The 56280-nt window shown below is 62.9% G+C and carries 57 protein-coding genes and 5 tRNA genes (2 of these 62 only partly in view); 40 read left to right on the top strand and 22 right to left on the bottom strand.

Features of this window, described 5'->3' with window-relative positions:
- The 8 genes from BWP39_RS04670 to fdxA all read right to left on the bottom strand — a co-directional run.
- Nucleotides 1-248 carry the start of a DUF4088 family protein gene (locus BWP39_RS04670; RefSeq protein ID WP_096717290.1) on the bottom strand. 511 nt of this gene lie to the left of the window's left edge, so only the first 248 of its 759 coding nucleotides appear in the window; its start codon is at nt 246-248; its stop codon lies beyond the left edge, outside the window.
- A gap of 219 nt (nt 249-467) precedes the next feature.
- Complete coding sequence (locus BWP39_RS04665) at nt 468-791, bottom strand: AzlD domain-containing protein (protein ID WP_096717288.1); 324 nt, start codon at nt 789-791, stop codon at nt 468-470.
- Nucleotides 788-1459, bottom strand: coding sequence for an AzlC family ABC transporter permease (locus BWP39_RS04660; RefSeq protein WP_096717286.1), 672 nt, complete (start codon nt 1457-1459; stop codon nt 788-790). Before BWP39_RS04660 ends, BWP39_RS04665 begins: the two co-directional genes overlap by 4 nt.
- A 235-nt stretch (nt 1460-1694) precedes the next feature.
- Nucleotides 1695-2525, bottom strand: a complete 831-nt coding sequence (locus BWP39_RS04655; RefSeq protein ID WP_096717284.1) for a helix-turn-helix transcriptional regulator — start codon at nt 2523-2525, stop codon at nt 1695-1697.
- An 86-nt stretch (nt 2526-2611) separates the two neighbouring features.
- The gene (locus BWP39_RS04650; RefSeq protein ID WP_096717282.1) at nt 2612-3088 is read right to left on the bottom strand and encodes a CreA family protein; all 477 of its coding nucleotides are present in this window, start codon (nt 3086-3088) and stop codon (nt 2612-2614) included.
- Between the two features lie 115 nt (nt 3089-3203).
- A tRNA-Asn gene (locus BWP39_RS04645) sits at nt 3204-3279 on the bottom strand.
- 69 nt (nt 3280-3348) lie between these two features.
- A tRNA-Asn gene (locus BWP39_RS04640) sits at nt 3349-3424 on the bottom strand.
- Nucleotides 3425-3536: 112 nt separating this feature from the next.
- Nucleotides 3537-3860 carry a ferredoxin FdxA gene (fdxA, locus tag BWP39_RS04635; RefSeq protein WP_091011554.1) on the bottom strand — a complete coding sequence of 108 codons (324 nt, stop codon included), beginning with the start codon at nt 3858-3860 and terminating at the stop codon, nt 3537-3539.
- A 275-nt stretch (nt 3861-4135) separates the two neighbouring features.
- On the opposite strand from fdxA, the gene pncB reads away from it, so the two are divergent.
- From pncB to rmuC, 5 genes are all read left to right on the top strand, one after another.
- The gene (gene pncB, locus BWP39_RS04630) at nt 4136-5332 is read left to right on the top strand and encodes a nicotinate phosphoribosyltransferase (protein WP_096717280.1); all 1197 of its coding nucleotides are present in this window, start codon (nt 4136-4138) and stop codon (nt 5330-5332) included.
- 89 nt (nt 5333-5421) lie between these two features.
- The gene (locus BWP39_RS04625) at nt 5422-6084 is read left to right on the top strand and encodes a LutC/YkgG family protein (protein WP_096717278.1); all 663 of its coding nucleotides are present in this window, start codon (nt 5422-5424) and stop codon (nt 6082-6084) included.
- 85 nt (nt 6085-6169) lie between these two features.
- Entirely contained in the window at nt 6170-7594 is a 1425-nt protein-coding gene (locus BWP39_RS04620; protein WP_096717276.1) for a sodium:proton antiporter, read from the top strand.
- 67 nt (nt 7595-7661) lie between these two features.
- Nucleotides 7662-8651: a 2-hydroxyacid dehydrogenase gene (locus tag BWP39_RS04615; protein ID WP_096718551.1), complete on the top strand. Its 990-nt coding sequence runs from the start codon at nt 7662-7664 to the stop codon at nt 8649-8651.
- On the top strand, nt 8648-10147 hold the full coding sequence (gene rmuC, locus BWP39_RS04610) for a DNA recombination protein RmuC (RefSeq protein ID WP_096717274.1): 1500 nt from the start codon (nt 8648-8650) through the stop codon (nt 10145-10147). Before BWP39_RS04615 ends, rmuC begins: the two co-directional genes overlap by 4 nt.
- 82 nt (nt 10148-10229) lie before the next feature.
- Here rmuC and BWP39_RS04605 read toward each other — a convergent pair whose 3' ends face one another.
- The 6 genes from BWP39_RS04605 to BWP39_RS04580 form a co-directional block, all read right to left on the bottom strand.
- Nucleotides 10230-10727, bottom strand: a complete 498-nt coding sequence (locus BWP39_RS04605; protein WP_096717272.1) for a GNAT family N-acetyltransferase — start codon at nt 10725-10727, stop codon at nt 10230-10232.
- Complete coding sequence (locus BWP39_RS04600) at nt 10727-11002, bottom strand: hypothetical protein (RefSeq protein WP_091011561.1); 276 nt, start codon at nt 11000-11002, stop codon at nt 10727-10729. Before BWP39_RS04600 ends, BWP39_RS04605 begins: the two co-directional genes overlap by 1 nt.
- 58 nt (nt 11003-11060) lie before the next feature.
- Complete coding sequence (gene moeA / locus BWP39_RS04595) at nt 11061-12356, bottom strand: molybdopterin molybdotransferase MoeA (protein WP_096717270.1); 1296 nt, start codon at nt 12354-12356, stop codon at nt 11061-11063.
- A gap of 85 nt (nt 12357-12441) precedes the next feature.
- Nucleotides 12442-13056 (bottom strand): molybdenum cofactor guanylyltransferase MobA, encoded by a 615-nt coding sequence (mobA, locus tag BWP39_RS04590; RefSeq protein WP_096717268.1) that lies wholly within the window; start codon nt 13054-13056, stop codon nt 12442-12444.
- Nucleotides 13057-13074: 18 nt separating this feature from the next.
- On the bottom strand, nt 13075-14181 hold the full coding sequence (gene moaA, locus BWP39_RS04585) for a GTP 3',8-cyclase MoaA (RefSeq protein WP_096717266.1): 1107 nt from the start codon (nt 14179-14181) through the stop codon (nt 13075-13077).
- 143 nt (nt 14182-14324) lie between these two features.
- On the bottom strand, nt 14325-17570 hold the full coding sequence (locus BWP39_RS04580) for an Rne/Rng family ribonuclease (RefSeq protein ID WP_096718549.1): 3246 nt from the start codon (nt 17568-17570) through the stop codon (nt 14325-14327).
- A 731-nt stretch (nt 17571-18301) separates the two neighbouring features.
- On the opposite strand from BWP39_RS04580, the gene BWP39_RS04575 reads away from it, so the two are divergent.
- From BWP39_RS04575 to BWP39_RS04560, 4 genes are all read left to right on the top strand, one after another.
- Nucleotides 18302-19330 (top strand): RluA family pseudouridine synthase, encoded by a 1029-nt coding sequence (locus BWP39_RS04575; protein ID WP_096717264.1) that lies wholly within the window; start codon nt 18302-18304, stop codon nt 19328-19330.
- A 79-nt stretch (nt 19331-19409) separates the two neighbouring features.
- The gene (locus tag BWP39_RS04570; protein ID WP_096717263.1) at nt 19410-20069 is read left to right on the top strand and encodes an HAD-IA family hydrolase; all 660 of its coding nucleotides are present in this window, start codon (nt 19410-19412) and stop codon (nt 20067-20069) included.
- On the top strand, nt 20066-20485 hold the full coding sequence (locus BWP39_RS04565) for a Rieske (2Fe-2S) protein (protein WP_096717261.1): 420 nt from the start codon (nt 20066-20068) through the stop codon (nt 20483-20485). Before BWP39_RS04570 ends, BWP39_RS04565 begins: the two co-directional genes overlap by 4 nt.
- Nucleotides 20486-20508: 23 nt before the next feature.
- On the top strand, nt 20509-21513 hold the full coding sequence (locus BWP39_RS04560; RefSeq protein WP_091011569.1) for a S49 family peptidase: 1005 nt from the start codon (nt 20509-20511) through the stop codon (nt 21511-21513).
- 45 nt (nt 21514-21558) lie between these two features.
- Here the strand turns inward: BWP39_RS04560 and BWP39_RS04555 are convergent, their stop codons facing one another.
- Both BWP39_RS04555 and BWP39_RS04550 read right to left on the bottom strand, forming a co-directional pair.
- A complete protein-coding gene (locus BWP39_RS04555; RefSeq protein WP_096717258.1) occupies nt 21559-22278 on the bottom strand; it encodes an SAM-dependent methyltransferase in 720 nt (239 codons plus the stop codon).
- Nucleotides 22275-22892 (bottom strand): Maf-like protein, encoded by a 618-nt coding sequence (locus BWP39_RS04550; RefSeq protein WP_096717256.1) that lies wholly within the window; start codon nt 22890-22892, stop codon nt 22275-22277. The genes BWP39_RS04555 and BWP39_RS04550 overlap by 4 nt, the downstream gene beginning before the upstream one ends.
- Before the next feature lie 230 nt (nt 22893-23122).
- Between BWP39_RS04550 and BWP39_RS04545 the strand changes: the two genes are divergently transcribed.
- From BWP39_RS04545 to nagZ, 22 genes are all read left to right on the top strand, one after another.
- Nucleotides 23123-23764 carry a DUF177 domain-containing protein gene (locus BWP39_RS04545; protein WP_096717253.1) on the top strand — a complete coding sequence of 214 codons (642 nt, stop codon included), beginning with the start codon at nt 23123-23125 and terminating at the stop codon, nt 23762-23764.
- Between the two features lie 116 nt (nt 23765-23880).
- A complete protein-coding gene (gene rpmF / locus BWP39_RS04540; protein WP_007741736.1) occupies nt 23881-24060 on the top strand; it encodes a 50S ribosomal protein L32 in 180 nt (59 codons plus the stop codon).
- Between the two features lie 181 nt (nt 24061-24241).
- Complete coding sequence (plsX, locus tag BWP39_RS04535; RefSeq protein WP_096717251.1) at nt 24242-25381, top strand: phosphate acyltransferase PlsX; 1140 nt, start codon at nt 24242-24244, stop codon at nt 25379-25381.
- Nucleotides 25381-26370, top strand: a complete 990-nt coding sequence (locus BWP39_RS04530) for a beta-ketoacyl-ACP synthase III (RefSeq protein ID WP_096717249.1) — start codon at nt 25381-25383, stop codon at nt 26368-26370. The genes plsX and BWP39_RS04530 overlap by 1 nt, the downstream gene beginning before the upstream one ends.
- A 108-nt stretch (nt 26371-26478) precedes the next feature.
- Nucleotides 26479-27411 carry an ACP S-malonyltransferase gene (fabD, locus tag BWP39_RS04525; protein ID WP_096717247.1) on the top strand — a complete coding sequence of 311 codons (933 nt, stop codon included), beginning with the start codon at nt 26479-26481 and terminating at the stop codon, nt 27409-27411.
- A gap of 43 nt (nt 27412-27454) precedes the next feature.
- A complete protein-coding gene (fabG, locus tag BWP39_RS04520) occupies nt 27455-28204 on the top strand; it encodes a 3-oxoacyl-ACP reductase FabG (protein ID WP_096717245.1) in 750 nt (249 codons plus the stop codon).
- Between the two features lie 150 nt (nt 28205-28354).
- Nucleotides 28355-28594, top strand: a complete 240-nt coding sequence (gene acpP, locus BWP39_RS04515) for an acyl carrier protein (protein ID WP_012735022.1) — start codon at nt 28355-28357, stop codon at nt 28592-28594.
- Between the two features lie 318 nt (nt 28595-28912).
- Nucleotides 28913-30151 (top strand): beta-ketoacyl-ACP synthase II, encoded by a 1239-nt coding sequence (gene fabF, locus BWP39_RS04510; protein WP_096717243.1) that lies wholly within the window; start codon nt 28913-28915, stop codon nt 30149-30151.
- A gap of 120 nt (nt 30152-30271) precedes the next feature.
- Nucleotides 30272-30664 carry a protein YgfX gene (locus tag BWP39_RS04505; RefSeq protein ID WP_207556590.1) on the top strand — a complete coding sequence of 131 codons (393 nt, stop codon included), beginning with the start codon at nt 30272-30274 and terminating at the stop codon, nt 30662-30664.
- Nucleotides 30665-30758: 94 nt separating this feature from the next.
- The gene (gene rpoE / locus BWP39_RS04500) at nt 30759-31358 is read left to right on the top strand and encodes an RNA polymerase sigma factor RpoE (RefSeq protein ID WP_096717241.1); all 600 of its coding nucleotides are present in this window, start codon (nt 30759-30761) and stop codon (nt 31356-31358) included.
- An 83-nt stretch (nt 31359-31441) separates the two neighbouring features.
- Nucleotides 31442-32053 carry a sigma-E factor negative regulatory protein gene (locus BWP39_RS04495; RefSeq protein ID WP_096717239.1) on the top strand — a complete coding sequence of 204 codons (612 nt, stop codon included), beginning with the start codon at nt 31442-31444 and terminating at the stop codon, nt 32051-32053.
- Between the two features lie 4 nt (nt 32054-32057).
- Nucleotides 32058-33101, top strand: coding sequence for a MucB/RseB C-terminal domain-containing protein (locus BWP39_RS04490; RefSeq protein ID WP_096717237.1), 1044 nt, complete (start codon nt 32058-32060; stop codon nt 33099-33101).
- A 20-nt stretch (nt 33102-33121) separates the two neighbouring features.
- Complete coding sequence (locus BWP39_RS04485) at nt 33122-34702, top strand: DegQ family serine endoprotease (protein ID WP_096717235.1); 1581 nt, start codon at nt 33122-33124, stop codon at nt 34700-34702.
- Nucleotides 34699-34971 (top strand): glutaredoxin family protein, encoded by a 273-nt coding sequence (locus BWP39_RS04480; RefSeq protein ID WP_170043839.1) that lies wholly within the window; start codon nt 34699-34701, stop codon nt 34969-34971. The genes BWP39_RS04485 and BWP39_RS04480 overlap by 4 nt, the downstream gene beginning before the upstream one ends.
- Nucleotides 34972-35080: 109 nt before the next feature.
- Nucleotides 35081-36874: a translation elongation factor 4 gene (gene lepA, locus BWP39_RS04475; protein WP_096717231.1), complete on the top strand. Its 1794-nt coding sequence runs from the start codon at nt 35081-35083 to the stop codon at nt 36872-36874.
- A 38-nt stretch (nt 36875-36912) separates the two neighbouring features.
- Nucleotides 36913-37806: a signal peptidase I gene (gene lepB / locus BWP39_RS04470; protein ID WP_091011586.1), complete on the top strand. Its 894-nt coding sequence runs from the start codon at nt 36913-36915 to the stop codon at nt 37804-37806.
- Between the two features lie 175 nt (nt 37807-37981).
- Nucleotides 37982-39244 (top strand): ribonuclease III, encoded by a 1263-nt coding sequence (rnc, locus tag BWP39_RS04465; RefSeq protein ID WP_096717229.1) that lies wholly within the window; start codon nt 37982-37984, stop codon nt 39242-39244.
- Between the two features lie 69 nt (nt 39245-39313).
- Nucleotides 39314-40213: a GTPase Era gene (gene era / locus BWP39_RS04460; protein ID WP_091011588.1), complete on the top strand. Its 900-nt coding sequence runs from the start codon at nt 39314-39316 to the stop codon at nt 40211-40213.
- The gene (gene recO, locus BWP39_RS04455) at nt 40200-41123 is read left to right on the top strand and encodes a DNA repair protein RecO (protein ID WP_096717228.1); all 924 of its coding nucleotides are present in this window, start codon (nt 40200-40202) and stop codon (nt 41121-41123) included. The genes era and recO overlap by 14 nt, the downstream gene beginning before the upstream one ends.
- Complete coding sequence (gene pdxJ, locus BWP39_RS04450) at nt 41120-41884, top strand: pyridoxine 5'-phosphate synthase (protein ID WP_096717226.1); 765 nt, start codon at nt 41120-41122, stop codon at nt 41882-41884. Before recO ends, pdxJ begins: the two co-directional genes overlap by 4 nt.
- Before the next feature lie 22 nt (nt 41885-41906).
- Nucleotides 41907-42347 carry a holo-ACP synthase gene (acpS, locus tag BWP39_RS04445; RefSeq protein ID WP_096717224.1) on the top strand — a complete coding sequence of 147 codons (441 nt, stop codon included), beginning with the start codon at nt 41907-41909 and terminating at the stop codon, nt 42345-42347.
- Nucleotides 42348-42419: 72 nt separating this feature from the next.
- A complete protein-coding gene (nagZ, locus tag BWP39_RS04440) occupies nt 42420-43448 on the top strand; it encodes a beta-N-acetylhexosaminidase (RefSeq protein WP_096717222.1) in 1029 nt (342 codons plus the stop codon).
- A 70-nt stretch (nt 43449-43518) separates the two neighbouring features.
- On the opposite strand, the gene BWP39_RS04435 is transcribed toward nagZ, so the two are convergent.
- From BWP39_RS04435 to earP, 3 genes are all read right to left on the bottom strand, one after another.
- On the bottom strand, nt 43519-44913 hold the full coding sequence (locus BWP39_RS04435; RefSeq protein ID WP_096717220.1) for a sigma-54-dependent transcriptional regulator: 1395 nt from the start codon (nt 44911-44913) through the stop codon (nt 43519-43521).
- A gap of 325 nt (nt 44914-45238) precedes the next feature.
- Entirely contained in the window at nt 45239-45796 is a 558-nt protein-coding gene (gene efp / locus BWP39_RS04430; RefSeq protein ID WP_096717218.1) for an elongation factor P, read from the bottom strand.
- Between the two features lie 370 nt (nt 45797-46166).
- The gene (gene earP, locus BWP39_RS04425; protein WP_096717216.1) at nt 46167-47369 is read right to left on the bottom strand and encodes an elongation factor P maturation arginine rhamnosyltransferase EarP; all 1203 of its coding nucleotides are present in this window, start codon (nt 47367-47369) and stop codon (nt 46167-46169) included.
- Between the two features lie 125 nt (nt 47370-47494).
- On the opposite strand from earP, the gene uvrC reads away from it, so the two are divergent.
- From uvrC to BWP39_RS04395, 6 genes are all read left to right on the top strand, one after another.
- The gene (uvrC, locus tag BWP39_RS04420; RefSeq protein WP_096717214.1) at nt 47495-49732 is read left to right on the top strand and encodes an excinuclease ABC subunit UvrC; all 2238 of its coding nucleotides are present in this window, start codon (nt 47495-47497) and stop codon (nt 49730-49732) included.
- Nucleotides 49733-49861: 129 nt separating this feature from the next.
- Complete coding sequence (pgsA, locus tag BWP39_RS04415; RefSeq protein WP_096717212.1) at nt 49862-50455, top strand: CDP-diacylglycerol--glycerol-3-phosphate 3-phosphatidyltransferase; 594 nt, start codon at nt 49862-49864, stop codon at nt 50453-50455.
- Between the two features lie 127 nt (nt 50456-50582).
- Nucleotides 50583-50658, top strand: a tRNA-Gly gene (locus tag BWP39_RS04410).
- Nucleotides 50659-50723: 65 nt separating this feature from the next.
- Nucleotides 50724-50799: transfer RNA gene (locus BWP39_RS04405), tRNA-Gly, on the top strand.
- A gap of 115 nt (nt 50800-50914) precedes the next feature.
- Nucleotides 50915-50988 (top strand) — tRNA-Cys (locus tag BWP39_RS04400).
- A 145-nt stretch (nt 50989-51133) separates the two neighbouring features.
- Nucleotides 51134-51727 carry a TetR/AcrR family transcriptional regulator gene (locus BWP39_RS04395; protein WP_096717210.1) on the top strand — a complete coding sequence of 198 codons (594 nt, stop codon included), beginning with the start codon at nt 51134-51136 and terminating at the stop codon, nt 51725-51727.
- Nucleotides 51728-51747: 20 nt separating this feature from the next.
- Here the strand turns inward: BWP39_RS04395 and blaOXA are convergent, their stop codons facing one another.
- Nucleotides 51748-52560: a class D beta-lactamase gene (blaOXA, locus tag BWP39_RS04390; protein ID WP_096717208.1), complete on the bottom strand. Its 813-nt coding sequence runs from the start codon at nt 52558-52560 to the stop codon at nt 51748-51750.
- Nucleotides 52561-52700: 140 nt separating this feature from the next.
- On the opposite strand from blaOXA, the gene BWP39_RS04385 reads away from it, so the two are divergent.
- From BWP39_RS04385 to BWP39_RS04375, 3 genes are all read left to right on the top strand, one after another.
- Nucleotides 52701-53609, top strand: coding sequence for a LysR family transcriptional regulator (locus BWP39_RS04385; protein ID WP_096717206.1), 909 nt, complete (start codon nt 52701-52703; stop codon nt 53607-53609).
- A 268-nt stretch (nt 53610-53877) separates the two neighbouring features.
- Nucleotides 53878-54558 (top strand): outer membrane lipoprotein, encoded by a 681-nt coding sequence (locus BWP39_RS04380; protein WP_096717204.1) that lies wholly within the window; start codon nt 53878-53880, stop codon nt 54556-54558.
- 248 nt (nt 54559-54806) lie between these two features.
- Entirely contained in the window at nt 54807-55271 is a 465-nt protein-coding gene (locus BWP39_RS04375) for a DUF2501 domain-containing protein (RefSeq protein WP_096717202.1), read from the top strand.
- Nucleotides 55272-55322: 51 nt separating this feature from the next.
- On the opposite strand, the gene BWP39_RS04370 is transcribed toward BWP39_RS04375, so the two are convergent.
- Nucleotides 55323-56225 (bottom strand): DapH/DapD/GlmU-related protein, encoded by a 903-nt coding sequence (locus BWP39_RS04370; RefSeq protein WP_096717200.1) that lies wholly within the window; start codon nt 56223-56225, stop codon nt 55323-55325.
- 40 nt (nt 56226-56265) lie between these two features.
- Nucleotides 56266-56280, bottom strand: partial view of a hypothetical protein gene (locus BWP39_RS04365; RefSeq protein WP_096717198.1) — the 3' portion only. Its footprint extends 369 nt past the window's final position; 15 of the gene's 384 nt are visible here — the last part of the coding sequence; its start codon lies beyond the right edge, outside the window — the gene reads right to left on this strand; the stop codon is at nt 56266-56268.

Below are 56280 nucleotides of genomic sequence, written 5' to 3'. Positions count from 1 at the left end.
ACGACGTCCGGAAACTCCTTGCCGAGCGTGCGCTTGGCCCATGCGTACTGACCGCCCGCGAGCATGCGCTGCACGGCGTGTTCGGTCAGCGGCACCATGTTATCGAGCAGCTTCGCCCGTAAAAAATCTTCAAACGACGGCGTTGCGAACTGTGGATCGAGCTTCAGCGACACGCGCAGAAATGCTTCGAAATCCTTGCGCAGCGACGCGATGGTTTCGTCCTTGAGTGTAAGGATGATCTGACCCATGTCTTATCCCGTGTGGTCGTGCGCGCGCGACACCGCTGGGGAGCAGCGGTCCGCCCTTTCCTCGGGAGCGAAGCGCAGCGATGCCGGCGCGGTGACTTCCTGCTTCCCGCGCGGGTCTCGAAGACGAGCTCGGGAACGCGAGTCCGGTGTGCGGACTACGACGGTATATCGGCGGGATGGCGGAAAACTTGAGCGGGATAGACGTGCCTGCTCCGCCGGTTATCGAAGCACCACGCCTTGCCACAGGAAGAACACGGCAAGGCCGACGGCGATCGTCAGTAGCGGGCGGCGCGTGAGCGCACTGACCACGATTGCCGCGAGCGCACCGACCAGCTGCGGATTGCGCCACGTCAATTCGGCCTCGGTGCCGTGCGGCGAGACCGCCATCGGCACGATGATCGCAGTCAGCACGGTGACCGGAACGAAGCCCAGCGCGGTGCGCACGAGCGGGGGAAAAACGAGCCGGTCGCCGAGCAGGAAAACCGTCGCGCGGATGAGCCAGGTGATCAGCGCCATGCCCAGAATCAGGATCACGTAGTTCATTGGCTTGCCTCGGTGGTGTGTTGGCTCAATGCGCCTCGACGCGACAGCAGCACGCCGACCACGACGCCGGCGAATACCGCGCCGAGCAGGCCGAGCTTGTAGGGCCATCCCTGCCAGAAGAACGCCAGCGCGCCAGCCGTTGCCGCAGCGGCGACATAGCGGATCGCGACGAGCTGCGGCACGACGATCGCGATGAAGGTTGCGACCATCGCGAAATCGAGGCCGAGCGACTGCAAGCCCGGAAACGCGGCGCCGAACAGCAGGCCGGCGAGCGTCCAGATCTGCCAGTTGATATACATCGACAGACCCGAGCCCAGGAAATAGTACGGGCCGACCGAACCCGGCGGATGCAGCCGGTAGTGCGCCCAGGCGACGGCGAAGACCTCGTCGGTGAGCAGGCCGCCGAGGGTCCAGCGCCAGTGCATCGGCAGATGCGCGACGTGCGGGGCGAGCGTGGCGCTATACAACATGTGGCGCAGGTTCACGATTAGCGTCGTTGCCCAGACCACGGCGAAGCCCGCATGACCGGCGATCAGCCCGAGCGCGATGAACTGCGCCGAACCGGCGAAGACGACGAGCGACATCAGTTGCCCGTGCCATAGATGCAATGGACCGGACGCGACCAGTGTGCCGAAGATCACACCGAACGGCGCAGCACCGACGAGCATCGGAACGGTATCGCGCGTACCGGCGGTGAATGCGCGAAAGCGGGTGGTTTGAGTCAATTGAGTCAATCTTTCCTCCTGTCCTGGCGAGCATAACGGCGCGGGACACGGGTGTGCTTGTACGTTCTTGCGGTATGAGCGGTATGAGCGGTATGGCGGCAGGTGCGCCGTGTGCTGAAGACGGTCGATGCGTCGCAGCGCAGGGATAAGACTGCAGGGCCTGAGACGGGGATTTGTTTCAGACGCCTTGCCAGCGTCCGGGTGGCACGCCGAACATGCGTCGGAAATGCCGCGTGAAATGGCTTTGATCGGTGAAGCCGCTGGCCGCCGCGACATCGGCGACCGAGGTGCCTGCCCGCAACGGCGCGAGCGAGCGTTGCAGGCGAACCTGATTGCGCCACGCGTGTGGCGGCAGACCCGTGGTCTGTGCAAAAAGACGCGCGGCATGAAACGGCGACAGGCTCACGGCCTCGGCAAGTTGCGCGAGTGTCAGCGCAGCGGTGAGGTCGCCGGTGAGGCAGTCTTTCATCGCGGCGACGCGGCGGTCATCGGAACCGGCCGATTGCGCGACGGGTCGCGTGCGTCCGTAGCGCACGAGCAGCATCGACAGTGCGTCGAGCAATGCGGCCTCGGCGGCGAGCGGATCGGCCGCGTTTTCTTCGAGCAGATGATGGGCGCGGCGCAACCGGTCGGCGAGATGCGGGTCGCGGATTACGCCGGGCTCGAACCACGGTAGCGGTTGCGCGCGTCCGGCAATGTCGGTGGCCAGATCGTGGATGAAATCGACCGGCACGTACATCACGCGATAACGCCAGCCGGCCTCGACCGCACGCGCGCCGGTGTGCAGTTCGCCGGGATTGATGACCGGCACGCTGCCGGCCTCGGCGACATAGTGCGTGCCGCGATAGTCGTAACCCTCCGCGCCGGCCTCGATCACCGGGATCGTGTAGGCGTCATGCCAGTGCGGCGTGAACGCATGATCGCAATACTCGGCGGTGACGAGGTCCGCGCCGGGCAGAAGCGGCGTGCGCCAGTAGCGGGCGGAATCGCGGAAACGGGTGACGGTCATGATGGCAATCCGGCTTGGCCTGCCAGTTTAGCGCGGGTTTTAGCGCGGCTGCGTGGCCGTGTGGCCGCATGGCAGCCGGGCAGGGCCTACTTCGTCGGGATCGCCGTGCCTGCTGGCAGCGGGACGGCGGTTACGCTGTTCTTGGCACTGCCGGTCGCGATCCGGTCGCTGTAGGTCAGATAGACGAGCGTATTGCGTTTCGCGTCGACGACGCGCACCACGTGCAACGTCTTGAACACGAACGACATGCGTTCGGTGAACACATCTTGTTGCTGCTTGAGCGGCCCGTTGAAATGGATCGCACCGATCTGGCGGCAGGCAATCGACGCTTCGGTCGGATCTTCGGCAAGGCCGAGCGAGCCCTTGATACCACCGGTGCGCGCCCGCGAGACATAGCACGTCACGCCACCGACGAGCGGATCGTCGTACGCCTCGACGACCACGCGGTCGGAGCCCGTTACGCGGAAGTTGGTGTTGACGCTCGCGACTTCCTCGCCATGGGCGTACGGCATCAGCAGCGCTGCGCAGGCCGCGAGCGGGATGATCGAGAGGATGGATTTCATGGGGGAGGCGGTTTGCGGGTTGGGAAAGCCGTCATCCTATACCAGCGGTATGGCGGGCGATCCGCGCGAGCCACCAAAAATAAAGCCCGCTATGACTAGCGGGCTTTCAGAATCTTGGCTCCTCGACCTGGGCTCGAACCAGGGACCTACGGATTAACAGTCCGGCGCTCTACCAACTGAGCTATCGAGGAACAGCAATACAACGGTTCACGACATAGACACAAAAAAGCCCGTTCTGATTAACGGGCCTTTGCAATGCTTGGCTCCCCGACCTGGGCTCGAACCAGGGACCTACGGATTAACAGTCCGGCGCTCTACCAACTGAGCTATCGGGGAACAACAACAGCGAAGAAGCGAAATTGTAGGGGGCGCTACAGAACCTGTCAATACCCAAGGTATTCCGGGGCACAGGCGCGCGGCGCTACCGTGCCCGCGGGGCAGGCGGTGCTCAGCGCTCGAGAAGCGCCAGCTTGTCCTTCACATCCTTGAATTCGTCGGCTTCGGGCAGCGGCAACTTGGTCTTCGTGATGCTGGGCCAGCCCTTCGCGAGTTCCGCGTTCAGTGCGGTGAAGTCCTGCTGGTCGCCAGGTACGTCTTCTTCCGCGTAGATCGCGTTCACCGGACATTCGGCGACGCACACGGCACAGTCGATGCACTCGTCGGGATCGATCGCGAGAAAGTTGGGACCTTCGCGAAAGCAGTCCACCGGGCACACGTCGACGCAGTCGGTATAGCGGCATTTAATGCAGCTTTCGGTCACAACGTGGGTCATTCAGGCAACTCCTGCTTGCAATATCGGGGCGGCAAAACGGGGGGCGAAATGCCAAAGGCGCTATTGTAACGTAACCCGAAATCCCGTATCACGCATTGGCGCGGGGGTTTTATACCGATTGGTGATTAGTTTATGGGCGGCAGCCGGGCACCCGGCGGCTACACCGTCCGCGCAGCCGCATTCGGGTAACATGGGGCGATTGGCGCGCGAGAGGCGGGCCGCAACAAACAGGTCTCTTCAAGGACTGCCGGCATCAGCCGACCGGTGTGCACACCATGATCATTACCTCGCTGCTCGATACCGATCTCTACAAGTTCACGATGATGCAGGTCGTCCTGCATCGTTTCCCGGCCGCCAGCGTCGAATACCGGTTCCGTTGCCGCACGAAGAACGTCGATCTCGTGCCGTATGTCGCCGAGATCCGTGAAGAAGTGCGCAAGCTCTGCGAACTGCGCTTTACCGACGACGAACTCGACTATCTGCGCCGGATGCGTTTTATCAAGGGCGATTTCGTCGAATTCCTCGCACTCTTTCACCTGAACGAAAAGTACATCTCGATCACGCCGTCGCCGAAGAACAACGGCGAGATCGACATCGAGATCAAGGGTCCGTGGCTGCACACGATCCTCTTCGAGATCCCGGTGCTCGCGATCGTCAACGAGGTCTACTTCCGCAACACGCAGCAGCATCCCGATTACAGCGAAGGCCGCGAACGTCTGCGCGAGAAGATCAAGCTGCTCGGCGCGCGGCCCGAATTCGCCGATTGCAAGATCGCCGACTACGGCACGCGCCGGCGCTTCTCGAAGCAGTGGCACGAAGAGGTGGCGCTCACGCTGAAAGAGGGGCTCGGTGAGCAGTTTGCCGGCACCAGTAACGTGTTCTATGCGATGAAGCACGGCCTCACGCCACTCGGCACGATGGCGCACGAGTATCTGCAGGCTTGTCAGGCGCTCGGTCCGCGGTTGCGCGATTCGCAGATCTACGGCTTCGAAATGTGGGCGAAAGAGTACCGCGGCGACCTCGGCATCGCGCTGTCCGACGTGTACGGGATGCAGGCGTTTCTGCGCGACTTCGATATGTATTTCTGCAAGCTCTTCGATGGCGCGCGCCACGACTCCGGCGATCCGTTCGACTGGGGCGAGCGATTGCTCAAGCACTACGAGGACAACCGCTGCGACCCGCGCACGAAGGTGCTGGTGTTCTCCGACGCGCTCGATATCCCGAAGGTTCTGCAGCTCTACGAGCGTTTCCGCAATCGCTGCAAGCTCGCGTTCGGCGTCGGTACCAACCTCACCAACGACCTCGGCTATAACCCGCTGCAGATCGTCATCAAGATGGTTCGCTGCAATGGCCAGCCGGTTGCGAAGCTGTCCGATTCGCCGGGTAAGAACATGTGCGACGACAAGGCGTATCTCGCGTATCTGCGTCAGGTGTTCGGCATTGCAGCGCCGACCGAAGAAGCGGAGCAATAGCGGGCGATTCGCCATTTGCGCAACGTGCCGCCGGTATAATTTCCGCGTGACGGAACCCCGTTATACCGCTATCGAACCAGGACTCGCCCATGGACACATCGACTGCCCGCCGTAATATCCTCGCGCGCATCCGCGCGGCGCAGGGGCGCGATGGCGAGCCGTCCGATGTCGAACGCGAAGCGGCCGACGACTATCTGGCGCGTCATCCCGAAGGCCCGCGTCCGGAGTTGCCCGGTGACCTGATCGAGCGCTTCATCGTTGAAGCACGCAAGATGGCGACCACGGTCGATACCGTCGACACCCTGAGCGATGTGCCCGCCGCCGTACAACGTTATCTCGTCGCGCACGACCTGCCGGTGAAGGCCATTGCATGGCAGACACTGCAAGACCTCGCATGGGCCGGCGCGGGCATCGAGGTTGAATTTCGCAAACCGCAGGATGCCGACAAGGTCGGCATCACCGGTTGTTTCTGCGCGACGGCGGAGACCGGCACGCTGGTGTTGTTGTCGGGACCGCAAACCTATGCATCCGCGGGACTACTGCCCGAGACGCACGTCGCGATCGTGCCGGCTTCGCGCATCGTGGCGGGACACGAGGATGCGTTCGGTCTGATTCGCAGCGAACGCGGCGAACTACCGCGCGCGGTCAATTTCGTCTCGGGCCCGTCGCGTACTGGCGATATCGAGCAGACCATCGTGCTCGGTGCGCATGGTCCGTATCGCGTCCATGCGATCGTCGTGCGCGGCGCGTGAGCCGAGTTTTCAGCTTCTTCAGTTTCTTCGCCGTAGCCGGTCGTCACGTGCTGCGAGCGATCTTTCAACCCGACAGGATGTACCTATGAAACGACATGCCGTCCTGGCATGCCTCGCGTTCGCTGCCGCATGCGCGGGGTGGCCGCAACTGGCCGACGCTGCGACGCTCGATGGCGCGGCGCTGTCCGCGTGGTGGGGCGCGCCGTTCGCCGGCATGCTGCTGTCGATCGCGATCTTTCCGCTCGTTGCGCCGGCGTTCTGGCATCACCACTTCGGCAAGGTATCGGCGGCGTGGGCAGTGGTGTTCCTCGTGCCGTTCGCTTTTGCATTCGGTACGCACACGGCATTTGGCTCACTGATACACGCGTTGCTCGAGGAATACGTACCGTTCATCGTGTTGCTTACCGCGCTGTACACCGTGGCTGGCGGCATTTGCGTGCGTGGCAACCTGCGCGGCACGCCGCGGCTGAATACGACGATCCTCGTGCTCGGCACCGTGCTCGCGAGCATTATGGGGACGACCGGTGCCGCCATGCTGCTGATCCGCCCGCTCCTGCGCGCGAACGACAATCGCAAACATGTCGTACATGTCGTCGTGTTCTTTATCTTTCTGGTGGCGAATGCAGGTGGCTCGTTGTCGCCGCTTGGCGATCCGCCGTTGTTCCTCGGTTTTCTGAATGGCGTGGGTTTCTTCTGGACCACGCAGCACCTTGCACTGCCGATGCTCTTTGTCTGCGTCGTGCTGCTCGCCGTGTTCTACGCGATCGATTCATACTATTTCCATCGCCGCGAGGAGCAACGTCCGGCCACACTCGATCCGACGCCCGATTCGCCGAAACTCGCCATCGACGGCAAGATCAACTTCGCGTTGCTCGTCGCGGTGATCGCGCTCGTGCTGATGAGCGGCCTGTGGAAGCCCGGTGTCGAGTTCGATGTATTCGGCACGCACGTCGCGTTGCAAAACGCGCTGCGCGATGTGGCGCTGATCGTCGTCACGCTGGTCTCGCTCGCCGTGACGCCGCGCGCGGCGCGCGCCGGCAACGACTTCAACTGGGCGCCGATCGAAGAGGTCGCAAAGCTGTTCGCCGCGATCTTCGTGACGATCGCGCCGGTGATCACGATCCTGCGCGCCGGCGAGGCGGGCGCATTCGCCGGCATCGTCCATCTCGTCAACGACGTGTCCGGCACGCCGCGCGACGCGATGTATTTCTGGGCGACGGGTATCCTGTCGTCGTTTCTCGACAACGCGCCGACCTACCTGGTGTTCTTCAACCTCGCGGGCGGCGATGCGCAGACGCTGATGACTACCGGCGCCACGACGCTCGCCGCGATCTCCGCGGGCGCGGTGTTTATGGGCGCGAACAGCTATATCGGCAATGCGCCGAACTTCATGGTGAAGGCGATTGCCGAATCGCGCGGTGTGCGGATGCCGGGTTTTTTCGGCTATCTTGCGTGGTCAGGGGCGATACTGATTCCGGTGTTTCTCGTCACTGGCTGGCTGTTTTTCTGAATGCGGCTGATAGCGTGTGTGCGTGCCCTCGGGTGGCGACGTGCAGCGCGGTTTCTGGAGCGATGTAATGCAGAAGATTCTGGTTGCGCGTCCGATTTTTCCGGACGTGATCGAGCGGCTCAAACAGTATTTCAACGTCGACTGGAATGACGGCGACGTTCTCGAGGCCGATGAATTTACGCGGCGGCTCGCGGACTGCGACGGCGCCCTGACGGCCGGCGACCCGGTCGGTGCGGCCGTGCTGGCCGCGGCACCGCGTCTGCGCGTGGTGTCGAACATGGCGGTCGGCTACAACAACTTCGACATGAATGCGTTCAATGCGGCAAACGTGCTGGGCACGAACACGCCGGACGTGCTGAACGAATCGACCGCCGATTTTGGCTGGGCACTGATGATGGCAACTGCGCGCCGCATCGCAGAGTCGGAGCACTGGCTGCGCGCAGGCCACTGGCAGAAGTGGGCTTACGACGGTTTTCTTGGCACAGACGTGTATGGGGCGACGCTGGGTATCGTCGGCATGGGCCGCATCGGTCAGGCGCTTGCGCGCCGTGCGCGCGGTTTCAACATGCGTGTGATCTATCACAACCGTTCGCGCGTCGCGCCGGCCATCGAAGCCGAACTGAACGCGCAGTACGTATCGAAAGAAGCGTTGCTGCAGCAGGCCGATCACGTGGTGCTCGTGTTGCCCTATACGAAGGAAAGCCATCACACGATCGGTGCCGCTGAACTCGCGCTGATGAAGCCCACCGCCACGCTGACGAACATCGCACGCGGCGGCATCGTCGACGACGCGGCGCTGGTCGACGCGTTGCGCGCGAAGCGGATTGCGGCGGCCGGGCTCGATGTCTACGAAGGCGAACCGAAGCTCAACCCGGCGTTGCTGACGGTGCCGAACGTCGTGCTCACGCCGCATATCGCGAGCGCGACCGAATCGACCCGCCGCGCGATGGCCAACCTTGCCGCGGACAATCTGATCGCGGCGCTCGGTGTCGGTCCACAAGCGGGGCATCCACCGAATCCGATCAATCCCGAAGTGCTGGGGAAGGCGCGCGCATGACGATGACTCTCGTAGCGGCGATCGTCGTGATCGTCGCGCTTGCTGTGGCGCTCGTGATAGCGCTGCTGATCCTGATGCGCGGAGCGGGGCGCTCGCACCAGGACGCGTTGCTGACTGAACTCGGTGAACTTGGGGACCGCACGGTCGCCGCAACCGACACGCAGACGCGTGCATTCGAACGGCTCGAGCGCGAACTGCGCAGCGAGATCGTCGACACCGCGCGTACGTCGCGCACCGAACTGAGCGGCGGCTTCGCGCAGTTCCAGCAGACGCTGGCCGCGCAGCTGACAAGCATCGCGACGGTGCAGAACAGTCAGATCGACGGTTTCGCGCAGCAGCTGATGAAGCTCACCGAGACCAATGCACAGCAACTCGAAGCGGTACGCCAGAGCCTGCAACTACAGGCCCAGCATGCGCGCGACGAACAGGGCTCGGCGTTGAAGCGCTTCGGCGACACGCTGACGCAACAGCTTTCGCAACTGACCGAAGCGAACGACCGCCGCTTCGGCGAAGTGCGCGCGACGATCGAACAGCGCCTGAAAGACATCGAGACGAACAACGCGACGAAGCTCGAAGAGATGCGCCGCACGGTCGACGAGAAACTGCACGCAACGCTCGAACAGCGTCTTGGCGAATCGTTCAAGCTCGTTTCAGATCGACTGGAGCAGGTACATCGCGGGCTCGGCGAGATGCAGACGCTGGCCGCGGGCGTTGGCGACCTGAAGAAGGTGCTGACCAATGTGAAGACGCGCGGCACCTGGGGCGAAGTGCAGCTCGAGGCGCTGCTCGAACAGTTGCTGACACCCGATCAATACGCGAAGAATGTCGCGACTGTGCCGAAGAGTAATGAGCGCGTCGAGTTCGCGATTCGCTTGCCGGGCAACACATCGGCGGATGGTGTGCCTGTGCCCGTATGGCTGCCACTCGACGCGAAATTTCCGCGCGAGGACTACGAACGCTTGATCGATGCGCAGGAGCGGGCCGACCCGGTCGCGGTTGAAGAAGCATCGCGCGCGCTCGAGGCGCGGGTGCGCGCCGAAGCACGCTCGATCGCGGAGAAATACGTGTCGCCGCCGCACACCACCGACTTCGCGCTGCTCTATCTGCCGACTGAAGGGCTCTACGCGGAGGTCCTACGCCGCACGGGTCTGACAGACTTGCTACAGCGCGAATATCGCGTGACGATTGCCGGGCCGACGACGCTCACGGCATTGCTGAACAGTCTGCAGATGGGCTTCAGGACGCTCGCGATCGAGAAGCGTTCGAGCGAAGTGTGGCAGGTGCTCGGCGCGGTGAAGACGGAATTCGGCAAGTTCGGCGACGTGCTGGCGAGAACCAAGACACAGCTCGAAACCGTCACCCGATCGATCGAAGCCGCCGAGGTGCGCACGCGCGCAATGGGCCGCAAGCTACGCGACGTCGAAGCGTTACCCGGCGAGCAGGCAAGCGGCCTGCTGGGTGATGCGGTGAGTGGGGCTGATACGGACGAGTCGTAGAGATCGGTTTCAGTGCCGGTGAAGCAAGCATAAACCGCGTGGATAGGCCATATGCCACGCGGCGTTCGAATCACTAAAAGATTCAGTCAGCCTTGAGCACCGCACTCGCGGCGAGCGCATCGAGCGCGGCCCCGGTCATCCGAACGACGCGCCAGTCGGGCAGCACCGTCGCGCCCATCTTCTGATAGAAATCGATGGCCGTCTGGTTCCAGTCGAGCACCGTCCACTCAAAACGCCCGCATTCGCGCTCCACGGCCAGCGCCGCGAGCCGTTGCAGCATCGCGGTGCCGAGCCCGCTACTGCGTTGCGACGGCTGCACATACAGGTCTTCCAGATACAACCCGCGCCGGCCGACGAAGGTCGAGAAATTATGGAAGAAGAGCGCATAGCCGACGATGCTGCCGGCGTCTTCCGCGACCAGCGCTTCCGTCAACGCCCGCGCACCGAACAGCGCATCGTGCAAGCCCGCTTGCGTCGCGGTGAGCAGATGCGTGAGCTTTTCGAATTCCGCCAGTTCGACGATCAGCGAGTAGATCGCTTCGACATCGGCGGGAGTTGCCGCGCGGATTACGGCAGCCATTACGCTTCCTCGGGCACGTCGCTTAGCTGGATCTCGATGCCGCCGAAACGCGATGCCACCCAGTTATAAGCGTGACATGCAATCCACAGCAGCACGAAACCGAGGATCGCATTCAGCAGCAACGCGCTGAACACCGTACTCAGTTCGAGCGACCCGTAACGGAAGAAGGCCAGCAGGGCGCCGATCAGCACGATCGGTACGCTGAAGGTCAGATAGACGAGAATCAGCGCCTTGGCAGTCGGTCCCGGTGCAATGTACGAGAGCTGTTTTTTCATGTGAGTCCAACCCGTTGGTCAAGGTAGTTGCGTGAAAAGTGATGCATGGGCCTGCTGATCAGACAAGCCCGTCGAACAGCATGATATCGACGGTGTCTCCTGCGTCGATATTGGCCTGTTCGTGCGCGAGCACGATGAAGCAATTAGCTTCGCTCATCGAACTGAGCGCGCCTGAACTTTGCGAACCGGTCGGCACGACGTGCCACTGGCCTTTCGTATCCCGCTCTGCGATGCCGCGCTGATATTCAGTGCGTCCCGCGCGTTTGCGGATTGCTTCGCGGCTCGTGGCGGCGATCAACGGTACCGGCTGCGGTGTTGCGCCGGCCATGGCGAGCAGCGCTTCGCGCACGATTTGATAGAACGTCACCATCACGGCGACCGGGTTGCCCGGCAAGCCGAAGAATAGCGCGGGTTGTCCCTCGCCGGGCCGTTCGCCGGACCAGATGCGGCCGAACGCGAGCGGGCGGCCCGGCCGCATGGCGAGGCTCCAGAATGCGACATCGCCAAACGTTTGCAGCAGCTTGCGCGTGAAATCCGCTTCGCCAACCGAGACGCCACCCGATGTCAGCACGACGTCGGCGTTCGATGCCGCATCGCGTAGCGCGGCTTCGAGTGCGGTCGGTTCGTCGCGGACCACGCCGAGATCGAGCGTATCGAGATTCAACCGGCGCAGCATCGCGGACAGCGTGTGGCGGTTGCTGTCGTACACGCAGCCTGGTGCAAGCGGCTCGCCCAGCGAGCGCAGTTCGTCGCCGGTCGAGAAGAACGCGACGCGCAGACGCCGCCGCACTGGCACTTCGCCAATACCCAGCGACGCGAGCAGACCGGCATCGCCGGCACGCACGATGCGTCCGGCATGCAGCGCGACACCGCCGCGCGCGAGGTCTTCGCCGGTGCGTCGACGGTTCGCGCCGGCGTGCAGCGCATCGGTGGGGAAGTGGATCGTTTCGCCTTCGCGTGTGACGAGTTCTTGCGGTACGACGGTGTCGCAGCCGGCGGGCAACCATGCGCCCGTCATCACGCGCACGCAGGTGCCTGCTGCGACCGTACCCGCGAACGGATGCCCGGCGAGCGCCTTGCCGGTCACGGTTAGCGTGACGTGACCGGGTTCGCCGATGATCGCTGCGCCGTCGAATGCGTAGCCGTCCATCGCTGAGTTGTCGTGAGCGGGAACGTCGATCGGCGACACGATGTCTTCGGCGAGCACGCGGTCGAGCGCATCGTGCAGCGACACACGTTCGATGTCGGCGAGCGGCGTTGCCCACTGACGCACGATGGCCTGCGCGGCATGGACCGGCAGGGCATGTGGGTCGTACTGGTCAACGCAACGGGAGAGATCGTCAGGCGTGGTCATGAATCGGGAGCGTCGCGGCCGGAAGCGGTCCGGTGACTTGCCGGGGCCTGTACTGGCGGTGTGCTGGCGAGTGGCCTGGAGAGCCTCATGAACGTTCGAGGTCGGCGAGTTCTTGTAACGAGTTCACATTGTAGAACGCGCGCTCGTCATCCAAGACGACTTCGACCGCCGTGTGGCGCGCGTACCACGCGCGCACCTTACGTTCACCCGCCTGCAGAAAGGCGGCGAGATCGTTGGCCAGCGAAGTGCGCAGCAGCACGAACACGGGATGAACCGAGCGCTGCCCCTGGGTATCAATGGTCGCGACTGTGGCGATGTCTGCGTGCACGGCGTCCAGTGCCTGCGCGAGACGCGTGGCGAGATCGGTGGGCAGGTTGGGGGTGTCGCACGGTGCGCTGAGCACGAACGCGGTGTCGGCCGTTTGCAATCCGGCCAGTAGCCCCGCGAGCGGTCCAGGAAAATCGGGCAGCGTGTCGCTGACGATGCGCGCCCGATACGGTGCGCCCAGTTCCGCATAACGCTCGAGATGGCGGTTCGCGCTGATCAGCAGTGGCCCGGTTTGCGGCGCGAGCCGCTTCAGCACGTGCGCTGCGAGCGGTTCGCCGTGCAGCGGCTGCAAGCCCTTGTCGACACCGCCCATGCGTGACCCGCGGCCGCCTGCGAGCACGAGGCCCGTGATGTGCGCGGTATCGATGGTCATGGGTGTGAGACGACGGCGTTAGCCGCCGATGTACGACATTTCGACGCGGCGTTCGTCCGCATCCTGTGCGGCGGCGCTGCCGCGCAATTGCGAATAGCGGTCGCTGCGCTGGTGCCAGATCTGCGCGACGGCGGTGGCGATCTCGGCATCGCTTGAGCCATTGCGTACGAGCGCGCGCAGATCATGTCCCGCCGATGCGAACAGGCACAGGTACAGCTTGCCTTCCGTCGACAGACGCGCCCGCGTGCACGACCCGCAGAACGCGCGCGTGACGCTCGAAATCACACCGATCTCGCCGCCGCCATCCACATAACCCCAGCGTTGCGCGGTTTCGGCGGGGCTGTGCGCGTCGAGCGGCACGAGCGGAAAGTGCGCGGCAATGCGCGCGACTACGTCGGCCGAAGGCAGCACTTCCGTCATGTTCCAGCCGTTCGACGTACCCACGTCCATGTATTCGATGAAGCGCAGCACAGCGCCGGAATGGCGGAAGCGGCGCGCCATCGGAATGATTTCGGCATCGTTCGTCCCGCGCTTGACGACCATGTTGATCTTCACCGGCGCGAGCCCCACGGCCTGTGCGGCCGCGATACCGTCGAGTACGTCGGCAACCGCGAAATCGGCATCGTTCATGCGGCGGAACAGCGTGTCGTCGAGTGCGTCGAGGCTCACCGTGACGCGCGTGAGGCCCGCGTCTTTCAGGCTGCGCGCCTTGCGCGCGAGCAGCGAGCCGTTGGTGGTGAGCGTCAGATCGAGTGGACGGCCAGCAGGCGTGCGCAGCAGCGCCAGACGTTCGATCAGGAATTCGAGGTTCTTGCGCAGCAACGGTTCGCCGCCCGTGAGGCGGATTTTCTCGACGCCATGCGCGACGAAGACGCGCGCGAGGCGCTCGATCTCTTCGAATTTCAACAACGCGCCGTGCGGCAGAAACGGATAGTCCTTGTCGAACACCGCGCGCGGCATGCAGTAGACACAACGAAAATTGCAGCGATCCGTCACCGAGATGCGCAGATCGCGCAGCGGCCGCGCCAGCGTGTCGTGAAGCACGCCGTTCGGCGCCAGGGCAGGACCGTCGATAACCGGCACTGCGCTGACATCGGTAAGAGGGATGATGCGTCGGGAGGACATGATGATTTGGTTGGGATTCAGACGCTCATTCTAGCGGAACGCTACGCCCACGGCTCTCGGGGCGAACGCGCGACCGACGGCCAAGAAAAAGCCCGCCGGGGAGGCGGGCTTCTTCACTACATCAGCTACGGATTAATTACAGCCTACTGCTGCGATTTGCCCGTTTCGACCTGTTGCATCGGCGCGGCATCGAGCGGCGGCAGCGGTTTGCGCTCGCGCGTCACCCGGGCCGGCTTGACCGCTTGCGCAGCGGCATCCTGTGCAGCACGCAGCTTGCTGGCGTCGGTATTGACCCACACCAGGCCCGCGCTTTCGAGCATCGGCTGCAGCGTTTCCGTCGTCAGGCCGTTGCGTTGCGGTGCGCGGACCGGCTCGGCGGCAGGTTCTGCTACCGGTTGCGGTGCGGCGGGTGCCGCGAATGCCACGGGTGCCGGTTCCGGCGTCGGTTGGGCTACCTCTGCCTGTACCTGGACGGGCTGGCTCACAGGAGCTGCGGGCGCTTCAACGGCGACGGCCGGCGCAGCTTCGCTAGCGACGAACGATGGTGCCGTTTCAGTCGTGACCGGTGCGGCTTCGACAACAGGCGCTGCAGCGACCGGTGCCACCTGGGCTGCCGGGGCTTCGACCGGTGCCGGAGTCGGCTCGATCGATGCTGCCACGGCCGGAGCCGGTTCTTCCTGCGCTGCTGCCACTGCCGGCGTTGCTTGCGCTTCTACGGCCGGCTCGGTGCTTTGCTCGACGGCTTGCGGCGTATGTGTCACTGCAACCGGCTCGGCGGCCTGCACCGGTGTTTCGGCGGCATGGACTTCGCTCGTCACAACGGCTTCTGCGGCAACCGCGGTAGCGGCCACTGCCACCACTGCCGGTTGAGCCACCGGCGCTTCATGACGACCGACCTGTTCCGGCGCACGCACGGGCGTTTCCGTCACTACACGGGCCACCTGGCCTTCGGTTTCGCCGCCCGCTTCAGCCACATCGGCTGCGTGGTTGACGTTGACGTTTTCGCCAGCGTTTTCGTTGCCATTTTCGCTGCCGTTTTCGTCTTCACGCTCGCGACGACCACCGCGACGGCCGCGACGGCGACGACGACGCTCTTCGCCTTCACGCGATGTGGCTTCCTGATCGATCGGGGGCTGGCCTTCGCCGGGCGCCGATTGAGCCGCAGCAAGAGCGGCGGCGTTCAGGGTTTCGTCCTGGGTTTGTGCTTCTACGGCTTCGGGCTGCTGCTTGCGGCGCTCACCACGCTCGCCGCGCGGTTGCCGATCGCCACGTTCCTGACGGTCACCACGCTCAGCGCGCGGGGCGGCTTCGGTAGCTTCGACGCGTTCGGTGCGATCCTGACCACGCTCGGTGCGCTCGCCACGGCCTTCACGACCTTCACGGCCCTCACGCTGATCGCGACCGCCACGTGCTTCGCGCGGCTCGCGGCTTTCACGCGGTTCGCGTGGCTCACGGCCTTCGCGCGGTTCACGCTCCTGGCGTTGCGGCTGCTGTCCCGGACGGTTACCGGTAGCGTTTTCGCCGCGCGGACCTGCGCCGCCACGACGGTTGCGATTGCGCTCGCCACTGCGTTCACCGCGTTCGGTGCGCTGTTCGCGGGCCGGACGCGTCGGCTTTTCGGCCGGTGCGGGGGCCGGAGCCGGCGCAGCCGGCTGCACGCCGAACAGATTCTTCAACCAGCCGATGAAACCGCCTGCAGCCGGTGTCACCGCGACCGGTGCCGGCGTCGGTGCAGCCGCTGCCGGCCTGGCCGCAGCGCTCGGCGCCGGTTTTTCCGGCGTGATGCCCTTTACCACGGCTTCCTGCTTGGGCTTTACTTCCTCGGTGCGCTTGCTGTAGCCGGTTTCCGACTCCAGTTCGTGCGCCGCTTCTTCGGCCATCTTCCACGAAGCACGCGGCTCGTCGAGGCGCGTGTCGTCGTGACGCAGGCGCTCGAGCTTGTAGTGCGGCGTATCGAGATGCTTGTTCGGGATCAACACGACGTTGACCTTGAAGCGCGATTCGATCTTGTTGATTTCCGCGCGCTTTTCGTTCAGCAGGAAGGCGGTCACTTCGACCGGCACCTGGCAGTGGATCGCCGCGGTGTTTTCCTTCATTGCTTCTTCCTGAATGATCCGCAGCACTTGCAGCGCGGACGATTCGGTATCGCGGATGTGGCCCGTGCCGTTACAGCGCGGGCAGGTCACATGGCTGCCCTCGGACAGCGCCGGGCGTAGCCGCTGGCGCGACAGTTCCATCAGGCCGAAGCGCGAGATCTTGCCCATCTGGACGCGCGCACGATCGTGCTTGAGCGCGTCTTTCAGGCGTTGCTCGACGTCGCGCTGGCTCTTCGCCGATTCCATATCGATGAAGTCGATCACGATCAGGCCGCCCAGGTCGCGCAGACGCAACTGGCGGGCGACTTCGTCGGCGGCTTCGAGGTTCGTGCGCGCGGCTGTTTCCTCGATGTCGGCGCCCTTGGTGGCGCGTGCCGAGTTCACGTCGATCGCGACGAGCGCTTCGGTGTGGTCGATCACGATCGCGCCACCCGACGGCAGCGGCACCGTGCGGGAATAGGCGGTTTCGATCTGATGTTCGATCTGGAAGCGCGAGAAGAGCGGCACATCGTCGTGATACCGCTTCACCTTGCTGACATTGTCCGGCATCACGATATCCATGAAGGCGCGTGCCTGGTCATGGATTTCGGTCGTGTCGATCAGGATTTCGCCGATATCCGGCTGGAAGTAGTCGCGAATCGCGCGGATCACGAGGCTCGATTCGAGGTAAATCAGCATCGGCTGACCGTTCGAACCGCTTTGCGACGCGGCTTCGATGGCGCGCCACAGTTGCATCAGGTAGTTCAGGTCCCACTGCAGCTCTTCCGCACTACGACCGATGCCGGCCGTGCGGGCGATGATGCTCATGCCTTCCGGCAGTTCCAGCTGCGCCATGGTTTCGCGCAGTTCCTGGCGGTCGTCGCCTTCGATCCGGCGCGATACACCGCCGCCGCGCGGGTTGTTCGGCATCAGGACGAGGTAGCGTCCGGCCAGCGAAATGAAGGTGGTGAGGGCTGCGCCCTTGTTGCCGCGCTCTTCCTTTTCGACCTGGACGATGAGTTCCTGGCCTTCGCGCAGTGCGTCCTGGATGCGCGCAGAGCGCATTTCGACACCGTCGCGGAAGTACTGGCGGGCGACTTCCTTGAACGGCAGGAAGCCGTGCCGGTCTTCGCCGTAGTTGACGAAACAGGCTTCGAGCGATGGCTCGATGCGGGTGATGACGCCCTTGTAAATATTGCCTTTGCGCTGTTCGCGGCCGGCGGTTTCGATGTCGATATCGATGAGTTTTTGCCCATCGACGATGGCGACGCGCAGTTCTTCCTGCTGCGTCGCATTAAACAGCATGCGTTTCATTGAACGGCTCCAGAGCGGCTTGCGCCGGCCCACCGATGCGCTGCGGTTGTCAGTCGCAGCAACGGTGAGGGCGGCGGCGCGCCGCACCTTATTGTGTTGTCACGGGCACGCTGGAGCTGGAACGTTGGCGGGAGAATTGCCTGAGAGGGCCCCGTCCGGCTGAAAATGGACGCGGTGCCGCAGGGCACATGCGAATACGGCTTCAAATAACGGCACAACACGCCGCGGTTGTCGGGCAGCCTGCCGTTCGCGCCTTCTGCGTCTGCCGGCGCGCCAACTGGGCGCAAAACCGGAGCCACGAAGACCGCGGCTATGCCGCGTGCGGGAAGGTTGCACAAAACGCCCGACTTCCCACCTGGGTGTCTCGCCTCATTTTGACGACGCCATGTTTCGCATTCATTCGCGAAACGCTACGGGCGCACGCCGTATTTTCGCCACTGGCCGCCTCGTCCCGCGGCAGCTTCCGCTGCCCGCCGACGACGCCCGCCAGTTAAATTCTTTTTTACCAAAGTTCCGTTACCGTCGGAGCCGGTCCTGACCGAACGCGCCTGTGGGCGCCGTCCCTGCCTGGCATTGGGTTCCGTGCGTGCAACTTGTTGCATCTCAATTTCAGGGTGAGCAACCCGCCCCGGCACAAGTAAAATACGCCTTTAACGCTTGCACCTGCGCAGTCTGTCCGGCTACCGGCGATGCGCCGGCCACTGCAGACTGCTGGGCAAATTATATTCAGAATGAAAGAGTTAGGCAAAATTTCCCAGAAATCGGTCGCAGGTGACCAGGTCTCGATGCTCGAAATCGACGAGGATACGGCCGGCCAGCGCATCGACAATTTCCTGTTAAAAGTCTGTAAAGGTGTGCCCAAAAGCCATATTTACAGAATCCTGCGCAGCGGCGAGGTGCGGGTCAATAAGGGCAGAATCGATGCCCAATACCGGCTGGTTTCCGGCGATATCGTGCGCGTGCCGCCCATCCGCGTGGCCCAGCCGGAAGACCCGGTCGCGTCGTCGAACGTGCCCGCCGCCCACTTTCCGATCCTGTTCGAGGACGATCACCTGCTGGTGATCGACAAGCCGTCGGGCGTCGCCGTGCATGGTGGCAGCGGAGTGGCGTTCGGCGTGATCGAGCAGTTGCGGCAGGCGCATCCGCAGGCCCGATTCCTCGAACTGGTGCATCGGCTCGATCGGGAGACCTCGGGTGTGCTGATGCTCGCCAAGAAGCGCTCGGCGCTGGTGGCGCTGCACGAGCAGATTCGCGAGAACCGCATGGACAAACGGTACTATGCGTGCGTTCAGGGCGAATGGGCGAGCGACTGGGGCCGCCGGCGCATCGTCAAGGAGCCGCTGCACAAGTACCTGCTGCCGGACGGCGAGCGACGGGTGCGGGTGCAACCGGACGGCTTGCCGTCACATACGGTGTTCAATCTGGTCGATCAGTGGCCCGGCTCCGGCTACGTGCTGCTCGAAGCGGAACTGAAGACTGGCCGTACGCATCAGATCCGCGTGCATCTGGCGCATCTCGGGCTGCCGATCCTCGGCGACGCGAAATATGGTGATTTCGCGCTGAACAAGGCGCTTGCGCGTGCCGATGCGCGTCCCGGCCTGAAGCGGATGTTTCTGCACGCTTACCGGCTCAAGCTCACGCACCCGGCTACCGGTGCGACGCTGCAGGTCGAGGCGCCGCTGCCGGCCGATTGCCGGCGTTTCGTCGATCAGTTGCGCGCATTGCGTGACCAAAGCGATGCAAGCGGCGGCGGTCGATGATCGTGCTGCATGCCGCCAGCCCGGCGGGGCGTCGATCCGTCGTTCCCATCCCACTTCCTGAAAGCGAGACGAAACCTGCATGGCTCGACAGCAATTTGACCTGATCGTCTTCGACTGGGACGGTACCCTGATGGACTCGACCGCCCACATCACGCGCAGCATCCAGTCCGCGTGCCGCGATCTCGGCCTGCCGGTGCCTGCCGATGAAGCCGCCAGCTTCGTGATCGGCCTGGGCTTGCGCGACGCGCTGCAAATCGCCGCGCCGACGCTCGATCCGGCGGACTACCCGCGTCTCGCCGAGCGCTACCGTTTTCACTATCTCGTGAAAGATCAGACCACCGAGCTTTTCGACGGCGTGCCTGCGATGCTGCAAGGTCTGCGCGACGAGGGCTACCTGCTCGCCGTGGCGACCGGCAAGAGTCGCGTCGGGTTGAACCGCGCGCTTGACCAGGTGCGTCTGACGAGCCTTTTCGACGGGACGCGCTGCGCTGACGAAACCTTCTCGAAACCGCATCCGGCGATGCTGCACGAACTGACACGCGAACTCGGTCAGGATCCGGCCAGAACCGTGATGGTCGGCGATACGACGCACGATCTGCAGATGGCGATCAATGCTGGCGTTGCCGGTATCGGCGTCACCTACGGCGCACATCCGGCCGCGACGCTGGTCGCTCTCGAACCGAAGTTCCTCGCGCCCGACGTGGCGTCGCTGTCCGTCTGGTTGCACGATCACGCATGAATGCCGACGTGACCCGTACGAACGATCCAGCTGCGCAGGCTGAGCCGGTGCGTATCTGCGCTGCTGCAGAACTCGTCGATGGCGGAGCCGGGGTGCGGCGCGCCGCGACCTATGCCGGCGGCGAAGCGGTCGTGTTCTTCGTACGCTACGACGGTCGCGCGTACGGTTACCTGAATCGCTGCGCCCACGTGCCGATGGAGCTCGACTGGGTCGAGGGCCAGTTCTTCGAATCGTCCGGTTTATACTTGATGTGCGCTACGCACGGAGCGATTTATCAGCCGGACACCGGAAAGTGCGTCGGCGGTCCGTGCCGCGGCGGCCGGCTGCGCGCGGTCCAGGTCGACGAGCGCGACACGCCGGAAGGCCCCGCGGTGTTCTGGCTGCCCGACGGCGATCTGCGCCCGGCAACCCCCTGAAATCCTGACTTCCTCTGCGACGCATGTCCGACAATCTCACTCCTGGTTCCAATCAATCGTCCGACCCGAGCCGTCAACCGGGCGCCACCTCCGAGCCCGGCTGGGAACGCGCGGCGCTCGAGCGCATCGCGCTCGCCGCGATCAGCGAGCAACGCGCGGCACGGCGCTGGAAAATCTTCTTTCGCTTTGTCGCGCTCGGCATCGTGCTGCTGCTGGCGTGGGGGATCTTCGATTTTTCGGGCGACAAGGTCACGTCGACCGGCCGGCATACGGCGCTTGTCTCGCTCGACGGCGAGATTTCGTCCAGCACGAACGCCAACGCCGACGACATCAATTCCGCGCTCGATAGCGCCTTCGACGACGCGGGTACCGCGGGCGTCGTGCTCGCCATCAACAGCCCGGGCGGCAGCCCGGTGCAGGCGGGCATCATCAATAGCGAGATCCAGCGGTTGCGTCACAAATATCCGTCCATTCCGCTCTACGTGACGGTCGGCGATATGTGCGCATCGGGTGGCTACTACGTCGCGGCCGCCGCCGACAAGATCTATGTCGACAAGGCGAGCATCGTCGGTTCGATCGGCGTGCTGATGGACGGCTTCGGCTTTACCGGTCTGATGGATAAGCTCGGCATCCAGCGGCGGCTGCGGACATCCGGTGAAAACAAGGGCTTTTTCGATCCGTTCTCGCCCGATACGCCGAAGATGGACGCGCACGCGCAGGAAATGCTCGACCAGATTCACCAGCAGTTCATCGATGCGGTCCGTCAAGGTCGCGGCAAGCGGCTGCATGAAACGCCGGACACGTTCTCGGGCCTCTTCTGGACCGGCGAGAAAAGCGTCGAACTGGGGCTGGCTGACGGTTTCGGCAGTACCGACTTCGTTGCGCGAGAAATCATCAAGGCGCCGGATATCGTCGACTACACCGTGAAGGATAGTTTCACCGACCGGGTCGCACGCAAGTTCGGCGCGGCAGTCGGTAGTGCCGCCATGCACGCGATGGTGCTCGGCGGCAAGCTGAATCTGCGCTGATTCTGAGTTGAATCTGCGCTGACCGGACCCGGCCAGCGCCTCTTTTTATACCGCCAGAAGCAGGAAAATCGCCGGCCGCTTGTGTAGATCGAGCGCCGGCGCTTTCTTCCAGTCGCTGACCGCGCGGCTCACAATCGTTTCGCTTGCAAGCGTCAGATCGACGGCGACGCAGACGCGCGTCGACGGCGCACAGCTCGCGAGCAACGTATCGAGCAGGGCCCGGTTGCGATACGGCGTCTCGATGAAAATCTGCGTCTGCTGGGCCTTGCGCGACTGCTGTTCGAGATCGCGCAGACGTTTTGCGCGCTCGGCGGCATCCACTGGCAGATAGCCGTGAAACGCAAAACTCTGGCCATTCAGGCCCGACGCCATCAACGCCAGCAGGATCGAACTCGGACCGACGAACGGCACGACCTTGACGCCGCGATCATGCGCGCGGCGCACCAGCAGCGCACCGGGATCGGCCACGGCAGGACAACCCGCTTCGGAAACGAGACCTGCGTCCGCGCCCGCGAGTATCGGCGCGAGCAAACGATCGATCTCTCCCGCAGGCGTATTCACGTTGAGTTCCCGGATCTCGATCTCCTGGATCGGGCGCTCAGTGCCGATTTTTTTCAGAAACGCGCGAGTCGTCTTGGCGTTCTCGCCGATGTAATAGCCGAGCGCTGCGGCCCGATCGCGTACCGGCGCGGGCAGGACGGCTGCAAGTGCTTCGGCGTCACCCTCGCCGAGCGTATTGGGGATCAGATAAAGCGTGCCGCTCATTGCGCCCCCAGCAGTGGATAGCTGGCCGCCAGCAGCATGCGCGTCAGCGCGATCAGCGGCAGGCCGACGAGCGCCGTCGGATCGTCGGATTCGATGGCGTCGAGCAGCGCGATGCCGAGCCCCTCGGATTTGGCGCTACCCGCGACATCGTACGGGGTTTCGGCGTGCAGATAGGCGTCGAGCGCGGCGTCTGGCAGATTCCGGAACTGCACGCGCGTGACGACATCGAGCGTTTGGGCGCTGTCGCTACGGCTGTCGAACAGGCACAGCGCGCTATGGAACAGCACTTCGCGGCCACGCATGGCCTGCAACTGGGCGAGCGCGTTGGCGTGCGAGCCGGGCTTGCCGATCTGACGATCGTCGTAGGTCGCGACCTGATCTGAGCCGATGACGAGCGCGGCCTGTCGTCCGTCGAGACCGGCTGCGACTGCGCGTGCCTTCGCCTCGGCGAGCCGCAGCGCGGTTGCGGCGGGAGATTCGCCGGCTAAAGGGGTTTCGTCGATGGCAGGGACGACGACGTCGAACGGGACCCGCAGGCGTTCGAGCAGCTCGCGACGATAGCGGGAACTCGACGCCAGAATCAGGCGGGGCGGGCGTTCAGGGGAATCTGGCATGGCAAATCGACGGCTGGAGGGACGGGCCGCACGGCACGGTGTACATGCGGGCTTAAGTGTTTGACTCGAAACAACAAAACGGATATAGTTTCGGGCTTTTCGGCGGTATGCTTGGTTCGCTCGCGTATTTGAAGTAACGTGGTGACGTAGCTTGACTACTTCGCGACCGGCGCCGAAGCGTACCTCGCCTGGTCTTTCGCTGACATCCTAGGCAAGAAGCAGGAGCGCACATGACTCAAAATCCTGGCAAACCTGCGGGTCTCGCCTCGCTGCGTGAACTCGATCTGTTCGAATTCGCGCGCAGTGGGCGCCAGGCGGCGGCTGTTCTGCGCGTCTCGCAACTGCCGCGCATGTTAAACGAAGTCCCGGCGGATGCACCAGACCGCGATACCGCGTTCACGTGGCAAGCCGAAGGGGCAACGCAGCCGGAATTGCAGGACGACGGCACCGAGGGGCCTCAGCCTTATCTGCGGCTCGCGGTTCACGGGGCCGCGTGGCTTGGTTGTCAGCGGTGTCTCGCGCCGTATGAGCAGGCTTTCAACGTCGATGCAACGTACCGGATCGTCAACACGGAAGCTGAAGCTGAAGAGTTTCCGCTCGACGAGGATGATGTCGAGGTGATCGTGGGCTCGCGCCAGTTCGATCTCGTCGACCTGATCGAGGAAGAGTTGCTGCTTTCGATGCCGCTCGTGCCCACGCACGATGTCTGCCCGGAAGTGCATGAAAGTCTGGTGTCGGGCGTCGGCGTGGCAGAAGACGAAGCCGATGAAGGCGGGAAGGATGAAGTCGAGGGCGGCGAGCCCGAGCGGCCGAATCCGTTTGCGGCGCTGGGTGCGCTCAAGCGCAACGATCCCGACGGCAAGAAGCACTGACAGGAACAGGAAGTACCCAGGGTTGCAGGTAGCGCGATGCGGGGCGCTGGCCATTCGGCCGGTGGCGATAGCCGGGTCGGGCTGTGTTAGAATTCGGAAAATTTTCAGGAGTTATCATGGCAGTTCAACAGAACAAGAAGTCGCCGTCGAAGCGCGGTATGCACCGTTCGCACGATTTCCTCAACGCCGCACCGCTGGCCGTTGAACCGAGCACGGGCGAAGTGCATCTGCGTCACCATGTCAGCCCGAATGGCTACTATCGCGGCAAGAAAGTCGTCAAGACGAAGAACGACTAATCGCTTGACTGCGTTGCGCCCCCCGGCGTTTCGCGTGGCGATCGGTTCGTTTGACCTCGCTTGACATTTCCCCGGCTCGGCAAAAATGCGGCATTCACTGCCGCTTTTTTGTGTCGATCGCGGTTAGCGCTTTAGCGATTACCGCGATCCCATGCGGAGCGTCTGACATTCGTCGCATTCCATGACTGTAAAGCTCACGATAGATTGCATGGGAGGCGACCACGGTCCATCCGTGACCGTGCCCGCTGCTGTCAAATTCGTCCGTTCGCATCCCGATGCGCAGCTTCTGCTCGTCGGCATCGAAACTGCGATTCGCGCCCAGTTGAAAAAAGCGAAAGCGCTGAACGAACCTGCGTTGACCGTCGTGCCCGCGTCTGAAGTCGTCGCGATGGACGACCCGGTGGAAGTCGCGCTGCGCAAGAAAAAAGATTCATCGATGCGCGTGGCGTTGAACCGGATCAAGGAAGGCGAGGCGCAGGCCTGCATTTCCGCTGGCAATACCGGCGCACTGATGGCGGTATCCCGCTACGTACTCAAAACGCTGCCTGGCATCGAACGCCCGGCCATCGCGTTCGCACTACCCAATCGCACCGGCTACACGATGATGCTCGACCTCGGCGCCAACGTCGATTGCGAGCCGCAGCATCTGCTGCAGTTCGCCGAGATGGGGCATGCACTGGTGTCGGCGCTCGAAGGCAAGGACCGTCCCACCATTGGTCTCCTGAACATCGGCGAAGAAGTCATCAAGGGCAACGAGACGATCAAGCGCGCGGGCGAACTGCTGCGCGCGAGCACGCTGAATTTCCGCGGCAACGTCGAAGGCGACGATATCTATAAAGGCACGACGGATGTGATCGTCTGCGATGGGTTCGTCGGCAACGTTGCACTGAAGACGTCGGAAGGGCTCGCACAGATGCTCTCCGATATCATCAAGGAAGAATTCGGCCGCTCGTTGCTGACCAGGCTGATGGCAGTACTGGCACTGCCTGTGCTGCTGCGCTTCAAGAAGCGCGTGGACCATCGCCAGTACAACGGCGCGGCGTTGCTCGGCCTGCGCGGACTCGTGATCAAAAGCCACGGTTCGGCCGATGCCTACGCGTTTGAGTGGGCGATCAAACGCGGGTATGATGCCGTCAAAAATGGCGTGCTGGAACGCCTTGCGCGGGCGATGGAAGAAAATGCAGGTTCTCTCGAACAGGTAGCGCGCGACGCAGGCGATGCAAGCGGGACTGCGGCGGGTCATGCAAGCCCCGCCGACCCCGCCAATCCGATTGCCGGCCAGGCGGCCGAGCCCTACGCTGCGCTATCCTCGAAGACATAATGGCTCAATCTGTTACCTATTCCCGTGTGCTCGGCACCGGCAGTTATCTGCCGCCTGGGCGCGTCACCAATCAGGAACTCGCCGAGCGTCTCGCGAAGAACGGCGTTGAGACGAGCGACGAGTGGATCGTGGCCCGCACGGGCATCCACGCACGTCATTTCGCCGAACCGGACGTCACCACCAGCGACCTCGCGCTGATCGCTGCCCAGCGGGCCATCGAATCGGCCGACATCGATCCGCAGTCCATCGATCTCATCATCGTCGCCACGTCCACGCCGGATTTCGTTTTTCCGAGCACGGCGTGTCTGCTGCAAAACAAGCTCGGTATCAAGAACAACGGCGCGGCATTCGACGTTCAGGCCGTTTGCTCGGGCTTTGCGTACGCGGTCGCGACAGCCGACAGTTTCATCCGCAGCGGCCAGCATCGTACGGCGCTCGTGATCGGTGCGGAAACCTTCTCGCGCATTCTCGATTTCAACGACCGTACAACCTGCGTGTTGTTCGGCGATGGCGCGGGTGCCGTGATCCTGTCGGCATCGGACGAGCCCGGTGTGCTGTCGAGCGCACTGCATGCGGACGGCAGTCACGCGAACATCCTGTGCACGCCAGGCAACGTGAATGGTGGCGTGATCGCGGGCAGCGCGTTTCTGCATATGGACGGCCCGGCGGTGTTCAAGCTGGCCGTCAACGTGCTCGAAAAGGTTGCAGTCGAGGCGCTGAACAAGGCGAATCTCGCGCCGGAACAGGTCGACTGGCTGATTCCGCATCAGGCCAATATCCGTATCATGCAGAGCACCTGCCGCAAGCTCGGCTTGCCGCAGGAACGGATGGTCGTCACCGTGGGCGAACATGGCAACACGTCGGCGGCCTCGATTCCGCTTGCACTCGATGTCGCGGTCCGCGACGGCCGCATTCAGCGCGGCCATCACGTGCTGATCGAAGGCGTCGGTGGCGGGTTCACCTGGGGTGCATCCGTCATCCGCTTCTGAGCGAGGCGTGGCGGTACGCGGCATCGCGCGCACGACGCGTGTCTGCGTCCGAAGGGCGCGGTGCGGTGCGCGCCACCCTCATCTGACACCATCGAATTTGGGGATGATATGAAATTTGCGTTCGTTTTTCCTGGGCAGGGCTCGCAATCGGTCGGCATGCTCAACGCGTTTGCCGATCACGCTGTCGTGCGTGAGACCGTTCAGGAAGCATCCGACGCGCTCGGTCAGGATCTCGGCAAGCTGATCGCCGAAGGTCCCGCCGACGATCTGAATCTCACCACCAACACACAACCCGTGATGCTGACCGCCGCTTACGCGATCTACCGCGCGTGGCAGGCCGCAGGCGGCCCTGTGCCGGCGATCGTCGCGGGTCATAGCCTCGGCGAATACACGGCGCTGGTCGCCGCGGGCGCGCTGGCGTTTCACGACGCGGTACCGCTCGTGCGTTTTCGCGCGCAGGCGATGCAGACCGCAGTGCCGGTCGGCGAGGGCGGCATGGCAGCGATTCTCGGTCTCGATGACGATGCGGTGCGTGCGGTGTGCAAGGAAGCGTCGGTGGCGGGCGTAGTCGAAGCGGTGAATTTCAACGCGCCCGCACAGGTTGTGATCGCGGGCCAGAAGGCTGCCGTCGAAAAGGCCTGCGAGATCGCCAAGGCGAACGGCGCAAAACGCGCGTTGCCGCTGGCCGTGTCCGCGCCGTTCCATTCTTCGTTGCTCAAGCCTGCATCGGACCAGTTGCGTGCCTACCTCGCGAATGTCGAGATCCAGGTGCCGGCCATTCCGGTCGTCAACAACGTCGACGTGGCGATCGTCAACGAACCGGCCGCGATCAAGGATGCGCTGGTGCGCCAGGCAGCCGCCGCGGTGCGCTGGGTCGAAAGCGTGCAGGCCATTGCGCGCGACGGCGTGACACACGTCGTCGAATGCGGACCTGGCAAGGTGCTGACGGGTCTCACGAAACGGATCGACGGCAATCTCGTCGGCCTGTCGATCACCGACCCGGCTTCGCTCGATGAAGCACTCAAGCTCGTGACGGCCTGAACATCGCCCTCACTTACGACTACGACTCATCCGGACCTCAACGATGGAAAAGACTCTCGACAGGCAGATCGCGATCGTAACGGGTGCCTCGCGCGGCATCGGCCGCGCGATTGCCCATGAACTGGCGCGCCAGGGTGCGACGGTGATCGGCACCGCCACCAGCGAAAGCGGTGCGGATGCGATCAGCGAAGGGTTCAAGGCGGCAGGCGTGACCGGTCGCGGCGCAGTGCTGAATGTGAACGACGCGGCCGCGGCGGAAGCGTTGATCGACAGCACGGTAAAAGAGTTCAGCGCGCTCAACGTGCTCGTCAACAACGCGGGCATCACGCAGGACCAGCTCGCAATGCGTATGAAGGACGAAGACTGGGACGCGGTGATCGATACCAACCTGAAGTCGGTGTTCCGCCTCTCGCGTGCGGTGCTGCGCCCGATGATGAAAGCGCGCGGCGGCCGGATCATCAACATCACGTCGGTGGTCGGTTCGGCGGGCAACCCGGGGCAGGTGAACTACGCGGCGGCCAAGGCCGGCGTGGCGGGCATGACGCGTGCACTGGCGCGCGAGATCGGCAGCCGCGGCATTACCGTGAATTGCGTCGCGCCCGGCTTCATCGATACCGATATGACGAAGGGGCTGCCCGAAGCGCAGCAAACGGCGCTGCTCACACAGATTCCGCTAGGCCGTCTGGGTAGTCCGGACGACATTGCCCATGCGGTAGCGTTTCTCGCTTCGCCGCACGCGGGCTACATCACGGGTACGACGTTGCACGTAAATGGCGGGATGTACATGTCGTAACCGGATTCGGTTACTATCCGCGCCTTGATGCGTTTGTGTGAGCATCGCGCGGATGCCTTGACTGGAACCCGGCGCGCCGCTTTTTTAGAGGGGCAAACCTGATAAAATGCGCGCACCTGTATTTTTGAACTTTTTTCCCTTGGAGGGGTAATGGACAATATCGAACAGCGCGTCAAGAAGATCGTCGCAGAACAACTGGGCGTTGCAGAAGGTGAGATCAAGAACGAAGCCTCGTTCGTGAACGACCTTGGTGCAGACTCGCTCGACACGGTTGAACTCGTGATGGCTCTCGAAGACGAATTCGGCATGGAAATTCCGGATGAAGAAGCTGAGAAGATCACGACCGTTCAGCAAGCGATCGACTACGCTCGCGCGAACGTCAAGGCCTGAGGCCATTCGCGCCTGCTTGCCCGCGTTTGCGGCCGGCCGCTGGTCGGGCCGTGTTATCGCGGTGGGACGGATAGCGTCGGTGGCGCAGTCGGTTATGCGCCGCCTGGCACGTCGGTCCGCGCAGATGTCGAGCCGTCTGTCGGCGCAAACGGGTGTGCGGGTTGACGTACAACGCACACGCGATCTGCGCTTGCGGGCTCAACCGTCGATGCACCGGTTAGTGCATCTCAGGTTAAACAGCCACAGGGCACACAGGGGCAGTTTCCTGTGGCCGCTGTGGCTTTTTTGCTTTCGTCATTCTATGGAAAAGAGGTTACCGTGAGCCGTCGTCGCGTGGTTGTTACAGGCCTGGGGCTGATTTCGCCTGTTGGCAATACTGTTGCCGACGGCTGGGCCAATCTGGTCGCCGGCAAATCCGGCATCGCCAACATCACGAAGTTCGATGCATCGAACTTCTCGACCCGCTTCGCCGGCGAGGTGAAAGGCTTCAACATCGAGGATTACATCTCCGCCAAGGAAGCGCGCCATATGGATACGTTTATCCATTACGGTGTCGCAGCCGGTATCCAGGCGATGAAAGACAGCGGCCTCGAAGTGACCGAAGAGAATGCGGAACGCATTGGCGTCGTGGTGGGTTCGGGCATCGGCGGTCTGCCGATGATCGAAATCACGCAGACCGAACTGCTGAACCGCGGTCCGCGCCGGATTTCGCCGTTCTTCGTGCCGGCCTCGATCATCAACATGATCTCCGGCCATCTGTCGATCAAGTTCGGCATCAAAGGGCCGAACCTCGCCATCGTTACCGCCTGCACGACCGGTCTGCACTGCATCGGTGAAGCGTCGCGGCTGATCGAATACGGCGACGCTGACGTCATGCTTGCGGGCGGCGCCGAAGCGACGGTGTCTCCGCTTGGCATCGGCGGTTTTGCCGCGGCGCGTGCGCTGTCGCAGCGTAACGACGATCCTGCAACCGCCAGCCGTCCGTGGGACAAGGATCGCGACGGCTTCGTGCTGGGCGAGGGCGCCGGCGTGATGGTGCTCGAAGAGTACGAACACGCGAAGGCGCGCGGTGCGAAGATCTACGCGGAAGTGGGCGGTTATGGCATGAGCGGCGACGCGTATCACATGACCGCTCCGGTTGAAGACGGCGACGGCGCACGCCGCTGCATGCTGGCTGCGCTGAAGAACGCGGGTGTGAGCACAGATCAGGTGCATTACCTGAACGCGCACGGCACCTCGACGCCGCTCGGCGATCTGGCGGAAACGACCGGGATCAAGCGTGCTTTCGGCGATCACGCGAAGAACATCATCGTGAATTCGACCAAGTCGATGACCGGGCATCTGCTCGGTGGCGCGGGCGGGCTGGAATCGGTGTTCACCGTGCTGGCCGTGCATCATCAGGTCTCGCCGCCCACCATCAATATCTTCAATCAGGACCCGGCATGCGATCTCGACTACTGCGCGAACACCGCGCGGGAGATGAAGATCGACGTCGCGCTGAAGAACTCGTTTGGGTTCGGCGGGACGAACGGGACGCTGGTCTTCAAGCGCGCCTGATCTGCGCATGACTGCTTGACGTCCCAGCCCGCGCTGGCTTATCCAGCACCTGCTCACGGATTGCCCGGAACGAAATCCGTCGATGGACGGTCTCAGCCAGTCGCGCTGAGACCGTCCGCAGTGTTGCGCGGGGCTGTCGGCGGTTTCATCGCGATTGCCGCCGCAGCGGTTTTTACCACCCTCGAACCGCGTGTCGGCGGTTGGCACGCTATCCTGTTCGCGCTCGTCGCACTGGTTGCGCTGGCAACCGCTGCCGTCAGGCAGGATCGGGGTGCGCCCGGCCTGCTGAAAATCGGGCCGGATAGTCTCACCGTGTGGAACCGCCGCGGCGCGCTGCTCTGTCAGGGCCGTATCGCGGGTTGTTCACAATGGAGCGGCCGGCTTCTGATGCTTGTGCTCGTCGGCGACGACGGACGCTCCTACCCGTTGCTGCTTGCGGCTGACGCCTTGCCGGACGGCGTGTTTCGCGAACTGGCCGTACTCGGCCGGTGCGGCGCGGGCGCCCGACTGTAACGGACACCGCTGTTACCCCGGCTGCGTGACGTCTTGATGGGGACGCTACAATGGTGCCCCGCCATGCAGCCCATACCGTTAACGGATTTATCAGGTGAGCGAAAAAGAAATTGATCAGGTGCTGGTCGAGCGCGTCCAGAAGGGCGACAAGGCCGCATTCGAGCTTCTGGTCACCAAATACCACCGCAAGATCATCCGGCTGATTTCGCGCCTCGTGCGGGATCCCGCCGAGGTCGAGGACGTGGCCCAGGACGCCTTCATCAAGGCGTACCGGGCGTTGCCGCAGTTTCGTGGCGAATCGGCGTTCTATACGTGGTTGTACCGGATTGCGGTCAACACGGCAAAGAACTACCTTGCCACCCAGGGCCGGCGGGCACCGACATCGACCGAAGCGGATGCTGAAGAAGCTGAAACTTTCTCGGATGCCGACCAACTAAGGGATATCAACACGCCTGAGTCGATGTTGATGAGCAAGCAGATCGCTGAGACGGTCAACGCTGCGATGGCGGTTTTGCCGGAAGAGTTGCGCACCGCCATTACTCTTCGTGAAATTGAGGGTTTGAGCTACGAAGAAATCGCCGAAATGATGGGTTGCCCGATCGGGACCGTCAGATCGCGAATTTTCCGCGCTCGCGAAGCCATTGCGGCAAAATTGCGTCCGTTGCTGGACACACCCGAAGGCAAACGCTGGTAAATGAACCGGCGACCTTGCGGGGCAGGGCGCAATATCTGGGTTAGGTGGTGTCACTACGGGGTGTCAGCAAGATGGGGAGCGTCATGGGGTCGGTCTCGATGCAATCGCAAGCAAGCTCGCGCGGCGAGCGTCTGTCCGCAGTTGTCGACGGCGAGTTGTTCGGCGACGAGCATCTGAACAGGTTTTTTTCTGAATTGAATCATGAGGATCGCGCTGCGTGGTCGCGCTATCACCTGATCGGCGACGCCATGCGTTCCGACGATCTGGCGCTCAGCCCGGCGGCGAGCAGTGCCTTTCTCAGCGGCTTTGCCGCGCGTCTCGAGAGCGAACCGCACCTGCTCGCTCCCGCCGCGATGCCCGTTGCGCGTCGTCTGCTGGCGCTGCGCCGGCGTGTCGTACCGGCGTTTGCGATTGCTGCTGCGGCAGCCACGCTGACGTGGATCGTCGTGCCGCAACTGCAGGGCGTGTCCGGCGGTCCGGGGGCGGTCCAGGTTGCCGGGTTATCGTCGCGTGGCGATTCGTCGATGCAACGCGTCGCGATGACCCCCGTGCAGCCGGTCGCACAGGACGCGAACATCATTCGTGACGCCAGTCTCGATCAATATCTGGAAGCTCACCAGCAATTCGCGCAACAACCGGTCATGTCCGACACCATGCCGCTGATTCGCGCTGCCGTAACCACGCAAGGCCAATAGTCTGATGCAGACGCTGCGGTTGAATAAAACGACTATCTGGGGGCGGCTGCCGGTACTTCTGTTCTGTGCAGCCGTGTTGTTATCCGCAACGCCGCGCGTCTTTGCGCAATCCGACGATCCGCTCGTCGTGCATCGCACGGCGGCGGAATTGCTCAACCGGATCCACGAGGCTGCCCAGCAGCAGAACTACGAAGGCGCGTTCGTCTATCAGCGCGGCGCGTACGTGCAGTCGTCGCGGATTGCCCATTACGCGACGCGTGGCGACGGCGAATTCGAACAACTCGAAAGTCTCGACGGCAAGCCGCGCAAAATGCTGCGGCATAACGACGATCTGTATACGTTCATCCCCGAGCGGCATCTTTGCGTCGTCGAAAAACGCCAGAACAAGGATTCCTTCCCGGCGCTGCTGTCCGCGAGCAGCGATCAGGTCCTGACCGTGTACGAGCCGAAACTGCTCGGCACCGATCGTGTGGCGGGGATCGACAGCCAGGTGATCGAACTCGACCCGAAGGACGCACTGCGCTTCGCGTACAAACTGTGGGCCGATACGAAGACGGGCCTGCTGCTGCGGGCGCAAACGCTCGATGCGAGCGGCCAGGTGCTCGAACAGTTGTCGTTTACGCAGATCCGTATCGGTGTGCCGGTCGACAAGGCGGGTATCGTCAACGGGATTCGCAACACCGCTGGCTGGACCGTGGTGCGCCCGCCGCTCGAACCGGTCGATATGGAAGCGCAGGGTTGGCAGTTCGAGCCGACGGTGCCCGGTTTCCGCAAGATTCGCGAGTTGCGTCGCCCGATGGCCGCGCGCGATGCGGGCGACCCCCCCATTCCGGTGGATCAGGCTGTATTCTCCGATGGTCTGGCGGCGATTTCGATTTTTATCGAGCCTGTCGAAAAGAACTCACGTAAAGAAGGCGCAGGCAGCAACGGTGCGACTCATGTGCTCGTGAAACGCCATGGCGATTTCTGGATCACTGTGCTTGGGGAAGTGCCTCAGGCCACGTTGCAGCAATTTGCGTCTGCCATAGAATACAAAGCTCCCAAGTAAATCCTTCGGCTCGCTACGATATGACGACTTTCCCGGTGCGCAAATTCCTCGCGGCCGCAGCGGTAGCTGTTTGCCTGCCGTTCGTGCCGCACACGGCGTCTGCAGCAGCGCCCGCGGCCAGTCTTCCCGACTTTACCGATCTCGTCGACAAGGTCGGTCCCGCCGTCGTCAACATCCGCACGACGACCAAAGTCTCAAGCTCCAGTACGATGCGCGGCCTGCCGCCGGGGCTCGACGACGGTGATATGTCCGAGTTCTTCCGCCGTTTCTTTGGCATTCCCCTGCCGCAGGGACCGCAAGGTACGCCGCGCGGCGGTGGTAATAACGGCGGCAATGGCGGCAACGGCGGTGGTAACGGCGGCGGCAGTGGCGGAGGAAGCGGCGACAGCGGCGGTGGCAGTGGCGGCAGCCAGGACGCGCCCGACAGCGGCAGCGACAGCGAACAAAGCAGCGGCGTCGGTTCGGGCTTCATCCTGTCACAGGATGGCTACGTGATGACGAACGCCCACGTGGTCGACGATGCCGACACGATTTACGTTACGCTCACCGACAAGCGCGAGTTCAAGGCGAAACTGATTGGCGTCGACGATCGTACCGATGTCGCCGTCGTCAAGATCAGCGCCGCGAATCTCCCGACGGTGACGATCGGCGATTCGAACAAGGTGCGTGTGGGCGAATGGGTGGTCGCGATCGGTTCGCCGTTCGGGCTCGAGAACACGGTGACAGCCGGCATTGTGAGCGCGAAGGGGCGCGACACCGGCGACTACCTGCCGTTCATCCAGACCGACGTGGCGGTCAACCCGGGTAACTCGGGAGGTCCGCTGATCAACATGCAGGGCGAAGTAATCGGCATCAACTCGCAGATCTACAGCCGGACCGGCGGTTTCATGGGGATCTCGTTTGCGATTCCGATCGACGAAGCCATGCGGGTCGCCGACCAGCTGAAGACGACCGGCAAGGTCACACGCGGGCGCATTGCAGTTGCGATCGGCGAAGTGACCAAAGATGTCGCCGATTCGCTCGGTCTGCCGAAAGCTCAAGGCGCACTGGTGAGCAGCGTCGAACCGGGTGGACCGGCCGACAAGGCCGGCGTGCAGCCGGGTGACATCATCCTGAAGTTCAACGGCCATTCGGTCGATACCGCCACCGACCTACCGCGCATGGTCGGCGATACGAAGCCGGGCTCGAAGGCAACGATCACCGTGTGGCGTAAAGGCCAGACACGCGACCTGCCGATCACGATCGCCGAAATGCAGACCGAGAAGGTCGCGAAGGCTGACCAGAAGAAGCCGACGCCGGCGAAGCCACGTGCATCGAATGCACTCGGCATCGCGGTGAGTGATCTGTCTGCCGACCAGTTGAAAACGCTGAAGCTGAGCAGCGGCGTACAGGTCGATGCCGTCGATGGGCCTGCGGTGCGGGTCGGGCTGCAACGCGGCGATATCATCCTGCGGGTCGGCGATACGGATATCACCGGTGCCAAACAGTTCGACGAAGTAACGTCGCATCTCGATCCGCAGAAGATGGTCGCGTTGCTGGTCAGGCGAGGCGACAACACGCAGTTCGTGCCGATCCGCCCGCGCGCGGCTGGGCAGAAATAATGGCAACGGCACCGCTCACGCTCTATGGGCGCGCGTGGTGCCATCTCTGCGATGACATGTTGACCGCACTCGAACCCTTGCTCGCGGAGTTCGGCGCGCAGGTCGAGGTGATCGATATCGACGCCGATCCGGTGCTCGAAGCGCGTTTCAACGAATGGGTGCCGGTGCTGGTCTGCGATGGCGTCGAGCTATGTCATTACCATCTAGACGAAGCGCGCGTGCGCGCGGCACTGGCTGCGAGAGGCACCGGCTCGGGCCGGCCAGCCTAAATCCTGCCGGGCGACCCCCTTTTCGGCTAAAATAGATCGGTTTTTCACCTACTTACAAGGCGTGCTCCGAAACCGTCCGGGCGCGCCTTTTTTGCTTGATCGGTACTGAATGGATCATATTCGTAATTTCTCGATCATTGCGCACATCGACCATGGCAAGTCGACGCTCGCCGATCGCATCATCCAGTTGTGCGGCGGTCTGTCCGACCGCGAAATGGAATCCCAGGTGCTCGATTCGATGGATCTCGAACGCGAACGGGGCATCACCATCAAGGCGCAGACGGCCGCATTGTCGTATCGCGCACGCAATGGCGAGACCTACAACCTGAATCTGATCGACACGCCGGGGCACGTCGACTTCTCGTACGAAGTGAGCCGTTCTCTGTCCGCCTGCGAAGGCGCGCTGCTGGTCGTCGATGCGAGCCAGGGTGTCGAAGCGCAAACCGTCGCGAACTGCTACACGGCAATCGAGTTGGGCGTCGAAGTCGTGCCGGTGCTGAACAAGATCGATTTGCCGGCGGCAGATCCCGAAAACGCGATTTCCGAAATCGAAGACGTGATCGGCATCGACGCTACAGATGCCACGCATTGCAGCGCGAAAACCGGCTTAGGCGTCGAGGATGTGCTCGAGGCGCTGATCATCAAGGTACCTCCTCCGAAGGGTGATCCGAACGCGCCGCTGCAGGCGTTGATCATCGACTCCTGGTTCGACAACTACGTCGGCGTCGTGATGCTGGTGCGCATTGTCAACGGTACGGTGCGTCCGAAGGACCGCATCAAGATGATGGCGGCCGGCGCGCAGTATCCGGTCGAGCACACCGGCGTGTTCACACCGAAGTCGAAGAATCTCGATGCGCTGTCCGCCGGTCAGGTGGGATTCATCATTGCGGGCATCAAGGAACTGGCGGTTACGAAGGTCGGCGACACCATCACGCACGTCGCAAAACCCGCAGCAGAGCCTTTGCCCGGCTTCAAGGAAGTCAAGCCACAGGTGTTCGCCGGGCTGTATCCGATCGAGGCAAACCAGTACGACGCGCTGCGCGAATCGCTGGAAAAGCTGAAGCTCAACGACGCCTCGCTGCAATACGAGCCTGAAGTATCGCAGGCGCTCGGTTTCGGTTTCCGCTGCGGCTTCCTTGGCTTGCTGCACATGGAGATCGTGCAGGAACGGCTCGAGCGCGAGTTCGACATGGACCTGATCACGACCGCGCCGACGGTCGTCTATGAGGTCTTGCTGCAGGACGGTTCGACGATCAGCGTCGAGAACCCCGCGAAAATGCCCGACCCGTCGAGAATCGAAGAGATCCGCGAGCCGATCGTCACCGTGAACCTGTACATGCCGCAGGAATATGTCGGCTCGGTGATCACGCTGTGCACGCAAAAGCGCGGCAGCCAGATCAACATGCAGTATCACGGCCGTCAGGTCCAGCTCACGTACGAGATCCCGATGGCGGAAATCGTGCTCGACTTCTTCGACCGGTTGAAGTCGGTGTCGCGCGGCTATGCGTCGATGGACTACGAGTTCAAGGAAAATCGCGCGTCGGATGTCGTGAAGGTCGACATGCTGATTAACGGCGATAAGGTCGATGCGCTGTCGGTGATCGTGCACCGCTCACAGTCGCAGTATCGCGGCCGCGAAGTGGCTGCGAAGATGCGCGAAATCATCCCGCGCCAGATGTACGACGTCGCGATCCAGGCCGCAATCGGCGCGCACATCATTTCACGCGAGAACATCAAGGCGCTGCGCAAGAACGTGCTGGCGAAGTGCTACGGTGGCGACATCTCGCGTAAGAAGAAGCTTCTCGAAAAGCAGAAAGAAGGCAAGAAGCGGATGAAGCAGGTCGGCTCCGTTGAAATCCCGCAGGAAGCTTTCCTTGCTATCCTGCGCGTCGAAGACAAGTAACCGCCCGACAAAAACAAATCCGATAACTGGAACCCCGTATGAATTTTGCGCTGATTCTTTTTGTGCTCGTCGTCTTGACGGGAATTGCATGGGTCGCAGACAAACTGATTTTCGTGCCGCAACGGCGGCGCGCGGCGGACGCAGCAGTCGCCGAGTTCGACCGCCAGCAGACGCGCGTGGGCGAGCGCTTCGCCGACGAGAATGCGCCGCAGACGCGCGCGCGCCTGCGTGACGAGAAGCTTCGGCAGCCGTGGTGGCTTGAGTATTCGGCGAGCTTTTTCCCGGTCATTCTGGTGGTGTTTGTCGTACGCTCGTTTGTGGTCGAACCTTTCAAGATCCCGTCGGGATCGATGGTGCCGACCTTGCTGGTTGGCGATTTCATCCTCGTCAACAAGTTCGATTACGGCATCCGTCTGCCGATCGTCAATACGAAGATCACGCAGGGCAACCCGTTGCAACGCGGTGATGTCGTCGTGTTCCGCTATCCGAAAGACGAATCGGTCGACTACATCAAGCGCGTGATCGGCCTGCCCGGCGACGTCGTTGCGTATCAGGACAAGCAACTGACGATCAACGGCAAGCCCGTGCCCGAAACGGCGCTGCCCGATTACTTCGACGAAGAGCGCATCGGTTATGCGAAGCAGTTCGAAGAAGACATCGACGGTCGCAAGAACGCGATTCTGAACAATCCTGCAGTACCGCCGTTCATCGTCGGCGCCGAAGATTATCCGTATCGCGACAACTGTCAGTACAACTCGCGCGGCGTCATCTGCAAGGTGCCGCCCGGTAACTACTTCATGATGGGCGACAACCGCGATAACAGTGCGGACAGCCGCTACTGGGGCTTCGCACCCGACCAGAACATCGTGGGTCGTGCGTTCTTCATCTGGATGAATTTCAGCAACCTGAAACGCATCGGCTTCTTCCACTGATCGCGCGACAACTGCGCGCGCATTCTGCCTCGCTTGAGCTCACGTAAACACGTCGCATGACCTGCGGCGTGTTCTCACGCTACTTTAAGAACGTGCGGTAACGTCGCTACGCGACGGTTTTTCGTCGGTCGTCCCGCGTTCCCGCCGGGCGAGGCGCCCGCGTTATACTCTGCACATGCCCTCATCTCAGTTGGAAAGCCGTTTGCGCTACGAATTTCGCAATGCGGAATTGTTGCGCCAGGCTTTGACACACCGCAGTCACAGTGCCACGCATAACGAACGGCTCGAATTTCTCGGCGATTCCGTTCTGAATTGCGCGGTAGCTGCACTTTTGTTCCAGCGTTTCAGCAAACTGGACGAAGGCGATCTGTCACGTGTCCGCGCCAACCTGGTCAAACAGCAGTCGCTGTACGAAATAGCTCAGGCCCTCAATATTTCCGACGAATTGCGCCTCGGCGAGGGCGAATTGCGTAGCGGCGGCTTCCGCCGCCCGTCAATCCTCGCTGACACGCTCGAAGCGATTCTTGGTGCAATCTTCCTCGATGGCGGCTTCGAGGCCGCGCAGACGGTGATCAAGCGCCTGTATGTGCCGATCCTCGATCACATCGATCCCCGCACGCTGGGCAAGGACTCGAAGACGCTGCTGCAGGAGTATCTGCAGGGTCACAAGCTGCCGTTGCCCACGTATACCGTGGTTGCGACACATGGTGCGGCGCACAATCAGCAGTTCGAGGTCGAGTGTACGGTGCCCAAGCTGGATGTGAAGGTGTCCGGATCGGGCGCGAGCCGCCGGGCTGCCGAGCAGGCCGCCGCGAAGAAAGCGCTCGACGAGGTGATGGCTGCCGCGCCGGCGGTCGTCGCGAAGCCGCGGCGCTCGAAGGGTGCGCGAACGGCGAAACATGCCGAACCAGAGATCGTTCCGGGCGTGACCGGCGTGCAGACGGCACTCGATCTGCGCGCGCCCGATCGCAAGAGCGAGCGGGCGGCACGCAGCGAGCCGAAGCCGGTGGTGGCTGAAACTGCCGCCGAGCGGCCCGCTTCCGCACCAGCAGCGTCGGCCCCGGCCCCGGCTCCAGCACCGCTGGCCGTGATCCGCGCGGCACACGTTGAATATAGCCAGACGGCGGGCTCGTCGGCGGATAAGGACAAAGCCGAACGCCCGGACCGCGAAAAGGCGGAGCGTGCGGACAAGGCCGACAAGACAGACAACGCAGCACCCATCCGTGCGATCGAAAAATCGCCGGAAAAAGCCACTGATAAAACTACCGAGAAAGCCGACGCAGCACTCCGCGGCGTCGACAAGCCGGTAGCGCATCGCAATGGCCGCGACCCGGCCCAGGACGCGACGACGGAGTCCGCCGCCGCTGAAACTGCAGCCGCAGTCGAACCCGGTCCCGCCGACGTGCCGCTGCCGCGCGTCGCCGATGCCGGCCATTGATCCGATCGATGCCCGATGACGCGGCGTGCGTCGCACGCCGCCTCCCACTGAACTTGCGGTAACCCGAATATGAACGCTCCCACTCCCTCTGGTTTTCGTTGCGGCATGGTCGCGATCGTCGGCCGTCCGAATGTCGGCAAGTCGACGCTGATGAACGCGCTCGTTGGCCAGAAAGTCAGCATTACGTCGCGCAAGGCGCAGACGACGCGTCACCGCATCACCGGCATCCACACGCTCGACGACGCGCAGTACATCTTCGTCGATACGCCCGGCTTTCAGACGCAGCACAGCGGTGCGTTGAACCGGTCGCTCAATCGCGCGGTGACTTCGACGCTCACGTCGGTCGACGCGGTGCTGTTCGTGATCGAAGCGGGCCGCTTTGGACCCGACGACCAGAAAGTACTCGACCTGATTCCCGCTTCGGCGCCGACGCTGCTCGTCGCGAACAAGCTCGACCGCGTGACGGACAAGGCCACGCTGTTCCCGTTCATGCAGCAGGTGAGCGCGTTGCGCGAGTTCAAGGAGATCGTGCCGTTGTCGGCGAAGAACCTCGACGACATCAAGCGCCTGATGACGACCGTCCGGCCGTACCTGCCGGAAGGCGATCCGATCTACGGCGAAGACGAACTGACCGATCGTAGCGAACGCTTCCTGGCCGCGGAAATCCTGCGCGAAAAGGTGTTCCGCTGGACCGGCGATGAACTGCCGTACACGAGCACCGTGGTGATCGAGAAGTTCGAAACCGAAGGCCGGCTGCGTCGCATCTTCGCGACGATCATGGTCGAGCGCGACGGTCACAAGGCGATGATCATCGGCCAGAAGGGCGCGAAGCTCAAACAGATCAGCACCGACGCCCGCGTCGACATGGAAAAGCTGTTCGACGGCCCTGTGTACCTCGAGACCTTCATCAAGGTGAAGAGCGGCTGGGCCGATAACGAAGCCGGGCTTCGTGCGTATGGGTACGAATGACGCATGGATGACACTGCCATCCGACGCGGACCCGGATACCACTGAACCGGCCGCGCCGGAACCCGCACGCGCGCCGCGCAAGACGAAAAAGACCGCGGGCGCGCGTGGTACTGCAAATGCCGCCGCAGCGACTGATACCTCTAGCGGCGACACGCGCAAGACCCCAGTTCGTCGTTCCCCTCGCGCCACCGCATCCGAATACCGGATCGCCGAGCAACCGGCGTTCGTGTTGCACAGCTATCCCTATCGCGAGACGAGCCTCATCATCGATGTGCTGTCGCGCGATCACGGGCGTCTTGCGCTCGTCGCAAAAGGCGCAAAGCGGCCGCATTCGGCTCTGCGCGGCGTGTTGCAGACATTCCAGCCGCTTGCGTTATCGTGGTCCGGCAAGGGCGAAGTCCGCACGCTGACCGGCGCCGAATGGGTCGGCGGCATGTTGCCGCTGGCCGGCGATGCGCTGCTGTGCGGCTTCTACGTCAACGAACTGCTGGTCAAGTTCTGTGCGCGTGAAGATCCGCATCCGCAGCTGTTCCAGCACTATGTCGTGACGATGACGCGTCTTGCGCACGACGAACCGCCGGTCCAGGTGCTGCGTTCGTTCGAACGTGTGCTGTTGCGCGAAACCGGCTACGCACTCGCACTCGATCGCACCGTCGCACGGCGCGCCGTCGAGGCCGACGGCCGCTACGTGTTCGACCCCGAACGCGGCGTACGCGAAGCCACCGACGACCTCCCCACACAGTGGCCGGTGATAGCGGGCCAGACCTTGCTCGACATGGAACGCGACGACTACCAGCGGCCACAAACCGTCGCGCAAAGCAAAACGCTGATGCGCTTTCTGTTGAATATCTACCTTGGCGGCACGCCGCTTGCGACGCGCCAGATCCTGATCGACCTGCAGAACTTATGAGCTTCTTTCTTACTTCGCCGAACGCCATTGACCTCGGTGTGAACATCGATCACGTCGCTACGCTGCGCAATGCGCGCGGCACCTCGTACCCCGATCCAATCCGCGCGGCACTGATGGCCGAAGAGGCCGGCGCCGATGCGATCACGCTGCATCTGCGCGAGGACCGCCGGCATATCGTCGACGCGGATGTCCATGCACTGCGTCCGTTATTGAAGACGCGCATGAATCTCGAATGCGCGATCACCCAGGAGATGCTCGACATCGCTTGTGGTGTGAAGCCGCACGACGTGTGCCTCGTCCCTGAAAAGCGCGCGGAACTGACGACCGAAGGCGGCCTCGATGTCGCGGGCCAGTTCGAGTCGGTGCGGGCGGCCTGCAAGCAACTGGCCGAAGCGGGCTCGCGTGTGTCGCTGTTCATCGATCCCGATGAAGCGCAGATCCGTGCATCGCACGAAGCCGGTGCGCCGGTCGTCGAACTCCACACGGGCCGATACGCGGAAGCGCACGACGCAGGCGAGCAGCAGCGCGAGTACGAGCGCGTAGTGCGCGGCGTCGAGCTTGGTGTGTCGCTGGGATTGAAGGTCAATGCCGGGCATGGGCTGCATTACACCAACGTGCAACCGATCGCGGCGATCGAAGGCATCGTCGAGTTGAACATCGGCCACGCGATTGTCGCGCATGCGATTTTCGCGGGCTGGGACAACGCCGTGCGCGAGATGAAGGCGATCATGGTCGCCGCGCGTCTCGCCGCACGCGCGTAGCGTTCACGCGGACGCCCGGCCTATGGCGATCTACGGCATCGGTACCGACATCGTTCAGGTGAGCCGCGTAGCGGCGGTGATGACGCGCACGCACGGACGGTTCGCCGAGAAGGTGCTCGGGCCTGACGAACTGCGCATCTATCACGCGCGCACGGCACGTTCCGCCGTACGCGGTCTCGCGTTTCTCGCCACGCGTTTTTCGGCGAAGGAAGCGTTCTCGAAAGCGATCGGACTCGGCATGCGCTGGCCGATGACATGGCGCGCGCTGCAGACGCTGAACGAACCGAGCGGCAAGCCCATCGTCGTGGCCTCTGGTGAACTCGCTGAATGGCTGGCCACGCGCGGCATTACGGCGCGCGTGACGATTAGTGACGAGCACGATTACGCGGTGTCGTTCGTGATCGCCGAGACCGCGGCGGAAAATGCCGGGCCGGCTGCATCCAGCGGCCCCCTTGTCGATTGAACACATGACTTCACCCAGCGTGGCGAAGCCCGCCGCGCTTTTCTCTTTCTGGCTTTCCTGTTGCCCTATCTGATGAAAACCACACCTGGACCGGTGATGCTCGACGTGGTCGGCAAGACGCTGACCGACGACGACAAACGCCGCCTCGCGCACCCGATGACCGGTGGCGTGATCCTGTTTGCCCGTCACTACGAGAACCGCGCGCAACTCGGCGCGCTGACGCATGCAATCCGCGAAGTGCGCGAAGACCTGCTGATTGCCGTCGATCACGAAGGCGGCCGCGTGCAGCGTTTTCGCACCGACGGATTTACCGTGCTGCCTGCGATGGGTGTGCTCGGCAAGCTGTGGGATGAGGACGTGCTGCACGCGACGAAAGTCGCGACTGCGGTCGGCTATGTGCTCGCAGCGGAGCTGCGCGCGTGCGACATCGATATGAGCTTCACACCGGTGCTCGATCTGAACTACGGACAATCGCAGGTGATCGGCGATCGCGCGTTCCATCGCGATCCGCGTGTCGTTGCGATGCTGGCGAAGAGCCTGAATCACGGACTCGCGCTGGCCGGCATGGCGAATTGCGGCAAGCACTTCCCGGGACACGGCTTCGCACATGCCGATTCGCATGTCGCAATGCCGGTCGACGACCGGCCGCTCGAAGCGATCCTGCGCGACGACGTTGCGCCGTACGACTGGCTCGGCCTCGCGCTTACATCGGTGCTTCCGGCGCACGTGATCTACTCGAAGGTCGACTCGAAGCCAGCTGGTTTTTCGCGCGTGTGGTTGCAGGAGATCCTGCGCGGCAAGCTGCGTTTTCCCGGCGCGATTTTTAGCGACGATCTGTCAATGGAAGCGGCCCGCCAGGGCGGCTCGCTGACCGAAGCCGCGACCGCCGCACTCGAAGCCGGTTGTGACATGGTGCTGATCTGCAATCAGCCTGCAGAGGCGGAGAAAGTACTCGATGCGCTGCGCTTCACGCCGTCGAAGGCGTCGCAGCGGCGCCTGAAGCGTATGCGTCCGCGCGGCAAGGCGCTCAAGTGGAGCAGGCTCGCGACGGAGCAGCAGTATCAGCAGGCGCAGGCGCTGGTGCGTAGCGTCATGGCGTAGTAGTGCAGTGACGCTGTTACGCTAGCTCTGGCGACGTGCAATTGGCACGCCGCCAGACCAGCAACGAAGATCAGTTCAACCGCATCCGCTGCAGCTTGTTGTAGAGCGTCTTCGGACTGATGCCGAGCAGCGACGCGGCGCGATGCCGCGTACCGCCGACAGCGTCGAGCGTCGCGCGAATCAGCATTTCTTCGACGTCGGCGAGCGGTGTGCCGACCGTCACCTGCACACGGCTGCCGTTCAGATCGCGCGTGCCCGCTGCACCGGACTCGTCGGCACGCAGCGAATCGAGCACGTCACCCGATGCCTGGTATGCACGTCGTACGCGTTCCTGCAATTCGCGCACGTTGCCTGGCCAGTCGTATGAAAGGCATTCGCGGATGAAGTTCGGACTCACGAGACGCGTCGAATCCGCCACACCGTGCGCGTTCGCGGCGCGGTTCAGCTCATCGACAAGCGCTTCGGCGAACAGCGCCGGATCGTCGCTGCGTTCGCGCAGCGGCGGCAGCGTCAGCGAAGCGGCTTCGAGACGCAGGCCGAGGTCTTCGTGGAGCGAACCGTCGGCGATCGCCGTGCGCGGCGGCTTGCGTGTCGATGCGATCAACCGGAAGTCGGTCACCACCTGATTGGTCCCGCCGACGCGCATGAAGGTCTGCGAATCGAGTGCGCGCAGCAGGGCCTCCTGCAATTCGCGCGGCAACTCGGCGATCTCGTTGATATAGAGCGTCCCGCCGCTCGCCTGTTCGAACAGACCGGGTTCGCGTTGCTCGGCACCGTTGAATGCGCCGCGTTCGTGGCCGAGCAGCAGACTTTCGATCGACCGGTTACCCCCTTCGCCGAGAGCCGGTGCAATGTCCGTCCGGCAATCGAATACGACGAACGGACCTTTGCGGCGCCGGCTCATCTCGTGCAGCGTGCGCGCTGCGACGCTCTTGCCGGTGCCCGCTTCGCCGGAGATCAGCACGGCGGCCTCGGTTGGTGCGAGCTGTTCGATCGCGTCGTACACATGCTGGATCGCGCCACTGCGTCCGATCATCGGTCCGAAGCGGCCCAGCTGGCGCAGTGTCGTGCGCAGCGTCTGGACTTCTTCGGTGAGTTCGTAAGGACGCGGGATCCGCGCGAGCAGGCTGCGCAGACGCGGAATGTTGACCGGCTTCAGCAGATAGTCCCAGATGCCGTGGCGCAGCCCTTCGATCGCACTTTCGACGGTCGCGTTGCCGGTCATCACGATGACGGGCAGGGCGCCGCCGGGCGGCTGCGCGGGCAGATGTTGCAACAGGTCGAGGCCGCTGCCGTCGGGCAGATTCAGGTCGACCAGTACGACGTCGGGAATGAAGCGTGTCAGTGCGGCCCGCGCTTCGGCAAGCGTCGTGGCGGTGTCGACGGAGAAGCTGTCGGCAGCGAGGATCGCGGACAGGCCGGACAGGCTATTGGGATCGTCTTCGACAATCAGGGCATGGGGCATGGCGAGCGCAAAGTTTAAGTGAATCGAAAACCGATAATTTTTTCATCCGGACGGCACGTGTTGCGTGCTGCTGGCCGGCGTACCCTTTGAATCAAGGTCGGATGGATCGACCTGCTAATAAGCAGAGAGCATGCCATTGGAAATTATTCAATCAAATCAATTGCTTGATATTTGCGCTGGTAACGGGACCGGGTTGAGGGCGGCAAATTAGAAAATTTGACCGGTAAAGATTGCTTCAACCATACACGGTCGCGCAAAAAAGAAAAAGCGCCCGCATGGGCGCTTTCTCATTTTGACCGCTGGGCAGTCCCGGTCAGGCCGCCGGTCAGGCGCGGCTGCGGTACTCATTCGTGCGGGTGTCGATTTCGATCTTGTCGCCGATATTGCAGAACAGCGGCACTTGCAGCTCATAGCCGGTGTTCAGCTTCGCCGTCTTCAGCACCTTGCCCGACGACGTGTCGCCCTTCACCGCGGGCTCCGTGTAGATGATTTCACGGACCAGTGTGGTCGGCAGTTCGACGGAAATCGCTTTCTCGTTGTAGAAAACGACTTCGCAGGCCATGCCGTCCTGCAGGTAGTTGAGCGCGTCGCCCATCATTTCGGCTTCGACTTCGAACTGGTTGTAGTCGGCGTCCATGAACACGTACATCGGGTCGGCGAAGTACGAGTAGGTGACTTCCTTGCGTTCCAGCTGGACGACGTCGAACTTGTCGTCGGCCTTGTAGACCGTTTCCATGCCCGCGCCCGTCAGCAGATTCTTGAACTTCATCTTGACGACGGCGGAGTTACGACCCGATTTGTTGTACTCGGCCTTTTGCACCACCATGGCGTCGCTGCCGATCATCACGACGTTGCCCGTGCGGAGTTCCTGTGCGATCTTCATAAAACTGTCCTGTACGAAATAAATTGCCCGAATTCAACTGTGCGAGACGGCATACGGCTGGCTTGCAATACCAGCGCCCGATTTGCCTCGCGCGCCGGCCTGCCGCAATGCTTCCGCGATTTCTGCCACTTTTTTACCGCTTCTTGCGGTCAGGTAATCCTGTTCTCGACGTGTGACCAGTCAGCGCTAAAACGGTGCCGCACATCGGGGGGCCGATGGGGCGCGACGAATTTTCTTCGCCGGGTCCGGATTTCTGGGTGGACCTTTCGCCGTTGCTGCGCGCTGTTGCTATCGCGGTTACCACCACTGTTGCTCTGTTTATTGCCAACGGCTGGCGCTGCGTGTGCGGCGCCAGCCGTTGGATAACCGCTTATTTTAACTGACTTTTTGCAAATTCGGCCAGATTTCCAGCGAGATCGCCGACACCCGACAGTTCCTGCGCCCATTGGGCTGCACGGGTATCGAGGGCGGCACGATGCTGCTGGAAATCGGCCCAATCGGGCTGTCCGGCGCCGTTCCAGGCGTGCCAGAAGCGGCTCAGCGCCGCGGCCGCTGGCGCTGGCAGGGTGGCGGCATAGTGGGCGAGGGCGGCGTCGAGCTTCGGCAGATGGGCATCGTCGGCTTGCGGATAGATGTGCCAGACAAATGGCCGCGCGGCCCACTGCGCCCGGACGAACGAGTCCTCGCCGCGTACAAAGTTGATATCGCTGGCCCATAGCAGCTGGTCGTAGCCTGGCTGATCGGTGAACGCGAGCGCATGTGCGCGGAGATTGCCGAGCGACGTGTGCTGGCCCACAGCAATCGAAGGCGCGCCAAAGAAGCGCGCCACTGCGCCCGAGATGCGACCTTGCGGCACCAGCAGGACGACTTGCCCGGCACCGTCGCGCCACTGCTCGAGCAGACTGTCGACGGCGGGGTTCTCGTAGGCGAACAACGAAACGACGGTCGCGCCCGCATCTGGCGGCGGAGCGCCGGTCGCGTTGTGCCACCACTCGGCGCGCGTGTCGGGGGAGTTCTCGAATGCCGCGCGTGCGGCATCGAGCGTGCGTTCCTTCAGCACGCCGCCGGTGCCGGCTCCGAGGCCTGGGAAGAAAAACGTCTTGACGAGCGGATAGCGCGGGTGCGGCGACGAGCGCAGATGAAATTCGGCGACCCAGTCTTCGCCGCTCAGATACTCGAGGTTCAGCCATACCGGTGCTCGCTCGCGGCGCGCCATCGCGGCGACGTACACGGGCGGCAGTTCGCAACCGAATGCTTCGATCACGACATCCGCGACCTCGATGGTTTCTCCCGCATGCGTCGGTTCGTGCCAGTGCTCGATTGCGATGCCGTCTACGGTTTGCCGTGCGCGCGCGGTGTCGAGCGCGGGGTAAAGCTTCTGGAACGCATGCAGATCGTCGACGAATATGCGCACCTGCCAGCCGTGCTCACCGGCCAGTTGTCGCGCGAGACGCCAGCACACGCCGATGTCGCCGAAGTTGTCGATCACCGCGCAAAAGATGTCGCACGCGATATCGGTCGAAGCGTGTGTCGTGTCGGTCGGGTGCACGGAAGAAACGGGAGCGGAGGACATGGCGGCGAGCGCCCGGCGGCCGGGCGCGTGCGGAATGTTCTAAACTGACGATTCTAAAGCAGCGACCGCTGTCCGTTCATCTGCTTGCACCGCGCGCCATCGCGCGATGCCGATTTCGACCCCGCATGACTCGAACCGACGTTTCCCCCGCTTCTGGCACACCCGCTACCGACGAACCCTTCGATGCGAAGAAGGTACTCGTCCAGTTGCCGCATCTGCCGGGCGTTTACCGCTATTACGATGCACACGGCGCCGTGTTGTACGTGGGCAAGGCACGCGACCTCAAGAAGCGTGTGTCCAGTTACTTCACGAAGACACTGCTGTCGCCGCGCATCGCGATGATGGTGACGCGTATCGTACGTATCGAAACGACAGTCACGCGCTCCGAAGCCGAGGCGCTACTGCTCGAAAACAATCTGATCAAGGCGCTTGCGCCGCGCTACAACATCCTGTTTCGCGACGACAAGTCCTATCCGTACCTGAAGCTCACAGGGCATACGTTTCCGCGGATGGCGTATTACCGCGGCGCCGTCGATCGCAAGAATCAGTACTTCGGTCCGTTTCCCAGCGCGTGGGCCGTGCGCGAAAGCATCCAGATCCTGCAGCGCGTGTTTCAGTTGCGTACCTGCGAAGACTCGGTATTCAACAATCGCACGCGGCCTTGCCTGCTGCATCAGATCGGGCGTTGCACGGCGCCGTGCGTCGGCGCGATCAGCGAAGAGGACTACGCGCACGATGTGGCGAACGCCTCGCGTTTTCTGCTCGGCCGGCAGAGCGAAGTGATGAGCGAGCTCGAGCAGAAGATGCATGCATTCGCCGCCGAACTGAAGTTCGAGCAGGCGGCGGCGGTGCGTAACCAGATGAGTTCGCTGTCGACTGTGTTGCATCAGCAGGCGATTGAAGTCGGTGGTGACAGCGACGTCGATATTCTCGCGGTCGTCGCGCTGGGTGGCCGCGTGTGCGTGAATCTTGCGATGGTGCGCGGCGGCCGGCATCTCGGCGACAAGGCGTATTTCCCTGCGCATGTCGAGAGCGTGCTGAGTCTGGAAGAGGGCGGCCCGGGCGCAGACGACGAGGCGCAAGCGCCGGCCGTGGACGATGCGTCTATCGTTGCCGAAGCGTTGTCGCAGCTTGAGGAGCTGCCGTCGTCTGCCGACGCAGTTACTGCGCAACGAGGCGACGACGAAGACGATAGCGAGATCGATACCGCCGACGAGGTCGACGAGGAAGAAGCTTCAAAACAAACCGCAGACGTTCCGGCCAGCACCGGCCGTAAGCGCCTGCCGACCGGCATCGAGGCCGAAGTGCTCGAAGCCTTCATTGCGCAGCACTATCTGGGCAATCGCGTGCCGCCGGTCATCGTGGTGAGCCACGCGCCGGCGAATCGCGAGCTAGTCGATCTGCTGATCGAACAGGCTGGCCACAAGGTCACGGTGCTGCGGCAGCCGCAAGGACAGAAGCGCGCGTGGCTCGGTATGGCCGAGCAAAATGCACGGCTCGCGCTGGCACGGCTGCTGTCGGAGCAGGGTTCGCAACAGGCGCGCACGCGTGTGCTTGCCGATACGCTCGGTCTCGAATGCGAAGACCTCGCGCAACTGCGCATCGAATGCTTCGACATCAGCCATACGATGGGCGAGGCGACCCAGGCGTCGTGCGTCGTCTATCACCATCACAAGATGCAGTCGGGCGAGTATCGCCGCTACAACATCAACGACATCACGCCCGGCGACGATTACGCGGCGATGCGTCAGGTGCTGACGCGGCGCTATGAAAAGATGGTTGCGCAAGCGGCGGCGAATGCTGCTTCTGAAGCGGCCGAAGTCACTGAATCAGCTGGGCCGCAACCCGAAGTCGCCACCGATGCAGCCGCTGGTGCTGCCACTGAATCGACCACCGAGCCGACCACCCCAGGCGCCACGCTGCCGAACATCGTCTTGATCGACGGCGGCAAGGGCCAGGTCGAGATCGCGCGGCAGGTGTTCACCGAACTCGGTCTCGATCTCGGCATGCTGGTCGGTGTCGCGAAGGGCGAGGGGCGCAAGGTCGGGCTCGAGACGCTGGTGTTCGCCGATGGCCGGCCGTCGCTCGAACTCGGCAAGGAGAGCGCCGCGTTGATGCTGGTCGCGCAGATTCGCGACGAGGCACACCGGTTCGCGATCACCGGCATGCGTGCCAAACGTGCCAAAACACGCCAGACGTCGCGGCTCGAAGAGCTCGAAGGCATCGGTGCGAAGCGTCGTCAGCGCTTGCTGGCGCGCTTCGGCGGGTTGCGCGGCGTCGTGGCGGCGAGTATCGACGACCTCGCGAGCGTCGAAGGCATTTCGCTCGCGCTCGCCGAGCAGATTTACCGGCAACTCCATTGATGCAGCCTTCTTCCGCGCCTTCGCCGTTCCATCGAGACGCGCCGCGCCGTGTCGCCGGGCCACGTTGCTTGTGGCACGCCCGACGACACGGCACAATTGCAACTCCCTTGTCAGAAGCAGCGCCTGCCCATGCCGTTTAATTTCCCGATCTTTCTGACGTGGCTGCGGATCGTGCTGATTCCGCTCATCGTGGGCGTGTTTTATCTGCCCGACATGATGATGAGCCCGGTACACCGCAACTGGGCCGCCGCGGCCATCTTCATTCTCGCGGCGCTGACCGACTGGTTCGATGGTTTTCTGGCCCGCAAATGGAACCAGACGTCCGCGTTCGGCGCCTTCCTCGACCCCGTCGCCGACAAGCTGATGGTGACCGCGGCGCTGCTCGTGCTGGTGCAGGTCGCGCGGCTCGACTCGGCGATCGCGCTGGTGATCGTTGGTCGGGAGATCGCGATTTCGGCGCTGCGCGAGTGGATGGCGCAGATCGGCGCGTCGAAGAGCGTGGCGGTCAATTCGCTCGGCAAGTTCAAGACGGCCTGCCAGATGGTGGCGATCCCGATGCTGCTGTTCTACGGTCCGGTGTCGTTCGGCGGCGGGATCGTCGTCGATACGCGCGTATGGGGGCTGTGGCTCGTCTACCTGGCTGCGTTCCTGACGATCTGGTCGATGCTGTATTACATGAAGCTCGCGTGGCCGCAGATTCGCGAGCGCGGCGGAATGGCCTGATGGCGCAAAGCGCCCGGCCCGCCTGAGTCGCGGCGTTCGAAGGGCTTGACACGTTTCAGCGGTTTATACATAATCTCGTTTCTCCGCTGCGGGCAGGTCTGGCGCAGCAGGGTACATGCAGTAAAACGCGGGAGTAGCTCAGTTGGTAGAGCGCAACCTTGCCAAGGTTGAGGTCGCGAGTTCGAGCCTCGTCTCCCGCTCCAGATTAGATTTGAAGCAGCGTTCTGCGTGTCTCGATTGGCGAACGTTGTTGTAATTGCAGGACCATGCGGGAGTAGCTCAGTTGGTAGAGCGCAACCTTGCCAAGGTTGAGGTCGCGAGTTCGAGCCTCGTCTCCCGCTCCAGACACACGGGGAAGCAACGCTTCCCTTTTTGTTTGGCAGGCCGGTTGGCCATTGCACCCATCTGCGAACCGTTGCAGTTGAAATGAAGACAACAACGGTTCGGTAGTCCGCTTACGGCGCGATAGCAAAGCGGTTATGCAGCGGCCTGCAAAGCCGTCCAGGCCGGTTCGACTCCGGCTCGCGCCTCCAGCAGTTGAGAAAAGAAAAGCCCCGACTTGTCGGGGCTTTTCTTTTTCTGCGATTCTTTCGCCACCATCAGCCAGCAAGCGTCTGCATCGATGTGCCGCCCACCCCCGATGCTAAGATGTCTCCCGTCTGTCCAGAGAGGTGAGCCATGCGCGCAAGCAAGCGCCAGCAAGTCGTGGATACCGCGACCGCGCTTTTTTCGAAGCACGGTTTCCATCCTGTCGGGATCGACTGGATCATCGACGATTCAGGCGTCGCACGGATGACGCTGTACCGGCACTTCGCGGGCAAGGACGATCTCGTGAGGGAGGTGCTGGAGCAGCGCTACACGTATATCGTCGACAGCATCGAGCAAAGCGTGTCGTCGCTCGTCGATCCAACCGATCGCGTGAAGGCCATCTTCGACTGGTACGGTGCGTGGTTTCGCACGCCCGAGTTTGCCGGCTGTCTGTTCGAACGGGCGCTGGCGGAGTTCGGGACGACGTATCCGAAGGTGTCGGAGGTTGCGATCCGCTATCGTCAAAAGATAGTGAACTGGATCGCCGAACTGCTCGCCGATGTCGTCCCCCCCGATACCGCGAAGCAACTAGGTAGCGTCTACATGATGCTGCTGGATGGCGCGACCGTCGAAGCGCGCGCGGTCAACGATCCGGTCGCGGCGATGCGTGCGTGGCAAGCTGCCGCACTGTTGCTGAGTCAGGCGAAAATCCAGTCGCACGCGTTAGTCGAAAGCGCGCGTTGATGCCGCGTTTTCCCCTCGCGTCAATCTGCATGCGACTTCAGGATAGCGGGCAGTTCCTTCAATAACGCATCGCGGGTACGCATACCGGCTGTACCGGGTTGCTTCCTGTCATCCTGCGTCAGACGCGCGAACACGACAGTCTGCGTACCCTTCGTCGCCCATCCGACGAACCAGCCATAGCCGTGAGCGGTATCGTCGGTGCCGTCCGCTGCGCGCGGGAAACCGGCGCCGGGCTTGCCGTGTACGTCCCAGCCGCCGGGCAACTGGGCCACTTCCGTAATCTGGTTCGTCATGTCATACGCGTGCGCGCTGACGGGCAACCGCCGGTTGACGACCTTTTCCAGAAACGACACTTGCTCGAGCGGGGAGATCTGCAGCGAAGAATCGATCCACGCGTGCACGAGACCGTTGTGTTTGCCCGGGTCGCCGGACAGATCCCGATTGCCGTACTCGAACGCATCGACATACTGCTGAAAACGCGCTGCGCCAAGAGACTGCGTGACCTGCTGCGAGAACCACACTACCGAGTACTTGATCCATCGTGTCGGGTCCGTTGTCTGACGCCAGTCCGGACCGCCCCAGTCGAGGTAGCCCTCGCGAAACGGCAGCGCCGGAGTATGCGCATCTTTTAGAAAGCCCGAGTCGAAACCCATCAGGCTGATCGCGATCTTGAAGGTGGACGCGGACGTCACGCGTTCGTTGCACTCGCCTTGTTGCATGAAGATTTTCTGGGATCCGGCGTCGGCCATCACCGTGCAGATCGTTCTGGCCTGCGCAGAGGAAGCCGCGAGTCCGATCGTTACAAGGCTCAACAAAAAGCGTCTCAGGTGCATCGATTCCTCTCCGTGACAGCGTTATCGGCGACCGGGTACTTGCTGAACCAGTGCGCCGCAGTTCGAACTATCGCCGTTCTCCGTCCCGCCGACAAACGATGATAAATTGACGCACCCACAAGAAAAGCTAATGCCAGCCCATGCGACTCCAGCTACCGCTCAATGCGCTTCGCGCGTTCGAATCGTCAGCGCGACATCTGAGTTTTACCAAGGCGGCGCTTGAACTGAGCGTCACGCAAGCCGCGATCAGCCAGCAGGTCAGGATGCTCGAAGCGCGGCTCGGCACGGCGCTCTTCAAGCGCTTGCCGCGCGGACTCGCGATGACCGACGAGGGTCTTGCGCTCTGTCCCGTGCTGACCGAAGCATTCGATCGCATGGAAGCGGTGCTGCGGCAATTCGAGAACGGCCGCTTTCACGAGGTGCTGACGGTCGGCGTGGTCGGTACGTTTGCTGTCGGCTGGTTGATGCCGCGACTCACGGCATTTCGCGTCGCGCATCCGTTCATCGAGTTGCGTCTCATGACGAACAACAACGTCGTCGATCTCGCGACCGAAGGGCTCGATTTCGCGATCCGTTTCGGCGACGGCACGTGGCCCGGTTCGCTGGCGCTGAAGCTGCTCGATGCGCCGTTGTCCGCGTTGTGCCTTCCTGAGGTCGCGAGACGTCTGAAGGTGCCCGGCGATCTCGCCGGCGAGACGCTGCTGCGCTCCTATCGCATCGGCGACTGGACCAGCTGGTTTGCAGCGGCGCGGATTCCGCCACGTCCGGTGCGCGGCCCCGTCTTCGATTCATCTCGACTGATGGTCGAGGCCGCGATGCAGGGCGCCGGCGTCGCGCTCGCACCGACCGCGATGTTCGAGCATGAGATACGCGCGGGCCGTCTCGTCCAGCCGTTCGATATCGAGGTCGACTCGGGCAGCTACTGGCTGACCATGCAGAAAGGCAAGGCACCGACGCACGCGATGCGGGTCTTCAACGACTGGATCGTGAGAGAGATCAGCGGGGGCGGGGTCGACACATCGTTCGAAGCGCCCATGGTTTCCTCGTGAAGCGCTTGGCCATTGCGTTCTGAGTAAGTCGATTGTAACCATCGGTAAAGTGTTCCATGCGCAGCATTGTTAAATGCACGCAGGCCATTTTTGCCGATCCTTATCTGTCGCCCTTTTGCGGTCGACATACGTTAAATGGCGTGCACACCGCCGGCTTCCTGCGCGCGCAGCGGGCGTACAGGCCGTTACAAGTTGCCGTTGAATTCAGTCCCCTTACGATCCACACTGCGCTCCATCTTCACTCGAGGGCTATCGCCCGGAGATCATGATGGACAACGCAAATCAGTCATCCAGTCGTATTCATCCGCTCGTCGCAACCGCGGCCGGCGCCGTCATTCTTGCGAGCGCGGTCGGTATCGCAGCGATGACCGGCATTCTGCCGAAGGCACACAGCGACGATGCACCGTCCACGGCGCAGCAGAGCGCACAGGTCGCTGCGGCTTCTGCGACTCTCGCCACGCCTGCCGTGCAGCCCGCGCAGGTGGTCCAGGCTCAGCAGCCTGTGGTCCAGCAACCGGCCGCGCCGGTCGTGCGACGGCCCGTCCATGTGGCCTCGCGCCCGGTGCATACCGCACCACGCTATGAGCCTCAACCGCAGCCGCAAGAGATGGTCGATCGCGATGTCGGCACCGTCGAATCGATTACGCCGGTTACGCAGCAAGGCCATGGCACCGGCCTCGGTGCTGTCGGCGGCGCGGCGGCCGGTGGCCTGCTCGGCAACCAGTTCGGACGCGGCAACGGCCGCACTGCGGCGACGATTGTCGGCGTGCTGGCCGGTGGCCTCGCGGGTAACACTGCCGAGCAACATCTGCGCAGCGAGACCGACTACCAGGTCCGTGTGCGCATGCCCGACGGCTCGACGCGTGTGATGACCTATCAACGTCCGCCTGAATTCGGCGTCGGTCAACGTGTGCGGGTCGATGGCAACGGAATTGTCGGCGCGGGCTAACGAAGCATCGTTCGTCGGGGCGCGGGTGTTGCGGGTACCTGGCAGACCCGCGAATCGACGAATACGGTCTGCCTATGCGCTATGAGTACCCGTGAGTCTCATGTTCAGATCCGACGTGCGTGACGATCGACGTACTTCGGATCACGAGCAGCACAATTCGACTGAACCGTACGGGTCCGTGCCGGTCGTAGGTGTCAAAAGCACTATAGTAAGTAGAAACAACTTCAGCCGACCCAAGGAGGATGAGTATGAAAGTACGCACGTATCGCACCGCAGCTGCAGGAATCCTGTTCGCGGCATTGCTGCCGTTCTCGGCCGCGCATGCGCAACTCGGCAATCTGCTGCCAGGGGGCGGGTCGAACAGTTCGTCTTCTGGTGGACTGGGCAGCCTTGGCAATCTCGGTGGGCTCGGCAGCTCATTGCCGGGGTCGTCGCTGACCTCGGGCAGCACCGGTAACGTCGCCGGCATACTGCAGTTCTGCATCAAGAACAATTACCTGAGCGGCGACAGCGCGTCGTCCGTCAAGGACTCGCTGATGAGCAAGCTGCCCGGCGGTTCGTCCACTTCCGATAGCGGCTACACCCAGGGCTCCCAGGGCATCCTGAGCGGCAGCAACGGCAAGCAGGTCGACCTGAGCGGTGGCGGCCTGAAAGAGCAGGTCACGAAGCAGGTCTGCGACAAGATCCTGTCGCAAGGGAAGTCACTGCTGTAAATGCATGACGCGGGATGCCGCATGGCGCAGCGTCCCGCATCGCGCATCGATCTAGTCGTTGCTATGCAGCGCGGTGTTCAATCCTCCCCAACGGGATGAGTCGGTCGCGAGCACTTCGACTGCGCCCGTCTGGCTGTTTCTGCGAAACAGCAATCCCGAGCGACCCGATAGCGTTCTCGCCGCGACGACGCTGCCATCGGGCATCTTCACTTTCGATCCTGCAGTCACGTAAAGGCCCGCTTCGACGATGCACTCGTCGCCAAGCGAAATGCCGATGCCCGCGTTCGCGCCGAGCAGACTGCGCTCGCCGATCGCATTCTTCGTTTTGCCGCCGCCGGACAGCGTGCCCATGATCGACGAGCCCGCGCCGACGTCCGAATTTTTGCCGACCGTCACGCCGGGTGTCACCCGGCCTTCCACCATCGATTCGCCCAGCGTGCCCGCATTGAAGTTCACGAACCCTTCGTGCATCACGGTGGTTCCTGCGGCCAGATGCGCACCGAGTCTCACGCGGTCCGCGTCGGCGACGCGCACACCGTCGGGTACGACGTAGTCGGTCATGCGCGGGAAGCGATCGACTGACGCTACGGTCAGGTGATGAAACTCGGCCGCCACGCGATCGCGCAGGGTATCGACGTTGTGGGGCAGTACAGGTCCGGCCGAGGTCCACGCCACGTTCGGCAGCCAGCCGAAGATTCCGTCGAGATTGATCGCGTTCGGTTGTACGGTCCGCTCCGATAGCAGATGCAGCCGAAGGTACGCGTCTTCGGTCGAGGCGGGCGGTGTGTCGAAGGATTCGATCGTGACGTCGATGAAGTCGCCTGCTATCAACCCGACTTTCTCTGCGAGACAACCGCGCTTGAGTGTCGCGCCTGATTGCGGGAACCACACGTCGATCGTCTTGCCGGTTTCCGTGTCCCGGTAGCGGTGGCCGGTTCGTTGAAGCGTCGTCATCGAAGTTTCTCCTTTCTGTGCCGCGACATCGCGATGTTGATTACTGCCGTGCTGC

Origin of the sequence: Paraburkholderia acidicola, assembly GCF_002362315.1 — a bacterium.
GTDB lineage: Bacteria > Pseudomonadota > Gammaproteobacteria > Burkholderiales > Burkholderiaceae > Paraburkholderia > Paraburkholderia acidicola.
Note: the sequence above shows the minus strand (reverse complement) of the source record. Positions and strands in the feature narration are given on the sequence as shown.

Excerpts from the sequence above, each read along its gene's own strand:
- BWP39_RS04665 (WP_096717288.1), bottom strand. The coding sequence starts at position 791 with ATGAACTACGTGATCCTGATTCTGGGCATGGCGCTGATCACCTGGCTC.
- BWP39_RS04660 (WP_096717286.1), bottom strand. The coding sequence starts at position 1,459 with ATGCTCGTCGGTGCTGCGCCGTTCGGTGTGATCTTCGGCACACTGGTC.
- BWP39_RS04655 (WP_096717284.1), bottom strand. The coding sequence starts at position 2,525 with ATGACCGTCACCCGTTTCCGCGATTCCGCCCGCTACTGGCGCACGCCG.
- BWP39_RS04650 (WP_096717282.1), bottom strand. The coding sequence starts at position 3,088 with ATGAAATCCATCCTCTCGATCATCCCGCTCGCGGCCTGCGCAGCGCTG.
- fdxA (WP_091011554.1), bottom strand. The coding sequence starts at position 3,860 with ATGACCCACGTTGTGACCGAAAGCTGCATTAAATGCCGCTATACCGAC.
- pncB (WP_096717280.1), top strand. The coding sequence starts at position 4,136 with ATGATCATTACCTCGCTGCTCGATACCGATCTCTACAAGTTCACGATG.
- BWP39_RS04625 (WP_096717278.1), top strand. The coding sequence starts at position 5,422 with ATGGACACATCGACTGCCCGCCGTAATATCCTCGCGCGCATCCGCGCG.
- BWP39_RS04620 (WP_096717276.1), top strand. The coding sequence starts at position 6,170 with ATGAAACGACATGCCGTCCTGGCATGCCTCGCGTTCGCTGCCGCATGC.
- BWP39_RS04615 (WP_096718551.1), top strand. The coding sequence starts at position 7,662 with ATGCAGAAGATTCTGGTTGCGCGTCCGATTTTTCCGGACGTGATCGAG.
- rmuC (WP_096717274.1), top strand. The coding sequence starts at position 8,648 with ATGACGATGACTCTCGTAGCGGCGATCGTCGTGATCGTCGCGCTTGCT.
- BWP39_RS04605 (WP_096717272.1), bottom strand. The coding sequence starts at position 10,727 with ATGGCTGCCGTAATCCGCGCGGCAACTCCCGCCGATGTCGAAGCGATC.
- BWP39_RS04600 (WP_091011561.1), bottom strand. The coding sequence starts at position 11,002 with ATGAAAAAACAGCTCTCGTACATTGCACCGGGACCGACTGCCAAGGCG.
- moeA (WP_096717270.1), bottom strand. The coding sequence starts at position 12,356 with ATGACCACGCCTGACGATCTCTCCCGTTGCGTTGACCAGTACGACCCA.
- mobA (WP_096717268.1), bottom strand. The coding sequence starts at position 13,056 with ATGACCATCGATACCGCGCACATCACGGGCCTCGTGCTCGCAGGCGGC.
- moaA (WP_096717266.1), bottom strand. The coding sequence starts at position 14,181 with ATGTCCTCCCGACGCATCATCCCTCTTACCGATGTCAGCGCAGTGCCG.
- BWP39_RS04580 (WP_096718549.1), bottom strand. The coding sequence starts at position 17,570 with ATGAAACGCATGCTGTTTAATGCGACGCAGCAGGAAGAACTGCGCGTC.
- BWP39_RS04575 (WP_096717264.1), top strand. The coding sequence starts at position 18,302 with ATGAAAGAGTTAGGCAAAATTTCCCAGAAATCGGTCGCAGGTGACCAG.
- BWP39_RS04570 (WP_096717263.1), top strand. The coding sequence starts at position 19,410 with ATGGCTCGACAGCAATTTGACCTGATCGTCTTCGACTGGGACGGTACC.
- BWP39_RS04565 (WP_096717261.1), top strand. The coding sequence starts at position 20,066 with ATGAATGCCGACGTGACCCGTACGAACGATCCAGCTGCGCAGGCTGAG.
- BWP39_RS04560 (WP_091011569.1), top strand. The coding sequence starts at position 20,509 with ATGTCCGACAATCTCACTCCTGGTTCCAATCAATCGTCCGACCCGAGC.
- BWP39_RS04555 (WP_096717258.1), bottom strand. The coding sequence starts at position 22,278 with ATGAGCGGCACGCTTTATCTGATCCCCAATACGCTCGGCGAGGGTGAC.
- BWP39_RS04550 (WP_096717256.1), bottom strand. The coding sequence starts at position 22,892 with ATGCCAGATTCCCCTGAACGCCCGCCCCGCCTGATTCTGGCGTCGAGT.
- BWP39_RS04545 (WP_096717253.1), top strand. The coding sequence starts at position 23,123 with ATGACTCAAAATCCTGGCAAACCTGCGGGTCTCGCCTCGCTGCGTGAA.
- rpmF (WP_007741736.1), top strand. The coding sequence starts at position 23,881 with ATGGCAGTTCAACAGAACAAGAAGTCGCCGTCGAAGCGCGGTATGCAC.
- plsX (WP_096717251.1), top strand. The coding sequence starts at position 24,242 with ATGACTGTAAAGCTCACGATAGATTGCATGGGAGGCGACCACGGTCCA.
- BWP39_RS04530 (WP_096717249.1), top strand. The coding sequence starts at position 25,381 with ATGGCTCAATCTGTTACCTATTCCCGTGTGCTCGGCACCGGCAGTTAT.
- fabD (WP_096717247.1), top strand. The coding sequence starts at position 26,479 with ATGAAATTTGCGTTCGTTTTTCCTGGGCAGGGCTCGCAATCGGTCGGC.
- fabG (WP_096717245.1), top strand. The coding sequence starts at position 27,455 with ATGGAAAAGACTCTCGACAGGCAGATCGCGATCGTAACGGGTGCCTCG.
- acpP (WP_012735022.1), top strand. The coding sequence starts at position 28,355 with ATGGACAATATCGAACAGCGCGTCAAGAAGATCGTCGCAGAACAACTG.
- BWP39_RS04495 (WP_096717239.1), top strand. The coding sequence starts at position 31,442 with ATGGGGTCGGTCTCGATGCAATCGCAAGCAAGCTCGCGCGGCGAGCGT.
- BWP39_RS04490 (WP_096717237.1), top strand. The coding sequence starts at position 32,058 with ATGCAGACGCTGCGGTTGAATAAAACGACTATCTGGGGGCGGCTGCCG.
- BWP39_RS04485 (WP_096717235.1), top strand. The coding sequence starts at position 33,122 with ATGACGACTTTCCCGGTGCGCAAATTCCTCGCGGCCGCAGCGGTAGCT.
- lepA (WP_096717231.1), top strand. The coding sequence starts at position 35,081 with ATGGATCATATTCGTAATTTCTCGATCATTGCGCACATCGACCATGGC.
- lepB (WP_091011586.1), top strand. The coding sequence starts at position 36,913 with ATGAATTTTGCGCTGATTCTTTTTGTGCTCGTCGTCTTGACGGGAATT.
- rnc (WP_096717229.1), top strand. The coding sequence starts at position 37,982 with ATGCCCTCATCTCAGTTGGAAAGCCGTTTGCGCTACGAATTTCGCAAT.
- era (WP_091011588.1), top strand. The coding sequence starts at position 39,314 with ATGAACGCTCCCACTCCCTCTGGTTTTCGTTGCGGCATGGTCGCGATC.
- recO (WP_096717228.1), top strand. The coding sequence starts at position 40,200 with ATGGGTACGAATGACGCATGGATGACACTGCCATCCGACGCGGACCCG.
- pdxJ (WP_096717226.1), top strand. The coding sequence starts at position 41,120 with ATGAGCTTCTTTCTTACTTCGCCGAACGCCATTGACCTCGGTGTGAAC.
- acpS (WP_096717224.1), top strand. The coding sequence starts at position 41,907 with ATGGCGATCTACGGCATCGGTACCGACATCGTTCAGGTGAGCCGCGTA.
- nagZ (WP_096717222.1), top strand. The coding sequence starts at position 42,420 with ATGAAAACCACACCTGGACCGGTGATGCTCGACGTGGTCGGCAAGACG.
- BWP39_RS04435 (WP_096717220.1), bottom strand. The coding sequence starts at position 44,913 with ATGCCCCATGCCCTGATTGTCGAAGACGATCCCAATAGCCTGTCCGGC.
- efp (WP_096717218.1), bottom strand. The coding sequence starts at position 45,796 with ATGAAGATCGCACAGGAACTCCGCACGGGCAACGTCGTGATGATCGGC.
- earP (WP_096717216.1), bottom strand. The coding sequence starts at position 47,369 with ATGTCCTCCGCTCCCGTTTCTTCCGTGCACCCGACCGACACGACACAC.
- uvrC (WP_096717214.1), top strand. The coding sequence starts at position 47,495 with ATGACTCGAACCGACGTTTCCCCCGCTTCTGGCACACCCGCTACCGAC.
- pgsA (WP_096717212.1), top strand. The coding sequence starts at position 49,862 with ATGCCGTTTAATTTCCCGATCTTTCTGACGTGGCTGCGGATCGTGCTG.
- BWP39_RS04395 (WP_096717210.1), top strand. The coding sequence starts at position 51,134 with ATGCGCGCAAGCAAGCGCCAGCAAGTCGTGGATACCGCGACCGCGCTT.
- blaOXA (WP_096717208.1), bottom strand. The coding sequence starts at position 52,560 with ATGCACCTGAGACGCTTTTTGTTGAGCCTTGTAACGATCGGACTCGCG.
- BWP39_RS04385 (WP_096717206.1), top strand. The coding sequence starts at position 52,701 with ATGCGACTCCAGCTACCGCTCAATGCGCTTCGCGCGTTCGAATCGTCA.
- BWP39_RS04380 (WP_096717204.1), top strand. The coding sequence starts at position 53,878 with ATGGACAACGCAAATCAGTCATCCAGTCGTATTCATCCGCTCGTCGCA.
- BWP39_RS04375 (WP_096717202.1), top strand. The coding sequence starts at position 54,807 with ATGAAAGTACGCACGTATCGCACCGCAGCTGCAGGAATCCTGTTCGCG.
- BWP39_RS04370 (WP_096717200.1), bottom strand. The coding sequence starts at position 56,225 with ATGACGACGCTTCAACGAACCGGCCACCGCTACCGGGACACGGAAACC.